This window comes from Myxococcus faecalis (assembly GCF_050039385.1).
In the GTDB taxonomy this organism is placed as follows: domain Bacteria; phylum Myxococcota; class Myxococcia; order Myxococcales; family Myxococcaceae; genus Myxococcus; species Myxococcus fulvus.
Map to the genome: position 1 here is coordinate 10,484,539 of NZ_CP144336.1, position 57,671 is coordinate 10,542,209.

At 70.4% G+C, this 57,671-nt stretch carries 35 protein-coding genes (2 of these 35 only partly in view); 19 read left to right on the forward strand and 16 right to left on the reverse strand.

Annotated features, from left to right (window positions below):
• Positions 1–2,548, reverse strand: the 5' portion of a protein-coding gene (gene mutS / locus VZQ01_RS41640) for a DNA mismatch repair protein MutS (protein WP_426746427.1). It extends 218 nt beyond the left edge of the window; only the first 2,548 of its 2,766 coding nucleotides appear in the window; it begins with the start codon at positions 2,546–2,548; the stop codon falls past the left edge of the window.
• A gap of 151 nt (positions 2,549–2,699) precedes the next feature.
• Between mutS and nhaA the strand changes: the two genes are divergently transcribed.
• Together nhaA and VZQ01_RS41650 are read left to right on the forward strand one after the other, a co-directional pair.
• The gene (nhaA, locus tag VZQ01_RS41645; protein ID WP_223748780.1) at positions 2,700–4,055 is read left to right on the forward strand and encodes a Na+/H+ antiporter NhaA; all 1,356 of its coding nucleotides are present in this window, start codon (positions 2,700–2,702) and stop codon (positions 4,053–4,055) included.
• Between the two features lie 26 nt (positions 4,056–4,081).
• Positions 4,082–5,773 carry an ABC1 kinase family protein gene (locus tag VZQ01_RS41650; RefSeq protein WP_141324077.1) on the forward strand — a complete coding sequence of 564 codons (1,692 nt, stop codon included), beginning with the start codon at positions 4,082–4,084 and terminating at the stop codon, positions 5,771–5,773.
• Here the strand turns inward: VZQ01_RS41650 and VZQ01_RS41655 are convergent.
• From VZQ01_RS41655 to VZQ01_RS41670, 4 genes are all read right to left on the reverse strand, one after another.
• Positions 5,654–10,846: a PDDEXK-like endonuclease domain-containing protein gene (locus VZQ01_RS41655; RefSeq protein ID WP_426746428.1), complete on the reverse strand. Its 5,193-nt coding sequence runs from the start codon at positions 10,844–10,846 to the stop codon at positions 5,654–5,656. The two genes, VZQ01_RS41650 and VZQ01_RS41655, sit on opposite strands and share 120 nt — an antisense overlap.
• Before the next feature lie 415 nt (positions 10,847–11,261).
• Positions 11,262–11,804 carry a GNAT family N-acetyltransferase gene (locus tag VZQ01_RS41660; RefSeq protein ID WP_408890445.1) on the reverse strand — a complete coding sequence of 181 codons (543 nt, stop codon included), beginning with the start codon at positions 11,802–11,804 and terminating at the stop codon, positions 11,262–11,264.
• Between the two features lie 18 nt (positions 11,805–11,822).
• A complete protein-coding gene (locus tag VZQ01_RS41665) occupies positions 11,823–13,202 on the reverse strand; it encodes a metal-dependent hydrolase family protein (protein WP_267701051.1) in 1,380 nt (459 codons plus the stop codon).
• Between the two features lie 351 nt (positions 13,203–13,553).
• The gene (locus VZQ01_RS41670; protein WP_426746430.1) at positions 13,554–14,918 is read right to left on the reverse strand and encodes a PQQ-dependent sugar dehydrogenase; all 1,365 of its coding nucleotides are present in this window, start codon (positions 14,916–14,918) and stop codon (positions 13,554–13,556) included.
• A 337-nt stretch (positions 14,919–15,255) separates the two neighbouring features.
• Here VZQ01_RS41670 and VZQ01_RS41675 point away from each other — a divergent pair, with 337 nt between their 5' ends.
• From VZQ01_RS41675 to VZQ01_RS41690, 4 genes are all read left to right on the forward strand, one after another.
• Entirely contained in the window at positions 15,256–15,804 is a 549-nt protein-coding gene (locus tag VZQ01_RS41675; protein WP_426746431.1) for a glutathione peroxidase, read from the forward strand.
• A 165-nt stretch (positions 15,805–15,969) separates the two neighbouring features.
• Positions 15,970–17,622, forward strand: a complete 1,653-nt coding sequence (locus VZQ01_RS41680) for an LVIVD repeat-containing protein (RefSeq protein ID WP_426746432.1) — start codon at positions 15,970–15,972, stop codon at positions 17,620–17,622.
• Positions 17,623–17,774: 152 nt separating this feature from the next.
• Entirely contained in the window at positions 17,775–19,523 is a 1,749-nt protein-coding gene (locus VZQ01_RS41685; RefSeq protein ID WP_426746433.1) for an LVIVD repeat-containing protein, read from the forward strand.
• Positions 19,524–19,711: 188 nt separating this feature from the next.
• Positions 19,712–21,451, forward strand: a complete 1,740-nt coding sequence (locus VZQ01_RS41690) for an LVIVD repeat-containing protein (protein ID WP_426746434.1) — start codon at positions 19,712–19,714, stop codon at positions 21,449–21,451.
• A 59-nt stretch (positions 21,452–21,510) separates the two neighbouring features.
• Here VZQ01_RS41690 and VZQ01_RS41695 read toward each other — a convergent pair whose 3' ends face one another.
• From VZQ01_RS41695 to VZQ01_RS41710, 4 genes are all read right to left on the reverse strand, one after another.
• A complete protein-coding gene (locus VZQ01_RS41695) occupies positions 21,511–22,035 on the reverse strand; it encodes a DUF2267 domain-containing protein (RefSeq protein WP_223783251.1) in 525 nt (174 codons plus the stop codon).
• A 600-nt stretch (positions 22,036–22,635) separates the two neighbouring features.
• Positions 22,636–25,764, reverse strand: a complete 3,129-nt coding sequence (locus tag VZQ01_RS41700; RefSeq protein ID WP_426746435.1) for an efflux RND transporter permease subunit — start codon at positions 25,762–25,764, stop codon at positions 22,636–22,638.
• On the reverse strand, positions 25,761–26,960 hold the full coding sequence (locus tag VZQ01_RS41705) for an efflux RND transporter periplasmic adaptor subunit (protein ID WP_223748674.1): 1,200 nt from the start codon (positions 26,958–26,960) through the stop codon (positions 25,761–25,763). Before VZQ01_RS41705 ends, VZQ01_RS41700 begins: the two co-directional genes overlap by 4 nt.
• Before the next feature lie 5 nt (positions 26,961–26,965).
• Positions 26,966–28,399 carry a TolC family protein gene (locus tag VZQ01_RS41710; RefSeq protein ID WP_223748675.1) on the reverse strand — a complete coding sequence of 478 codons (1,434 nt, stop codon included), beginning with the start codon at positions 28,397–28,399 and terminating at the stop codon, positions 26,966–26,968.
• A 125-nt stretch (positions 28,400–28,524) separates the two neighbouring features.
• On the opposite strand from VZQ01_RS41710, the gene VZQ01_RS41715 reads away from it, so the two are divergent.
• From VZQ01_RS41715 to VZQ01_RS41760, 10 genes are all read left to right on the forward strand, one after another.
• Complete coding sequence (locus VZQ01_RS41715; RefSeq protein ID WP_426746436.1) at positions 28,525–30,495, forward strand: MopE-related protein; 1,971 nt, start codon at positions 28,525–28,527, stop codon at positions 30,493–30,495.
• A 22-nt stretch (positions 30,496–30,517) separates the two neighbouring features.
• The gene (locus VZQ01_RS41720) at positions 30,518–31,216 is read left to right on the forward strand and encodes an ABC transporter ATP-binding protein (protein WP_223748677.1); all 699 of its coding nucleotides are present in this window, start codon (positions 30,518–30,520) and stop codon (positions 31,214–31,216) included.
• Positions 31,213–32,019, forward strand: coding sequence for an MlaE family ABC transporter permease (locus VZQ01_RS41725; protein WP_426746437.1), 807 nt, complete (start codon positions 31,213–31,215; stop codon positions 32,017–32,019). The genes VZQ01_RS41720 and VZQ01_RS41725 overlap by 4 nt, the downstream gene beginning before the upstream one ends.
• Positions 32,016–32,762 carry an MlaE family ABC transporter permease gene (locus VZQ01_RS41730; protein WP_426746438.1) on the forward strand — a complete coding sequence of 249 codons (747 nt, stop codon included), beginning with the start codon at positions 32,016–32,018 and terminating at the stop codon, positions 32,760–32,762. Before VZQ01_RS41725 ends, VZQ01_RS41730 begins: the two co-directional genes overlap by 4 nt.
• Entirely contained in the window at positions 32,762–33,508 is a 747-nt protein-coding gene (locus VZQ01_RS41735) for an ABC transporter ATP-binding protein (RefSeq protein WP_426749034.1), read from the forward strand. Before VZQ01_RS41730 ends, VZQ01_RS41735 begins: the two co-directional genes overlap by 1 nt.
• Positions 33,501–34,511 carry an MlaD family protein gene (locus VZQ01_RS41740; protein ID WP_046713709.1) on the forward strand — a complete coding sequence of 337 codons (1,011 nt, stop codon included), beginning with the start codon at positions 33,501–33,503 and terminating at the stop codon, positions 34,509–34,511. Before VZQ01_RS41735 ends, VZQ01_RS41740 begins: the two co-directional genes overlap by 8 nt.
• A gap of 51 nt (positions 34,512–34,562) precedes the next feature.
• Positions 34,563–35,324, forward strand: a complete 762-nt coding sequence (locus tag VZQ01_RS41745; RefSeq protein ID WP_223748682.1) for a class I SAM-dependent methyltransferase — start codon at positions 34,563–34,565, stop codon at positions 35,322–35,324.
• A gap of 436 nt (positions 35,325–35,760) precedes the next feature.
• Entirely contained in the window at positions 35,761–38,517 is a 2,757-nt protein-coding gene (locus VZQ01_RS41750; RefSeq protein WP_426746439.1) for a phospholipase D-like domain-containing protein, read from the forward strand.
• Positions 38,518–38,600: 83 nt separating this feature from the next.
• Positions 38,601–39,449, forward strand: a complete 849-nt coding sequence (locus tag VZQ01_RS41755; protein ID WP_223783243.1) for a metallophosphoesterase — start codon at positions 38,601–38,603, stop codon at positions 39,447–39,449.
• Between the two features lie 88 nt (positions 39,450–39,537).
• Positions 39,538–41,259, forward strand: coding sequence for a DEAD/DEAH box helicase (locus VZQ01_RS41760; RefSeq protein ID WP_223748685.1), 1,722 nt, complete (start codon positions 39,538–39,540; stop codon positions 41,257–41,259).
• Positions 41,260–41,268: 9 nt separating this feature from the next.
• Here the strand turns inward: VZQ01_RS41760 and VZQ01_RS41765 are convergent, their stop codons facing one another.
• From VZQ01_RS41765 to VZQ01_RS41785, 5 genes are all read right to left on the reverse strand, one after another.
• Positions 41,269–41,949, reverse strand: a complete 681-nt coding sequence (locus VZQ01_RS41765) for a Fe2+-dependent dioxygenase (RefSeq protein WP_223783242.1) — start codon at positions 41,947–41,949, stop codon at positions 41,269–41,271.
• Positions 41,950–41,967: 18 nt separating this feature from the next.
• Complete coding sequence (locus VZQ01_RS41770; RefSeq protein WP_426746440.1) at positions 41,968–44,268, reverse strand: TonB-dependent receptor; 2,301 nt, start codon at positions 44,266–44,268, stop codon at positions 41,968–41,970.
• 129 nt (positions 44,269–44,397) lie between these two features.
• The gene (locus tag VZQ01_RS41775) at positions 44,398–45,720 is read right to left on the reverse strand and encodes a PepSY-associated TM helix domain-containing protein (protein ID WP_426746441.1); all 1,323 of its coding nucleotides are present in this window, start codon (positions 45,718–45,720) and stop codon (positions 44,398–44,400) included.
• A gap of 8 nt (positions 45,721–45,728) precedes the next feature.
• The gene (locus VZQ01_RS41780) at positions 45,729–46,598 is read right to left on the reverse strand and encodes an energy transducer TonB (protein WP_426746442.1); all 870 of its coding nucleotides are present in this window, start codon (positions 46,596–46,598) and stop codon (positions 45,729–45,731) included.
• A 133-nt stretch (positions 46,599–46,731) separates the two neighbouring features.
• On the reverse strand, positions 46,732–47,220 hold the full coding sequence (locus VZQ01_RS41785; RefSeq protein ID WP_223748690.1) for an NUDIX hydrolase: 489 nt from the start codon (positions 47,218–47,220) through the stop codon (positions 46,732–46,734).
• A gap of 238 nt (positions 47,221–47,458) precedes the next feature.
• On the opposite strand from VZQ01_RS41785, the gene gltB reads away from it, so the two are divergent.
• Both gltB and VZQ01_RS41795 read left to right on the forward strand, forming a co-directional pair.
• Entirely contained in the window at positions 47,459–52,015 is a 4,557-nt protein-coding gene (gene gltB / locus VZQ01_RS41790) for a glutamate synthase large subunit (RefSeq protein ID WP_426746443.1), read from the forward strand.
• 3 nt (positions 52,016–52,018) lie between these two features.
• A complete protein-coding gene (locus VZQ01_RS41795) occupies positions 52,019–53,476 on the forward strand; it encodes a glutamate synthase subunit beta (RefSeq protein ID WP_426746444.1) in 1,458 nt (485 codons plus the stop codon).
• Between the two features lie 30 nt (positions 53,477–53,506).
• On the opposite strand, the gene VZQ01_RS41800 is transcribed toward VZQ01_RS41795, so the two are convergent.
• Positions 53,507–54,118: a hypothetical protein gene (locus tag VZQ01_RS41800; protein WP_426746445.1), complete on the reverse strand. Its 612-nt coding sequence runs from the start codon at positions 54,116–54,118 to the stop codon at positions 53,507–53,509.
• 36 nt (positions 54,119–54,154) lie between these two features.
• Positions 54,155–55,258, reverse strand: coding sequence for a carboxypeptidase-like regulatory domain-containing protein (locus VZQ01_RS41805; protein WP_426746446.1), 1,104 nt, complete (start codon positions 55,256–55,258; stop codon positions 54,155–54,157).
• Between the two features lie 208 nt (positions 55,259–55,466).
• Here VZQ01_RS41805 and VZQ01_RS41810 point away from each other — a divergent pair, with 208 nt between their 5' ends.
• Positions 55,467–57,671, forward strand: partial view of an ELWxxDGT repeat protein gene (locus VZQ01_RS41810; protein ID WP_426746447.1) — the 5' portion only. It continues 609 nt past the right edge of the window; only the first 2,205 of its 2,814 coding nucleotides appear in the window; the start codon lies at positions 55,467–55,469; its stop codon lies beyond the right edge, outside the window.

The window sequence follows — 57,671 nt, forward strand, 5'->3', positions numbered from 1 at the left end:
CGTCCAGCTCCCCGGACTCCAGGTTCTGGAGCAGCTCGCGCGCCCGACCCACCACCTCCGTCGGCAGGCCCGCCAGCTTCGCCACCTCGATGCCGTAGGAGCGACTCGCCCCTCCCGGAATCAGCTTCCGCAGGAAGATGACCTTGCCGCCCTGCTCCTTCACGGCGATGCACAGGTTCTTCACCTTGGACCGCTCACGGGCCAGGTCCACCAGCTCGTGGTAGTGCGTGGCGAACAGCGTGCGCGCGCTCACGTGGTCATGCAGGTGCTCCGCCACCGCCCACGCGATGGACAGACCGTCGAACGTCGACGTCCCACGGCCAATCTCATCCAGGATGATGAGGCTCTTGTTCGTCGCGTGGTGGAGGATGTGACTGGTCTCCGTCATCTCCACCATGAACGTGGACTGACCGCGCGCCAGGTTGTCCGCCGCGCCCACGCGCGTGAAGATCCGATCACACAGGCCGATGCGCGCCGCCTTCGCCGGAACGAACGAGCCCGCCTGCGCCATCAGCGCCGTCAGCGCCACCTGCCGCATCACCGTGCTCTTGCCCGCCATGTTCGGGCCGGTGATGACCAACAGCTGCGCGTCCTCCGGGTCCATCCGAACGTCGTTGGGAACGAAGGACTCCCCCGCCCCCAGCATCCGCTCCACCACCGGGTGCCGTCCCGCCGTGATGCTCAGCACCTCCGACGCGTCCACCTCCGGCCGCGTGTAGCCGTACTCCGACGCGCACCGCGCGAAGGACAGCAGCGCGTCCGCCGTGGCCACTGCCTCCGCCGCGGAGCGGATGCGCGGCGCCGCCTGCGCCACCTTCGCCCGCAGCTCCTCGAAGAGCTGCAGCTCCAGCGCGCACCGGCGCTCCTCCGCCGTCAGCACCTGCTCCTCGTGCTCCTTCAGCTCCGGCGTGACGAACCGCTCCGCCCCCACCGTGGTCTGCTTGCGGATGTAGTCCGCCGGCACCAGGTGCAGGTTCGACTTCGTCACCTCCAGGTAGTACCCGAAGACCTTGTTGTAGCGGATCTTCAGCGAGCCGATGCCGGTGCGCTCCCTCTCCCGCGCCTCGATCTTCAGCAGCACGTCCTTGCCGGACGTCGACAGCTCCACCAGCCGGTCCAGCTCCGCGTGGTACCCCTGCCGGATGAAGCCGCCTTCCTTCAGCGCCACGGGAGGCTCGTCCACCACCGAGCGCGCCAACAGATTCGCCAGCTCCGGCAACGCCGTCAGCGGCCCCGCGAGCGACTGGAGCAACGGCGCCTGACACCGCGCCAGCGCCGCGCCCAACCGCGGCAGCTGCGCCAACGAAACCCCGAGCGCCCGCAGGTCCCGCGCGTTGCCCGCGCCCAGCGACAGCCGGCCCGTCAGCCGCTCCAGGTCCGCCACCTCCTTGAGGATGCCCGTCAGCTCCTCACGCCACACGCTCTTCGCGGACAGCTCCTCCACCGCGTCCAGCCGCGCGTGGATCTCCGGGAGCGACCCCAGCGGAGAGGCCAGCCAGCGCGCCAGCTTCCGCGCCCCCAGGCTCGTCACCGTCCGGTCCAGCACCCCCAACAGCGAACCCTTGCGCCCACCGTCCCGCTGCGAGCGCAGCACCTCCAGGTTCGCGCGAGAGGACTCGTCCATCAGCAGGCTGCCCGAGCGCTCCTGCCGGCTCAGCCGGTCCACGTGCGCCGCGGGCGTCTTCTGCGTGTCCTTCAGATACCGCAGCGCCGCGCCCGCAGCCCCCGTGGCCAGCGGCGCGTCATCCAACCCGAACGCCGACAGCGACTGCACCGCGAAGTGCGAGCGCAGATAGCCCGCCGCCCGGGCCGGCTCGAAGGCCGCGACCTCCCCCTCCGCCACCGCCGGCACGCGAGGCAGCCGCGAGCACAGCTGCCCCACCTCCGCCGAGTTGCGCTGCCCCGCGGGCACCAGCAGCTCCCGAGGCTCCACGCGAGACAGCGACTCCGCCAGCTCCGCCGCCGAGCCCGCCTCCATCGCGAGGAACTCGCCGGTGGACGCCTCCAGCAGCGCCCCACCAAAGCCCTTCTCGTTCCAGTACACGGCGGCCAGGAAGTTGCTGTCGCGAGGCTCGAGCACCTCCTCGTCCAGCACCATGCCGGGGGTGATGACCCGCGTCACCTCGCGCCGGACGATGCCCGGCCCGCTGCCGGCCTCCTCCACCTGCTCGCAGATGGCGACCTTCAGGCCCTCGCCGATGAGGCGCGCGATGTACCGGCGCGACGAGTGGTACGGGATGCCGCACATGGGCACCTTGTCGGCGCCCTTGGCCCTGGCGGTGAGCGTGATCTGGAGGATCTCCGAGGCCTTCACCGCGTCCTCGAAGAACATCTCGTAGAAGTCCCCGAGCCGGAAGAAGAGCACCGTGTCCGGGTGCAGCGCCTTCACCTCGAGGTACTGGCGCATCATCGGCGTCAGGGACGCGATCTCCCTCGCGCCCGAGCCTTCGCTCGCCTTGTCCCCGTCCGGCGCGACGTCCTGCGTCGGGTCCACGGGAAGCTCCACCGCTGCTGCCTTGGCTGCCTTCATCTGCTGCGTCACGGCCATCCCCGCCCTTCTCTCATGCCCCCACCCCTGGATCAACGAACCGCTGACCCTACCCGCCCGGTTTCCCTATCATCCACCACCGACATTTCCGCTCGCGCCGTCGCGAAAACGGATGCAGCCGTCCATGGGCGAGTGCATCTTCCGCGCCGCCATGGAGTCGCCTCCCCCCTCGACCGCCCCCAGGACACGCAGCCCGACGCCCGTACCCGCGCTCTTCCGGGTGGCGATTGCTCCGCTCCGGGCCTTCTTCCAGCTCCAGACCAGCAGCGGCATCCTGCTGGCCGTGTGCGCCGTGCTCGCCATGGCCTGGGCCAACTCGCCGTGGGCCGCGTCCTATGAGGGCCTCTTCGACGCCCGGCTGTCCTTCGGGGTGGCGAGCACCCACGCGACCTTCACCGTCCGCCAGCTCATCAACGACGGGCTGATGACGCTGTTCTTCTTCCTCGTCGGCATGGAGGTCAAGCGCGAGCTGAGCGCCGGGGAGCTGCGCACGCCGGCCCGCGCCGTGCTCCCGCTCATCGCGGCCCTGGGCGGCATGGTGGTGCCGGGCCTGCTCTACGCCGTCATCAACGCGGGCTCTGCCGCGCAGGCGGGCTGGGCCATTCCCATGGCCACCGACATCGCGTTCTCCATCGGCTGTCTGTCGCTCGTCGGCTCACGCGTGAGCCACGGGCTGGTGGTGTTCCTCACGGCGCTCGCCATCTTCGATGACATCGGCGGCATCCTGGTCATCGCGCTGTTCTACGGCACCGGCGTGCACGGGGGCTGGCTCCTGGCCGCGGGCGCGGTGGTGGCGGTGCTGGTCGCGCTCAACCGCTTCTATGTCCGCAATGGCATCCCCTGGCTGCTGGCCGGCGCGGCGCTCTGGTTCACGATGCACCACGGCGGCATCCACGCGACGCTGGCGGGCGTGGTGATAGGGCTGTGCATCCCCTCGCGGCCCACGAGGCCCGGGCGCGAGGTGCTCGACGACCTGTCCGTCTACATCCGGGACTGCACCGGGCGCGCCGAGGACGAGTCCATGCGGGGCGCTCAGCTGCTCTACATCGAGGAGCGCCTGGAGGAGCTCGAGCCGCCGCTCAACCGCTTCGAGCACCTGTGGAAGGGCTGGGTGGCGTACGGAATCGTCCCCCTGTTCGCGCTGGCGAACTCGGGCATCCCGCTGGCGGGCATGGGCTGGGGAGACCTGCTGTCGCCCGTGCCGCTGGGCATCATCGTCGGCCTCTTCGTGGGCAAGCAGGTGGGCATCCTCGCCTTCACGTGGGGGGCGGTGCGGCTGGGCGTGTCGTCGATGCCGGGCGGCGGGAGCCTCGCGCAGCTGCACGGGGTGGCGGTGGTGGCGGGCATCGGCTTCACGGTGGCGCTGTTCGTGGCGGGGCTGGCCTTCGGGGACCAGCCCGCGGTGCTGAACGAAGCGAAGCTGGGCATCGTGGTGGGCTCGCTGCTGTCGGCGCTGGTGGGGTATGTCCTCCTGCGCTTCGTGGCGAAGCCGGCGGTCGCGGTCTAACGTCGTCGCGAGGAGAAAGCGTTTCCGTGAACCTCCAGGACCTGAACCGTGTGCGGCAGATTACGGTCATCGCGGCCCGGCATGGCTTCGGCGAGGTGCTGGAGCGCGCGGGGCTGTGGCGCATCCTCGGGCGGCAGGAGAAGGTCGAGGTCTCGCCGGAGGCCCAGCGAGCCTCCACGGCCCGGCGCTTCCGGATGCTGCTCAACGACCTGGGCCCCACCTTCGTGAAGCTGGGCCAGGTGCTCTCCACGCGGGCGGACCTGCTGCCCGCGGAGTTCGTGGACGAGCTGGCGCTGCTGCAGGACAACGTGGAGCCGATTCCACTCGAGCAGGTGCACGCGCAGATTCGCGAGTCGCTGGGCAAGGATGCGCGCGAGCTGTTCAAGCACATCGACGAGGCGCCGCTGGCGGCGGCGTCGATCGCCCAGGTGCACCGGGCGGTGACGCTGGAGGGCGACGAGGTGGTGGTGAAGGTGCAGCGGCCGGGCATCGCCGCGAGCATCGACTCGGACCTGGTGGTGCTGCGCAACCTGGCGCGCCTCTTGGAGGCCGTGGTGGAGGAGACGGGCATCTACACGCCCACGGGCATCGTCGACGAGTTCGACCGGGCCATCCACGAGGAGCTCGACTTCATCAACGAGGCCGCCAACGTCCGCGCGTTCCTGGAGAACCACCGGGAGCGCGCGTACATGAAGATTCCGCGCGTCTACGCGGCGCTGTCGAGCCGGACGGTGCTGACGCTGGAGTTCATCCGGGGGGTGAAGATCAGCCAGGCGGAGCTGTCGGACGAGGACCGGAAGACCATCGCCAACCACATCCTGGAGGCGAGCTTCCGGCAGCTCTTCGACGACGGGCTCTTCCACGGCGACCCGCATCCGGGGAACGTGTTGCTGCTGGAGGGCAACAGGCTGGCGCTGCTGGACTTCGGCGTGGTGGGACGGCTGACGCGGCCGATGCAGGAGACGCTGGTGATGCTGTGCCTGGCGGTGGCGCTGAAGGACAGCGACTCGGTGGCGCGCATCCTCTACCGGGTGGGCGTGCCGGACGCGCGGGCGAACCTGGTGGGCTTCCGCAACGACATCGAGAGCATCCTGGGGCAGCACCTGCCCACGACGCTGGGTCAGGTGGACACGCGCTCGCTGCTGAGGGACTTGCTGGATCTGGCGGTGAAGTACCGCATCCGGATCCCGAAGGAGTACGCGCTGCTCAGCCGCGCGTCGGTGTCCACGGAGGGCATGCTGCGCAGCCTGTACCCGGAGATGAACATCGTGGAGGTGGTGCTGCCGTACGCGAAGGAGCTGCTCGCGGGGCGGTATGACCCGATGCAGCTGCAGGGCGGGCTGATGCGCACGCTGCTGCGCATCCAGTCGATGGCGGCGGACCTGCCCACGCAGCTGTCGCAGATCTTGTTGGACATGGAGTCGGGCAAGTTCACGGTGACGGTGCGGGCGGACCAGTTCGAGAAGCTGAACGAGAACCTGCGCAGCGCGTCGGTCATCATGTTCATGGGGTTGTGCGCCTGCGGCCTCATCGTCGGGGCGTTCATCTCCTTCGCGCCCAAGCCGTGGATGTACGGGAACATCCCGGTGCTCGGGGCCCTAGGCATCGCCTTGGCCGCGGCGCTCTTTGGCGCGGCCATCACCTGGTATCTGTTCGGTGGTCGTGGGCTCGGCAAGGTCCGGCTGAGCAAGTACTTGAAGGGGCCGAAGCGGAAGTAGCACTGGCGCGGGCTCATCCATCTTGCGGCCCCGAAGTTGATCGCGGAACTGCCGCCATGGCCAGCGCTTGGAGCACCCCGCCCCGGTGCATTCCAGTCGTGGTTCGCCTCCCACTCCTCGGGCGACGTGGAGGAACGCACCACACGAGCATCGCGCCCGCAGCTCGAGCGCGAGCACCAGGACTTCGAACCTCACGCTCTCCGTCTTCAAGCACTTCTGGGCCGCGCACTTGAGGAAGGGCCCCCGCTCTCCGATCCAGAGCCGTCGCTCTCCCCGACACGACTGGCACAGGAAGTCTTGAGGCGTCAGCAGGCGCCGTAAAGCGGCGGGGAGCGGATCCTTCTCGGCGAGGGGCTTGTCCTGTTCTCGCGGCACCGCCCTCAAGCTCCCCACCCTGGGCCGCCGGGGAGTGACGACTTGCGCCGCGGGGAGTGGTACCTCGAGCGGCAGGAGCGTCGGAATCTGGTCGGGCACCTCTTCTTCTGGAGTGGCCTCGCTCCTCTTCTTGCTCGGCGCACCACCGCGAGGCGGGCGTCCGACACGGGAGGCGCGCGCCTCTTTCGGAGCCCGGAAGCGCTCGGGTGAGGCCTCCCACTCCCGTGCAATGGCCTCGGCGCGGCGCACGAGCTCCGCGCGCAGGGCGTCCTCGACCGGAGCGGCCTCCTCCGGTGGAGCTCCCTCTGGAGGAATCTCCAGTTCCTTCAGCCTCGCGAAGACCGGTCGCATCGCGGCCTCGGGGTCCCGGAAGAACGCGCTGCCTCGAATCCTCACGAACCGCCACCCGAGCCGCTCGAGCAGCGCCTGACGTGCCATGTCATCCGGGAGCTTCTCGAGGGGATGGTAGCGATCTCCATCACACTCCACCGCCAGCCGGCGCCCTCCCCCCTCGACCACCAGGTCGATGCGGTAGTGTCCCACGCGCCACTGCGGCGTCACCCGATAGCCCGCGCGGACCAGGAGCGCGAGCACCTCCTTCTCGAAGGGAGACTCCGTCTTGGGCTCGGCACGCAGGAGCGCCCGCTCGACGCCCTGCGGCTGCGCGCAATGCTCCAACAGCCTGCGCCTCAAATCCCCGGGCTGCAGGTCGATGGAGGGATTGAGCGAGTGCACGACCCAGAGCTGGTCCCCGGCCCGGCTCACCGCGACGTTGAAGCGCTGCTTGAAGTCCTGCGTCTCCCGTCGACTCAGGGGGCCGTCCCCATCGGGGCTGTCCACCATGGACAGGAACATCACGTCCCGCTCGTCCCCCTGGAACTGGGCGGCGCTCCCGCACAATACGCGCCGTCGTTCGTACTCGGCCGGAGACAGGTGCGCCTGAAGCAACGAATCCACCTTCAACGCCTGTTCCTCTCCGACGAGCGAGATGACGCCGAAGGTGCGCCCCGCATAGGCGGGGTGCTCCACGGCGGCGGCGATGAGGGAGGCCACCGCGATGGCCTCCCGCTCGTTGACCTTCGCCTGGGCATGCCCCTCGACCCGATGGATGTTCAGGGGAGCAAGTCCCTTGGCGCTCGCCGCCTCCCGAAGCGGCTTGATGCGCCCCTCGTAGGACAGCTGATTGCTGAACTCGATGATGTCCGGGACGCAGCGGAAGTGCTCCAGCAGGCACACCATGCCGCTGAAGGATTGCCGGGCGAGGTCGTAGACCGACATCTTTCCGTCATAGAGCACGGCGTTGGGGATTCCGGCGAGGTGCTCGGCGATGAGCTGCTCGACCATGCCCACGTTCTGCCCCACCGCAGAGGGGCTCACCTGCTCGTGGTCTCCCACGACCACCGCGCGGTCCGCCAGGTACAGGGAGATGAGCCCCATCGCATCGCACTGGCTCGCCTCGTCGATGATGACGACATCGAACCGGGTCGCCGCCGTGAAGTTCTCCACCACCTGCGTGAGCGGCATGATCCACACCGGCACGGCTCGCTGACACTCGCTCATCAACTGCGCCGCCTGCGCACGCAAGCGAGGCGCCCGGACTCCCGTCCCCTTCCCGATGCGCCGCTGGATGTCCAACCAGCCCACCAGCGCCTGCTGTTGCCCCAACGTCGTCCGATGGGCCTGGGAGGCCCAGGCACGACGCTCGATGAGCTTCGCGGTGCACTTGCGCAGCTCCTCCGACAGCACCTCGATGCGCGACTGGAGGCTGGCCAGTTGCACGCCGCCGCGGCGCTCGAGCTCGTCGTGAAGCTGCCGCCAGCACCACGCGGCCTGGGGGGCTCCCGGGGGCCGCTCCCGCGCGTGGACGCCCCGACGCTCGCGAATGGCGGAGGCCCAACCCGGGGCGGCCGCCTTCAGCCTCGTGAGCAGCTCCTGTCGTCGCGTGAGTGCCCGCCGCTTCTCCAGGATCTCCGTGAGCCCCACGAACGCGCGGGCGTAGAGTTCGCCATCCCGCGCTTCCAGCGCCTTCGCGAGGCTCCGGACGATGACGGAGCCCGCGGAGATTCCACCCCACGCCTCGAGCCGGGCCCGAGCCTGTCGCAGCTTCTCGCGGACCCGTTCCAGTTCGATTTCACGTGCCCGCGCACGCAGGGCAGGCGCGATGCCTCGTACCAATGCGTCGCGCCGCCGCTGGAACATCCCATGGGGCGCTGGATTGATGGGCTCCGCGTCCAACCGCTCCTTCCAGCGCATCCCGCTCGTGCTCAGCGCCTTGTCCAACGGACGCCAGACGGACTCCGCCCAGTCCAGGCACCGGCCGAGTTCATCGCGAAACTCGAGCAGCCGCTCCTCCAGCGCTTCTCCCAGCTCGGACGAAAGCGGAGCGCCCAACGCGGCCATCTGAGCATCCCAGCGCCGCGCCAGCACCTGCCGCTGCTTGCGGAGCGAGAGGCACGCGGAGAGCGCCGCGAAGTGGGCCAGCTCCCGAGGCGCTCCCGCCTCGACCCGGCAGCCCCGAATCACTCGCTTCCACGAGGAGCGCGTGAGCAGCGTGAACGCCCCCAGCGTCCCTCCCGCCTCGAGGTGCCGCTGGAGCTCCGCGAGCACGGAGAGCTGCTCGTCCATGGACAGATCCTGTGCTGGAACAGGGGCATGCTGGAACAAGGACTCCCGGGTCGCCAGTTCCATGGCACGCACGTCGGAGATGGCGTCGATGAGGGACCGCCAGGGAGCCGCCTCCCGGTCCCCCGCCAGACCCGCTGACACCGCCGCGAGCTTCCAGGGCAGACCGTCCTCGAATGGGTCGAAGGCGCGAAGGCAGCGTCTGGCCAGCTCCGTCAGGTCCACGGTGTCCTCCGCCCGGGCAGGCCCCTGCCAGAGATTGGGAAGAGCGCCCTCCGCCTCCACCCGGAGCGACTTCCGCTTCTCCAGCAATCCCCCAAGCTCCCCAGGGGACATGACCTCGTCGAGCCTCGGGAGTGGACATGCCAGCTCTGTCTCGTGTTGAGGCGTCAGAACGGCGTTGCCGCGATACAGCTCCCGGACCTCGTCCTCCGATAGGGGAAGCGCGGCACCGAGCATCACCGGCCCCGGCAGCCAGAGGTGCTGCGTCGGCTCGGCCGCGACCCGTCGGGCCGCCTCCGAGGGAGACCAGCTCTGCCCCGCCACCACCACGTCTCGATACTCGTCGGAGAGTGCCTGGAGCAGCTCCTGTCGGGCCTGCTGAAGCTCATCCTTCAGCCGCTCGCGATGCTCCGCGATGGAGGACGCCTCCCTGTCCAGCCGCGTGCCATTGCTCACGGACAATCGCTCCGCCATCGCGGAGACAGCGCCTTCGAGCTGGGCTCGGCTGTCGAGGTCGTTGTCGAGGACGCTCACACACAGCGGCTGGAGCTCCGGCACCACCTGGCCTCGAAGCACCCGCAGCGCCTTGGTGGTATGGCTGGTCACCAGGACGCTCTTGCCCTCGGCGAGCAGATGACCAATCAGGTTCGCGATGGTGTGGGTCTTCCCTGTCCCCGGAGGCCCCTGGACGAGGACACAGCCGTTCCGAGCAAGCCGGCTGGCAATCTCCTCCTGCTCCGCGTTGGCTTGTTTGCTCAGCAGGACATCCACGACCTCGCCAGCGTGGCCTCGGGTTCCCTTGGAGCCCGCCTCCTCGCGCGGGCTCGGCACGTCACAGCCCACCACCCGGGCCAGCGCGGACGGCAGGTCCGGGCGCTTCTCGAGGGATTCCAGGATGCCCTCGAGGGCTCTGGCGAAACCGAGGCTGCGGCTGCGGAGCAACAGCACGGGCTCTCGCCCCATGCGCGGCGGGTCGGCGTCTTCGCTCGGCCGGCCATGCTCGAGTAGCTCCCCGCGCGCGGACAGTTGGATGAGCAGACGTCGCAAGAAGCTCGAGGTCTGCTCACCGCCCAGGGGCTTCACCCCGCCGGCCTGGAGCTCCTCGCGACACCTCGCCAGAATCCTCCCGTCGAGTTCCTCCAGGTGGCTGAACAGCTCCGAGTAGAGGTCGACGCCACGCCCGCTGTCGGAGACCGTGAACTCGGGGACCCGGGAGTTGAACCGCAACTGGACGCGCTGGAGCAGCACGGGATGGAACAATCCACCCGTCGTCTGGCGCCAGCTCAGGATGCCATCGGCGACCAGCAACTCGAGCCGCTCTCCCTCTCGTTCGAGTCGGCCATGAAGCTCATAGAGCTGCTCGAAGATCCTCAGCGCCGCGCGCGCCTGCCGCTCCTCACTCGCCCAGGCCGCGTGACGGGGCATCCAGCTCGCAAGGGCCTCGACGCGCTCGGGACGCTCGTCGAACGACACCCTGCGTGTGGCGCCCTGGTCATCCACCTCGTCGCGAGACGCCGCCGTCCCGGGCTCCACGAGTGGGTCATCCCAGGGCGTGGTCAGCCACTCGGCGAGAGGAGGAGGCGGAGCTGGGGGAGGCACCAGCCGCGGGCGGCGCACCCGGAGGATGAGGTCCGCGTCGGAGCCCTCCGTCCCTTCAGCCCCCTCACTCGCGGCGCTCGCATCGCGCACGAACAGGATGGAGGGATGCGCGGGCAGCGTCGCGAGGCTCAGGCTCCACGGTTGATCCCGAAGCTGGCGCGGAGCGGGGTTTCGATGACGGTTCAGCGCCTGGAGATACCGAAAGACTCTCGTGGTCCGCTCATGCGCGACACGAAGAGATTCTGGATCCAGCATGTGCCCCCCTCGGTGAACCCATGGCCAACGCCGCATGGGCAGGCATGGACACCTCATTCATCCTGTCCCGCCGCGACCGACATGACAACGCCGGGCCCCCCGCGACACGATACCGAGTCTCTCGCGCCACCATGGGTGGACATCGACTGCCATTCACGGTCAGGCGCCAATACACAGGCGCCAGTCGGAGCGCTTCCCGCGCTTCCTTGATTTGCTGAAAGTAGTCGGTGGCGGGAGGGGCCGGAATACCACTCCAGAGGTATGGATGACCCGCGGCCGTTCGGCAGGGACCGGCAGCAAACGCCGTCGTCGGCCCCTCGCTTGACGCGCCGCGAGATCCTCAGCCACCTGCACGAGGGCGACCGCCTGCATCGCTCGCTGAGGCGAGTCGTGCGAGAGGTCCTGCGGACGCGGCTCAAAGCGCGAGGGCGAGCACCAGGTCGCGCTGCGGGTCTGTCCCGAGCACGAAGCGCATCTCCCCCACTTCGATGAAACCCCAGCGCGCGTAGAAGGCCCGCGCGCGCGTATTGCGTTCCCACACACCGAGCCACAACACGTCGTGCCCCCGCCTCCTCGCATCATCCAGGCAGCGGCGCATGAGCGCGGCGCCCACCTTCGCACCGAGGAAGGCGCGGTCGACATAGAGGCGCGACAGGTTCACCGGGCGCTCGGCCCGCACACTCGGCTCACGGGCGCCGTCGCAAAGGAGCGCGAAGCCCGCGGGGACTCCGTCGACCTCCGCGAGCAGGTACAGGTTGCGAGGCTCCCGCAGCTCCTCCTCCTGGAGCGCACGGCTGTAGTGCGAGGCCAGGAACGCCTCCACGTTCTCCGGCGTGTTCTCGGCGGCGAAGGTGTCCCTGAAGGTCCTCTCCCCGAGCTCCGTCAGCGTCGCGGCATCCGCCAGCGTCGCGGGACGGATGCTCACTCGCGGCGAGCGTGGTGCATCGGACGTCGTCATGGTCGCCCTCTATACAGCTCACGGGCCGAGCAGGTCCTTGTAGATCTTCCCGTCCTTCATGATGACCAGGAAGTTCTTCTCGGGGTTGGCGATCAACTCGAAGTTGGCCACCGGGTCGCCGTCCACCAGCAACAGGTCCGCGAGCGCCCCCTCCTCGACGACGCCGAGTCGACCCTTGTAGGGGCTGCGCTTGCCCGACAGCGCCAGCAGCTCCGCGTTGGTGCCCGTGGCCATCCGCAGGGCCTCCGCCGGCGTGTACCACCGCGTCATCTTCACCAGCTGCGCGCCCTGCCTCGCCGCCACCTTCGGGTCGAACAACGAGTCCGTCCCCCACGCCGTCTTCAGCTTGTACTTCTTCGCCAACGCATAGGCCTTGTCCGTGCCTTGCGTCATCTCCAGCTGCTTCTCCCGATTGTCCGAGCCCTCCGGAAAGGGCGTCGCGTCCTCGTCGTCGAGGAACGGCTGCAGGCTCAGCCAGACCCCCTTCTCCGCCATGAGCTTCGCGGTGGCGTCATCCATCAACTGCCCGTGGTCGATGACCTTCACCCCCGCCCGGATGGCCGTCTGGATGGCGCGCGGCGTGTACGCATGCACGGCCACGTACGTCCCCCAGTTCTCCGCGGCCTCCACGGCGGACCGGAGCTCGGCTTCCGTGTATTGCGACACATCCAGCGGATCGTGGTCCGAGGACACACCGCCTCCCGCCGCCAGCTTGATCTGCGAGGCCCCCAGCATCAGCTGCTCACGGACCCGGAGCAGGACCTCGTCCTGCCCGTCCGCGATGGCCGCCCCACCCACGCGCTCCGCGAACGTCAGCGAGGACATCGCCGTCCGCGGGAGCGCCTCCGCCCGGCGGTAGTCCCCATGGCCGCTGGTCTGCGAGATCATCGCGCCCGAGGGCCAGATGCGCGGGCCCTCGATGAGCCCGTCATCGATGCCCCTCTTGATGCTGAAGACCGGCCCGGCCATGTCGCGCACGCTGGTGAAGCCTCGCAGCAGCGTCGCCTTCGCCTCACGCGCGGCCACCAACGTGAGGTACCCCTCCGGCCCCGCCAGCGCCACGGTCAGCGGCACCGAGGCCATCATCATGTGGTAGTGCGCGTCGATGAGTCCCGGCATGAGCGTGCGCCCCTTGCCCTCGATGACTCGCACCTCGCCCGTGCGCGCGATGGGGCTGCTCGAAATGCGCGCGATCTTGTTGCCCTGAACCAGGACGTTGACGGGCCCGGACAGCCCCTTCGACTTGCCGTCGAACACGCGCACGCCCTGGAAGAGGACCGCGCGGGGAGGAGGCTCGCTCACGGGAGGCTGCGCCGACGCGAGGCTGGACAGGAGCAACAGCACCGCGCTCGACCCGGCGCGGATGCAGCGGACGACATGACCCAACCTCGAACGCATGGCGAGTCCTCGATGTGACGGGTGGAGGTGCACCGTGGAACGCCGAGCACGCGGAGGACTTCTCCTCGCCCGTCGACGCCTCACGGGAATCGCGCGGCACACTGACTTCGGGGGCCACCCCCGACAAGCGAGTGCTCCGCGCGGCGACGCCTCCTGAACGCACTCCTGTGCGCCGATGAACGGCTCGGCGCGCCTCTGCGGGCTCGTGAGCATCGAGGGCGCCACCTGCGTCACGTCCGTGACGCACGGCCCCGCGAGACGCTCGACACGTCCACTCGCCATCAAAACGACCGCGCTCCCCGAGGCTTGCTTCGCCTGGGGAGCGCGGGGACTGCCGTGGATGATGAAGACTCAGCGCGGCGTGAGCTTGAGCACCTTGCCGTTGGTCGCATCGGTGAGCAGGTAGAGCGCGCCCTCGGGGCCCTGCACCACCTCGCGGATGCGCTCGTTGCGGTTCTTGAGCAGGTGCTCCTCGCCGATGACGCGGTCATTGCGAACCATCAGCCGCACCAGCGCCTGGGCCGCCAGCCCGCCCACGAAGATGTTGTCGCGCCACTCCGGGAACAGCGTCCCCGAGTAGATGGTCATCCCCGAGGGGGCAATCACCGGGTCCCAGTAGTACACCGGCTGCTCCATGCCCTCACCCACGGGGCTGTCGTGGATGGGCGCGCCCGAGTACTCCTCGCCGTACCCGATGGTGGGCCAGCCGTAGTCCTTGCCCGCCTCGGGCCGGTTCAGCTCGTCGCCCCCCTGCGGTCCCATCTCCACGATCCACAGGCGGTTCTGCCCATCGAGCGCCGCCGACAGGATGTTGCGGTGACCCACCGACCAGATCTCCGGCTTCGCCTCCGGCGTGTTCACGTAGGGGTTGTCCTGCGGCACGGAGCCATCCGGGTTGATGCGGACCACCTTGCCGAAGTGGCTCTTCACGTCCCGCGCCTGCTTGCGGCCGTCGAGGATGGAGCGCTCGCCGAGCGTGACGAACAGCTTTCCGTCGGGCGTGAACACCAGCCGTCCGCCCGAGTGCAGCGTCGACTCGAGCGTGGGCATCATGCGGAAGATGACCTGGACGTTCTCCACCGCCGGCTGCGCGCCGTCCACCAGCTTCGCGCGCGCCACCGCCAGCCCGTTGCCGCCCTGCCGCGGCTCGGAATAGGTCCAGTAGATGAGCCGGCTCTCCGCGTAGTCGGGACCGACCTCCACGTCGAGCAGGCCTCCCTGGTTCCGGCCATCCACCGCGGGCAGGCCCGTGACGGCGGCCGACTTCTCGCCCTGCTGGGTGACGATGAAGAGCCGCCCCGTGGGCTTCTCCGTCACCAGCATGCGCTGGTCGGGCAGGAAGGCGAGGCCCCAGGGATTCCGGATGCCGGAGGCCACCTCGGTGACCTGGAACTGCGTCTGCGACTGGACCGCCGGAGCGCGCGTCTGGCCGGGGAAGGCCGGAGGGAACTCGGGCACGTTGGGCGGCCCCTGCGGAACGGGAGGACCGCTGGGCAGGGGCCCCGCGTCCGGCTCCTGCGTGCCCCCGTCTTCCGGCGGATTGCCCGCGTCAGGCTCCTGCGTGCCCGCGTCTTCCGGCGGATTCCCCGCGTCCGGCTGTGGGGTGCCCGAGTCCTGCTGTGGCGTGCCCGAGTCAGGTGTCGGCGTGGGATCTGGATCGTCACTGCAACCAACGAGGAGGGCGGCGACGATGAGGGGCATCGACAGGAAACGCATGCGTCTCTCTCCTGAGGGGGGATGGTGCGGAGGGGGAAGTTGCCGCCGTGCGCATGGAGGCGCAACCCTCGTTGCCGCCAGGACGCGATTCAATTCGCGGCCCATGCCCGCCCGGTCATCCCACGGTGGAAAGTCACCGTGTCACGGCTCCACTTCGACGGCACGAGCCTCGCCAGGGGTGAGCAGGAAGGCCGCGTCCACTGGTGGACCGGGCGTCCGAAACCCACGTCCGACTCCCGGGATGTTGCTTGCCGAGACCGGCGATTTCGTCCTGTATACCTCGCGGGTCGACCCACCCGGGAACCCCTCCCCACTTTCCTCCGGAAGCGAGCCGAACATGAGCAACCTCTTCGACATCCCCTTGAAGTCCATCGATGGCGCTCCCATCACGCTGGGCCAGTTCAAGGGCAAGGTCCTCTTGGTGGTGAACGTGGCCTCCAAGTGCGGCCTGACGCCGCAGTACGCGGGCCTGGAGAAGCTGTACGAGGAGAAGCGCGCGAAGGGGCTCGAGGTGCTGGGCTTCCCCGCGAACAACTTCATGGGCCAGGAGCCGGGCTCCGAGGAGGAGATCAAGCAGTTCTGCGACCTCAACTACGCGGTGAAGTTCCCGCTGTTCTCCAAGATCTCCGTCGTCGGCGAGGACAAGCACCCGCTCTACCAGGAGCTGACCCGCGCGTTCCCGGACGCCACCGGTGAGGGCCCGATGCGCGCGCGTCTCAAGGGCTACGGCATCGAGGCGAACCCCATCCCGGAGGTCCAGTGGAACTTCGAGAAGTTCGTCATCGGCCGTGATGGTCGTGTCGCCGCGCGCTTCGCTCCGGACGTCACAGCGGAGGACCCGCGCCTGGTGCAGGCCATCGACGCGGAGCTGGCCAAGGGCGCCTGACGCGGAGGACCGACGACGGGGAGGTTTGCAAGGGCAAGCCCCCGCGTCCTCGCGTTCTGCATCATCCGGCAAGCATCGGCGGAGCGCCGGGGAACATGGGGCCCCCGTGGCGTATCCAGGATGACCGCTCGCACCTGCGCGGGCGGATTCATCACCGAGGCTCCCATGACGACTCCCTCGCGCGGAGCACGGCGCTCTCTGTGCGCCCTGCTCCCCCTCCTCCTGATCGCCTGCGGTGACTCCCCCGCGGGCACTCCCGATGCGGGGCCGCCATGGGACGGCACCTACACGGAGCTGGAGGACCTGGGGTACTGGGTGGACACCGGCCGATATGACGCGTGCCAGTTCATCGACGCCGACAACCTGGACCCGCAGCTCTGCCAGCGCCCCACGAGCTTCGACCTGTCGAGCTGCTCCTCCGCCCAGCTCTCCACCGTGGAGAACCAGGGCATCTACCAGGTCGTCCTCCGCGCGGAGCGGCGCGTGCGCCCGGACAGACCCACCAGCACGTTCGTCTCCGGTGGGTCGATCAGCTTCCGCCTCAGCGCCGACGGCTCCAAGGATGCGCTGAGCTCCGGGCCCCTGCTCACGCGGGACACCGGGAACGGGTCCTTCTTCTTCTCAGGCCGTCGCACGCTCGCGCTCACCACCGGCAACCTCGTCACCACCGCCGCGTTCGCCGGCTGCCACGTCCCCTCACCCGGCGTCATCACCGGCTGCTACGTGTCCTGCGTCGAAAACCCCGTGACCGGTTACTCGAAGACGCTCGGCACCTTCGAGGCCACCCGGATGACGTGGGCCCCCGGTGAGGGCGAGTCCTCCGGCGGCCTCGCTCGCGTGGGCGAAGCCGCCACCACGATGATCCGCCCCGCGGACCTCTACATCGCCAAGGAGCACGCCTATGTCGTCTCGCTGGACCGCCCGCCCCTCTTGGGCGGCCTCTCCGTCTTCGACGTGAGGGACCGCACGGCGCCCAAGCTCGTCAAGACGCTCAGCTTCCCGGGTGACACCTCTTGGAACGGCGTCTGGGCGAAGGGCGACACGCTCTATGTCGCCAGCAACTCCTCCGGGCTGGTCATCCTCGACATCAGCGACCCGGCCAACCCCACGTTCGTGCGCCGCGCCGAGGGCCCCACCACCGTCCACACCGTGCTCGTCGACGGCGACCGGCTCTACGCCAACGCCCCCGGCACCGGAACCTACGTCTACGACATCACGAACGCCGTGGACCCCACGCTGCTGCAGATCGTCCGGCCGACCGCGGAGGGCGGCTACGGCGATGGTCCCCACGATGTCTTCGTGTACGAGGACCGGCTCTATGTCAGCAACGGAAGCGATGGCTTCCAGATCATGGACGTCGCCGACTTGAACGACGTCCGCCAGTTGGGCAGCTACTTCCTGCCTCGGCTCGCCACCTATGCGCACCACAGCGCGGTGGGCACCTTCGCGGGGAAGACCATCGCCTTCGAGGGCGGAGAGTTCCCGGGCTCCCACGTGCGCGTGCTCGACGTGACGAACCCGGCGGCCCACATCCCACTCATCGGCGCGTTCCGCATGCGCGCCGCCACGTCCATGCACAACCTGCTGCTCCGCGGGAACCTGCTCTACGTCGCCTGGTACCACGAGGGCCTGCGCGTGCTCGACGTCTCCAACCCCACGCAGCCCAGGCAGGTCGCGCACTACAACACCTTCCGGGAGGACGACCCGGGGCGCGAGCACTCCGTCTTCGAGGGCAACTACGGCGTGCGCATCCCCGGGGACGGCTACGTGTACCTGGTCGACGCGTCCCGCGGACTCATCATCCTCAACGAGCTGTAGGCGTCGCGCGCGACAGGTCCTCAAGGACCCGAGTCATGGTTGCCGCTGTCCGCTGTCCGAAAACAGCGGCAACCCACGATGGAACCAGGAGCCCGCACTCGCCTATTCGGGAAGGCCGCCCGCACTGTCGCGGGTGGCTCCCGAGGCGCTCCATGAAGCCATCGCCGCATCCGTTGGGACCCTGGCGCTGCATCCCCCTCCTGCTCCTGCTGCTGTCCGCCTGTGACGACTCCCCTTCGGGAGATGACGCGGGCTCGCTCCCGGACTCGGGCTCCGACGCGGGCACCGCGGACAGCGGCCCGCCTCCCGAGGACGCGGGGACGCCCGACGCGGGGACGCCCGATGCAGGCCGTCCACCCTGGGACGGGACGTACACCGCGCTCGAGGACCGGGGTGATTGGATCGACACCGGTCGCCATGACACGTGCCAGTTCGTCACGCCCGAGGACCTGGACCCGCAGCGGTGTGAGCGCATCGCGGCCTTCGACCTGTCGAGTTGCTCCACCGAGCAGCTCTCCGGCGTGGAGAACCAGGGCATCTTCCAGCTCAACCTCCGCGAGGAAGCGTCCTACTCTTCCACCCGGCCTCCATCGGACTCCGTCTACAACTCCTTCGCCGGCCTGCGGCTCAGCGCGGATGGCACCCAGGACGCGTACGGCCCCGCGCCGCTCATCGCCCGCGTCACGGAAGGCGGCACGTTCTTCCTCGCGGCGAGGAGGACCGCCCGAAGCCCCTGGGGAGACAGCGTCACCACCACCGCGTTCGCCGGCTGCCACGTCCTCTCTCCTGGCGTCATCACCGGCTGCTACGTGTCCTGCAACAGCCATCCGATGTACGGCTTCAACAAGTCGGTCGGCACCTTCAGGACCGAGCGGATGGCCTGGGCTCCCGGCGAGAACGAGGCCTCCGGCGGGCTGGCGCTCGTGGCAGAGGCCTCCACGACCGTCGGCATGCCCGTGGACGTCTACGTCGCCAAGGAGCACGCCTACGTCGTGTCGGTGAGCAAGGGGCCCCTGCTCGGTGGCCTCTCCGTGTTCGACGTGAAGGACCGGACGAGCCCCACGCTCGTCAAGACCGTCAACATCCCCGGAGATGGCGCGTGGAACGGCGTCTGGGCGAAGGGTGACGCGCTCTACGTCGCCAGCGACAGCTCGGGGCTCATCGTCTTCGACATCACGGACCCGGCCAATCCCGTCTTCGTGCGCCGCGCCGAGGGCCCCACCACCGTCCACACCGTGCTCGTCGAGAGGGAGCGGCTCTTCGCCAACTCACCCGGCACGGGCACCTTCGTCTACGACATCACCTCTCCCCTCGCTCCGACGCTGCTCCAGCTCATCACGTGGGCACCCGAGGGCTACACCAACGGTCCGCATGACGTCTTCGTGCACGGCGACCGGCTCTACATCAGCAACGACACGACCGGCTTCCACCTCATGGACATCTCCGACCTGGACGACGTCCGGCACCTCGGTGACTACCTGCAGCCGGGATTCTTCGGCATCTTCTCCCACCACAACGCGGTGGGCACCTTCGCGGGGCGCACCCTCGCCTTCGTGGGCGGCGAGTTCTCGGCCAGCCACGTGCGCGTGCTCGACGTGACGGACCCGACGAACATCCCGCTCATCGGCACGTTCCGCATGCGCCCCCTCACGTCCATGCACAACCTGCTGCTCCGCGGGAACCTGCTCTATGTCGCGTGGTACCAGGAGGGCCTGCGCGTGCTGGACGTCTCCCATCCCACGCAGCCCCGGCAGATCGCCCACTTCAACACCTACCGGGAGACCGACCCGCAGCGAGGCAACGGCATCTTCGAGGGCGCCTTCGGTGTGCGCATCCCTGGGGATGGTTTCGTGTACCTCGTCGACTCGTCACGTGGCCTCATCATCGTCAACGAGCTGTAGCGCTGGCCCCGGGCCGTGTCGTTGCAAGGACACGGCCCGGCGGGTCCCGCGGGCAGCGTTCACGGCACGTGGCCGCGATTCCGTCGTCATCCGGCAAGCATCGGGAGCGCGCATTGGCGCAAGGAGCGCGCCTCGCCATTCCTGGAGGCACCATTCGCTCCTTCCGGGTGGTCTTCCCGAGGCCTTTCATGACGACATCCCCGTGGCGCTTCCTCTGTGTCCTCCTCCCACTCCTCATCGCCTGCGGAGACTCTGACTCCGGCAAGGACGCGGGCACGCTTCCAGACTCGGGGTCACAGGACAGCGGCCCACCTCCCGAGGACGCGGGCACACCTGATGCCGGTCCTCCTCCCGAGGACGCGGGCACGCCCGACAGCGGACCGCCGCCGTGGGACGGCACGTACACCGTGCTGCAGGACCGGGGCGATTGGATCGACAAGGGCCGCTATGACACGTGCCAGTTCCTCGACGCCGAGAACCTGGACCCGCAGCTCTGCCAGAGCCTGTCGACCTTCGACGTGTCGAGCTGCTCCACCGAACAGCTCTCCGGAATCGAAGGCAAGGGCATCTATCAGCTCACCACCCGCTCGGAGCTGCGCGTCCGCCCGGGCCGCCCCAACTCCACCGCCGTCGGCAACGGGAGCAGCGCCTTCCAGCTCAGCCTGGATGGTTCCGCGGACTCGATGAGCAACGCGCCCCTGCTGGCCCGCGTGACGGAGGGCGGCACGTTCTTCGTCGCGGGCCGCCGCACCCTCCGGACCCCGTCGGGCGACAATGTCACCACCACGGCGTTCGCCGGCTGCCATGTCCCCGCGCCGGGCATCATCACCGGCTGCTACGTGTCGTGCTCCGACAGCCCCATCTCCGGCTACACCAAGACGCTCGGCACCTTCGAGGCCCACCGGATGACCTGGGCCCCCGGCGAGGGCGAGTCCTCCGGCGGGCTCGCGCGCGTGGGTGAGGCCTCCACGCCCCTCGGGCTGCCCGTGGACGTCTACGTCACCAAGGAGCACGCCTACGTCGTCTCGCTGGAGCGGGCCCCTCGGCTGGGTGGGCTCTCCGTGTTCGACGTGAGGGACCGGACGAACCCCACGCTCGTCAAGACCGTCAACATCCCCGGGGATGGCGCGTGGAACGGCGTCTGGGCGAAGGGCGACGCGCTCTACATCGCCAGCGATTCGTCGGGGCTCGTCGTCTTCGACATCACGGACCCGGCCAATCCCGTCTTCGTCCGCCGCGCCGAGGGCCCGGCCCACGTCCACACCGTGCTCGTCGACGGCGACCGCCTCTACGCCAACAGCGCGGGTGTGGCCACCTACGTCTACGACGTCACCACGCCGCTCGCGCCCACCCTGCTCCAACTCGTCACGCCGACACCGGGAGGCTTCAGCGGCGGCCCGCATGATGTCTTCGTGTACGAGAACCGGCTCTACGTGAGCAACGCGGACTCGGGCTACTCCATCATGGACATCACGGACCTGGACAACGTCCAGCACCTCGGCAACTACACGCCGCCCGGGGGCTTCGTGTATGCGCACCACAGCGCGGTGGGCACGTTCGCGGGCAGGACCCTCGCCTTCGAGGGCGGCGAGGGCCCCGGCACCCACGTGCGCGTGCTCGACGTGACGGACCCGACGGACATCCCGCTCATCGGCACGTTCCGGATGCGGCCGCCCACGTCCATCCACAACATGCTCCTGCGTGGCAACCGGCTCTATGTCGCCTGGTACCAGGAGGGCCTGCGCGTGCTGGATGTCTCCCACCCCACCCAACCCCGACAGGTCGCCCACTTCAATACGTTCCGCGAGGACGACCCGGGTCGAAGGGCCGGCAGCCTCGAGGGCGCCTTCGGCGTGCGCATCCCCGGCGACGGCTACGTGTACGTCGTGGACGGGACGCGCGGGCTCATCATCGTCAACGAGCTGTAGCACCGGCTGGAGGGCGCCCGGCCCCGGGGAGGCTCTCCGGGGCCGGGCCCACGGCGGGGCTACACCGGCCGGCGGAAGCTGTCGGCCAGGTCCGCGGGGAGCTGCGAGGCCACCGCGGCCACCTCGTCCTCGGGGATGCGGTCCCTCACGGCGGTGAACACCACCGTCATCACGCGGAACGCCTGGTCCACCTTGATGCCCAGGTGGTCCGCCACGTCGGAGATGAACTCCTCGCGCTTCATGCGCTTCGCGTGCGAGGGGCCGCGCAGGATGGTGCACTCGCCGATGAGCTCGCCGATGTCGTCGCCGAGCGCGCGCATCAACTTCACGTCCTCACCGTCCGACAGCCTGCGCGCCAGCGTGCACAGCACGGCGTGAGCGGCGGTCCGGCCGTCCAGCTTGTTGACGCGGACCTCCTGGCTGTTGCCGATTTCGTCCAGGAACGCCTGGAGGTCCAGCGACTCGTCGCGCTCCTTCACCGGGATGATGTTGGGAGGAAGCTCCGTCTCCTGCGCCATGGGGTCGTCTCCTTGCTCGCCGTGGACACACGCGCGCTTCACGGGCGTGCCAGTCACGGTGTCCACGGCGCCGGCGGCCTTCAGCGAGGGGCCACGGGCATCCTCCTCGACCCGCCGGGCATCGCGACGGCGCGACGTCCGGCCTCTCGTCTGCCCGGGAAGGCTCAGTGTGCCGACGGCGACTCGGGCCGAAGGGGCATGCCCCCACAACTGGGGGAACCCTGGAGCCGTTCGCACACACAGAAGCTGTCGTACGACCACTCATGGCAGCAGGGCGTGATCCCAGGCTCGGGGCAGCCCATCTGTCGGACGTCCTCACAGCTGGGCAGCCCGGGGCTGCACTCCAGGACATTGGCCATCGCTCGCTCGTCGGCCACGTCGGTGGCTCCGCCTCCACAACCCAGGCTCAGACTGGCAGCGAGCGCCATCAACCACGGCATCAAGCACTTCATGGTGGATCTCCATTCGTGTGGGTGTCCGAGCAAAGGATGACCGGGCTCCACACATCCTCCAGGAGTCGATGACCCAGCACAAATCAGACACCCTGGGTCAGGTGCACCCCTTGCGTCTTCGACGGAGGAGATGCTCGCGACCCCTCCGCCTGAAAAGCGGAGGGCCGGCACCGGTGAGCTCCGGAGCCGGCCCGCGTCGTCATCTCAGCCGAGCTCAGCCGTGCGTCGCGGGGCGAGGCTCATCGCCGCTCGGACGACCGTGGGCGGCGGGGCTGCCCTCCTCGTCGTCCGGACGCTTGCCGCGCCAGTGGGCCAGCCGCGTCTTCATTCGGTCGGCGACCACGTAGAAGGCGGGCACCACCACCAGGCTCAGCACCGTGGAGACCGACAGCCCCCCCAGCACCGCGATGGACATGGGCGCGCGCGTCTCGCTGCCCGCGCCCAACGCCAGCGCCGCCGGCACCGCCGCCATCATCGTCGCCGTGGACGTCATCAGGATGGGACGCAGGCGCACCGGCCCCGCGCGCTGCATCGCCTCCACCGCGCCCAGCCCCAGCTCCCGCTGCTGGAGCGCGTAGTCCACCAGGATGATGGAGTTCTTCTTCACGATGCCCATCAACAGCAACAGCCCAATCATGCTGAAGATGTTCAGCGTGCTGCCCGTGCCGAGCAACGCGAAGGCCGCGCCCGCCACCGACAGCGGGAGGATGGTCAGCACGGTGACCGGATGCAGGAACGAGTTGAACTGCGCCCCCAGCACCATGTACGCGACGCCAATCCCCAGGAAGAGCGCGAAGAACAGGCTGCCCATCGAGTCGCGGAACGCCACGCTCGCGCCGCCCGGCACCACGCGCACGCCGCCCGGCAGGTCCTTCGCCAGCTTCTCCACCGTGGCCAGCGCCTCCTCCTGATTGGAGCCCGGCGCCACGTTGGCGAAGATGCTGATGGCGCGCTCGCGGTCCCGGCGGGTGATGGCCTGCAGCGCCGGGCGCTCCTCCTGCGTCACCAGCGCCGACAGCGGCACCAGCGCGCCGCTGGCCGTGCGCACCTTGAGCAGCGCCAGGTCCTCCGGACGCGAGCGCTGCCCCGCGAGCAGGCGCAGGCGCACGTCGATGCGGCGCCCGCCCGTGCTGTACTTGCCCACGCGCACGCCGCCCACCAGCGCGTTGATGGTCGTCGCCACCGTCTGCATCGGCACGCCCAGGTCCGCCGCGCGCGCCCGGTCCGGGGTGATGCGCAGCTCCGGCATGCCGAGCTGGTAGTCGGTGTCCACGTCCACCACCTTGCCGCTGGCCTGGATCTTCTCGCGCATCTCCTGGCTGGCCTTGACCAGCTCGTCCCAGTCCGAGCCGCGCACGCTGAACTCCACCGGGAAGCCACGCTGCGCGGAGAAGCCCTGCTGCGACAGGTCCTGCACCACCGCGCGCAGGCCCGGGTAGCCGTTGAGCTCCTTGCGCAGCACCTGCTGGAACTCCGACTGCGTCATGCGCTGGTCGGGCGGCTTGAGCGTGAGCATCATGAAGCCCGAGTTCACCCCGCCACCACCACCGCCCACCAACGCGAAGACGCTCGTCACCTCCGGGCGCGAGGCGGCGAACGCCTCCGCCTTCTCGAAGAGCTGGTTGGTCTCCTCGATGCTGCTGCCCACCGCCGTCTGCATGCGGACCATCAGCCGGCTCTGGTCCTGCGACGGCACGAACTCACCGGGCAGCGCGCGGAAGGCGAACACGCTCGCCGCCAGGATGACCAGCGCCCCGGCCAGCACCCGCCACGGCCGCACCAGCGCCCACCCGAGCGCCCGGCCATAGGCGTGCTCCAGCTTCGTGAAGGCCTTGTCCACCCACACGCCGACCTTGCTGCGCCCCTCACGGGAGGTCTTCAGGAGCTGCGCGCAGCGGGCCGGCGCCAGCGTGATGGCCTCCACGTACGACAGCATCACCGCCACGCACAGCGTGACGCCGAACTGGAGGAAGAACTTGCCGATGACGCCCTTCATGAAGACGACGGGCAGGAAGATGGCGATGACGGCCGCGGTGGCCGCGAGCGCCGCGAAGGTGATCTCCGCGGTGCCCTCGCGCGCCGCGCTCACCCGGTCCTTCCCCTCCTCCGAGTGCCGGAAGATGTTCTCCAGCACCATGATGGCGTCGTCCACCACGATGCCCACCGCCAGCGCCAGGCCCAAGAGCGTGAAGGTGTTGAGCGTGAAGCCCAGGAAGTAGATGACCGCCACCGTCCCCAACAGCGACATGGGGATGGCCAGCACCACGTTCATCGTGCTCGACAGCGAGCCCAGGAAGAGCCAGCAGACGAAGGCCGTGAGGATGCAGGCCAGCATCAGCTCGAACTCGATCTCGTGGACGCTCTCCTCGATGTACTGCGTGGTGTCGAAGCGGATGGCCACGTCCATCCCCTCCGGGGCGTCCTTCTGGATGCGCGCCAGCTCCTCGCGCACGCCCTGCGCCACGGACACCGCGTTGGCGCCGCGCTGCTTGCGGATGCCCAGGCCCTGGGCGGGCGTGCCGTTGACGCGCGCCATGCGCCGCACGTCCTCGAAGCCGTCCTCCACCAGCGCCACGTCGCGCAGGTACACCGGCTGGCCGCCCTGCTCGCGCACGACGATGTCGCGCAGCGTCTCCAGGTCCAGCGCCTCGCCGAGTACGCGCACGTTGACCTCGCGCCCCTCGGCCTCGATGCGCCCCGCGGGCAGCTCCACGTGCTCACGCTGGAGCGCGGAGGTGAGGTCCGTCACCGTCAGCCCGAGCGCGTCCAGCTTCGCGGAGTCCACCCAGATGCGGACGTTGCGGTCCAGCGAGCCACCGACGGAGACCTCGCCCACGCCCGGCACCGTCTGCAGCTTCTCCTTCACGCGGTAGCGGGCGAAGTCGCTCACCACCTGCTGGGAGAAGGGCCCGGACACACCCACCTGGATGATGGGCTGGTCCTCCGGGTTCGTCTTGGTGACGATGGGCGGGTCGATGTCCTCGGGCAGCTGGCGCTGCGCCTGGCTGATCTTCGTCTGGACCTCCTGCAGCGCCATGTCCACGTTGCGCGACAGGTCCAGCTCCACCGTGATGTTGGCGCCGCCCTGGCGCGCGCTGGAGGTGATGCTGGTGACGCCCTCCACCTGCGTCACCGCCTCCTCGATGGGCTCGATGACGTCCGTCTCGACGGCCTCGGGGTTGGCGCCCTCCCACGTGACGCTGATGTTGATGGTGGGGAAGTCGACGTCCGGGAACTGGCTGATGCCGATGCGCTGCGCCGCCACCAGTCCGAAGACGATGGTGGCCGCCATGATCATCCACGCCAGGACGGGCTTCTTGATGCACGCTTCCGTCAGGTTCATCGCCGCGCTCCCTGGCCGCCGTCCTCCGCGCGCGGCTCCGCCGTGAGGGTGGGCTTCTTCTGCTGCACCACCCTCACCGTCACGCCGTCACGCAGGGCCTCGCCGCCGCGGATGACCAGCGTCTCGCCCGCCTTGAGCCCCTCGCGGACCTCCACCCGTCCGTCCGCCGTGCGCATGCCCAGCTCCAGCACCCGCTCGCGCGCCTTCTCGCCGTCCACCACGAAGGCCAGGAAGCCCCGCTCGCTGGCGCGCACCGCCGTCTGCGGCACCACCGGGCTGCCGCCGCGCGTCTCCACCGGCACCGCCACCGACGCGAACGCACCGGGCCTGAGCTTCGCCGCGTCCTCGGCGGACACCTCGGCCGTCACCGGCACCAGGCGGTTGGCCTCGTCCGCGGCCTGCGCCACGTGGGTGATCTTCGCGGTGAACGAGCCGCTCTCCGAGCGCACCGTGAAGCGCGCCGGGAGCCCCGGCTTGATGCGCGCCACGTCCGCCTCCGGAACCGTGAAGCGCAACAGCAGCGGGTCCCGGCGCAGGAGCGTCGCCAGCACCAGGCCGGGCTGGACGTACTGCCCCGTCTGCACCGTGCGCGTCTGGAGCACGCCGTCCATGGGCGCTCGGACATAGGCATCGCGCTGGTTGAGCTGCGCCTGGTCCAGCAGGGCCCGCGCGGAGGCCACGTCCGCCTCCGCGGTGCGCGCGCGCGCCGTGAAGGTCTCCAGCTGCTCGGCGGGCAACAGGCCGGGGCTGGCCTCGTTGACGGCGGTGCGACGCTCGGCGCCGGCCTGGGCCTCCACCAACGAGGCGCGGGCCTTGGCGAGCGAGGCCTCGGCCGCGCGCACGGCGATGGCGTAGCGGGCGGGCTCGATCTCCGCGAGCACATCCCCCTTCTTCACCGCCTGCCCCTCCATGAAGAGCACGCGCTCCACGGCGCCCGCCACGCGGGCGGTGATCTGCACCCGCTCGAAGGCCTCCACGGAGCCCACCGCGTTCACCACGTACTCGACGTCGCGGGCCTCCACGGGGGCGACCTCGACGGGGAACTGGATGGGGCCCCGGCCGCCACCAGCGCCGGGGCGACCGCCCGCCTTTCCGCCCGCCGCGGGGGCCTCGCCCTTCGACGCCTCCGCGTCCTTCTTGCATGCCCCCATGGCGAGCATCGCCACGGCCAAGGTCAGCGTTCCTGCGCGTCGCATCACCTTCACGGTTCCTTCCCCAAAGGATCGAGTCCGACTGCCGCCCTCAAGCCCAGCAGGGCGACGCCCAGCGAGTACCGGCTCCGGGCCAGGGCCACCTCCGCCTCGAACAGCCGCAGCGAGGCGTCCGCCAGCGTCAACGCCGTGGACAACCCCTGGCGGTAGAGGATGCCCTGCTCCTCCGCGTTCTGCTTCGCCGCGCGCGTCGCCAGCTCGCTCTGCGTGAGCGCCGCCCGCGCGTTCTCCAGCGCCACCCGCGCCCGCTGGATGTCCACGTCCACGCGGCGCGTGCCCTGCTCCAGCTCCAGCCTGGCGGCGCGCGCCAGGGCCACCCGCTCGTGGCGCTCCGCGTACCGCTCGCCGCCGTCGAACAGGTTCCACGTGAGGTCCGCGGCCAGGAAGCCATCTCCCGTGCGGCCCGCGAGGCCCTGCTCGTTGGTGAGCCGGTACGTCGCGGACACGCCGAGCGCGGGCAACAGCCGCGCGAGCGGCTCCCACGCGTTGGCCTCCAGCGACTCCACGCGCAGCTGGCCGGCGAGGATGTCCGGGCGCCGCTCCACCGCGCCGGGGATGATGCCGTCGTGCGTGTCCAGCGGGCGGGCCGCGTCGTCGAGCAGCTGCTGGGGCGCCGCGAGCGCGCCCTCCACCGGGTCCACCAGCAGGAAGCCCAGCTCCAGGCGGCTCGTCTGCGCCAGGTTCCGGGCGCTGATGAGCTCCACCTCCGCGGTGGCCACCTCCACCTCGGCGCGGGTGACGTCGTTGGTGCTGGCGAGCCCTCCCTTGGCGCGGGCCTGCGCGTCCGCGAGCGACTGGCGGGCGAAGGCGATGCGCTGCTCGGCGGCCTGGAAGACCTGCTGCTCCTGCAGCGTGATGAGGAACGCGTTGGCGGCCTCGAACGAGACCTGCCGCCGGGCCTCCACCGACTCCATGCCCGCGGCCTCGCTCTCGCGCTTCGCGGCGCGGTACAGCGGGAAGCCGCGCGCGTCGAAGAGCGTCATCCGCGCGACGATGTTCGCGCCGAAGGCGTTGTAGCGCTGGATGACGACCTGCTGTCCGCCGACCTCGCGCGTCGTCTGGTTGGGGCGGCGCGTGTACGTGCCCGTGGCCGTCAGCTCCGGGAAGAAGAACGCGCGGGCCCGCGACACCCGGGCCTGGGCGGCATTGGCGCGCTGCTGGGCGGCGAGCGCGGACTCGTTGCGCTCGGCCGCCATCGCCACCGCCTGCTCGAACGTCAGCGCCGCGCCCGCGGGGGTGGCGTCCGCGGGTGCGGAATCCGCAGCGGCCGGTGCGGTTTTCGCAGCCCCGGGTGCGGAATCCGCAGCCTCGCGCGAGGGAGTGGGAGCCACGGGAGCGTCGCTCTGGAGCGCCTGGGACTGGGAGGGGGCGAGCACCATCCAGGCACACAGGGGCGCGACGAGGGCGGTTCGGACAGTGGACATGAGCGGGAAGTCGAGGGCGGCTGGACGATGCCAGCACGGCGGTCTAAGGGGGAGTTCCGGATGTCCTGGGGTTTACGACGGGGCGTCACGACAGTGGGCGCCTCGGCGCGCCGGAGAATGCATTGATGATGCGTTTATTCCTGGTGGGTGTAGGGCTGCTGACACTTTCGATGACGGGTTGCAAGAGCAAGACCTCGACCAACGAAGGGGGGCTCCGGGTCTTCATCACGTATGCGACCTTCCGGCCACAGTGCCTGACGCTCGCCGTGGAAGATCGCCGGGAGCCGACGCGCCGGGAGTCGGGCGTGGTGACGGTGAACGCGGAGGCCCGGAGCGACACGCGCGTCGGCGTCATCCTGAAGCAGGCGGGCTGGAGTCCGGACCTCCGGGTGATCGCCGAGGCACACGAGGGCTCGTGCGAGGGTCCCGTCATCGCCCGGCAGTCCGCGGAGGTGCAGTTTCCCGAGGAGAACCTGACGGACCTGAAGCTGGATCTGCGCGCCGAGGACCTGGACGACGACGGCTTCTTCGCCATGAAGGGCGACTACCCGGGCACCGACTGCGACGACGCGCGCCCGGACGTGCACCCCGGCGCCACCGAGGTGTGCGACGGCGTGGACAACAACTGTGTCGCGGGCGAGAGCGATGCGCCCGGAAGTGTCCAGTACTGGGTGGACGTGGATGGGGATGGCTACGGGGATGCGAGCGCCGCGCCCCAGACCGGCTGCGCGGCGCCGGTGGGCTTCGCGACGCGCGCGGGCGACTGCGACGACGAGGACATCCTCGTGCATCCGGGCCAGTCGGAGTTCCGCTGCGACGGCAAGGACGACAACTGCGATGGCACCCCGGACAACGACGCGTTCAACGTGGGCGCGAGCTGCGTCACGGCCCAGCGCTGCGCGGGAACACGGCAGTGTCAGTCCGCGGAGGTGGCGGACTGCGTCAGCGCGCTGGTGCCCGAGGAGTACTTCGCGGATGACGACGGTGACGGCCAGGGTGGCCCCACGCTGGGGTTGAGCTGCACTCCACCCGAGCCTGGCGCGGTGACGGAGTCCGGTGACTGCGACGAGGGCTCGGAGCAGGTGTCCGAGAGCGGCACCGAGGTCTGCGACCGCCTGGACAACGACTGCGCCGGTGGGGTGGACAACGGGCTGCCGAGCTGCGGCGCGGTGTCCTGGAACGAGCGGACGGTGCTCAACGACACGAGCGCGCGGTTCGACGCGGTGGCCAACTATCAAGCGGAACGGGGCTGGCTGGCCGGCAGGAGCGGTCGCGTCGTCCATGTGGCCGGCAACACCTTCACGGCCGCGACGAACTGCGCGGGCGACTGGCGGTCCGCATGGGCCGCGCCGAACGGACGCGTGTTCCTGGGCTCGAGCGACGGACGGTTCGCCACGTCGATGCCCGGCGAGCTCAACACCGCCTGCGAGACCCGCCCCAGTGGCCAGCCGGGCTCCATCAACGGGCTGGTGGGCTTCCCGGACCCGGAGAGCAACGTCTTCACCGTCTATGGCGTCTCCAGCGGGGGGCACGTCGTGTCCTGGAGCTACGACCATGGCGCCTCGGGGAACCAGCCGGACCCGACGATCATCACCCGATTCGCGGCGAACCTGCGGGACATCCACGGCCTGAGCGCCGAGGCGTTGGTGGTGGTCGGCGCGGAGACGGTGAACGGCGAACAGCATCCGGTGGCCTGGAGCTCGCCCCAGACGGGGACGACCTGGACCCGCGAGGCGCTGGGCCTCCCCGAGACCACCACGGGCTACCTCAACGCGGTCCAGGTGCTCACCCCCCACATGCTCTACGTGGCGGGTGATCACGGCCTGCTCCTGGAGAAGGCGCGAGGCACGTGGACCCAGAAGCCGGCGCTGACGGTGAACGGGGGCACGGTGCCGAACCTGCGGGACATCCTCGCGTTCGGCCGCACGGGCATCTACGCGGCGTCGTCGGAGGTGAACGACCTCCACTTCTTCGACGGCACCGCGTGGAGCACCGTCGCCACCCCGTCCGCGACGGTGAACGCGCTGGGCGGCTTCGGCCCGGGCGAGGTCTGGGCCGCCGGCCACGACGGCCTGCTCACGCGCTGGAAGCCCTGAGCGGCGGGAGCCGGGTTCCACCATGGACCTGCGTGCGGAAGGCCTGACGGTGAGGCATGGCGCGCGCACCGTGCTCGCGGAGGTGGCGTGCGCGCTGCCTCCGGGCACACAGGCGGTGGTGCTGGGCCGCTCGGGCGCGGGCAAGACGACGCTGCTGAAGGCCTTCGCGGGGCTGTCGCCCGCGTTCAGCGGAAGCGTCCTGTGGGATGGCCAGGACGTGGCGGGCCTGTCCGCCGCCGAGCGCCGCGCGCGGCAGGCCTCGTTCGGCATGGTGTTCCAGACGGACGCGCTGTTCGACTCGCTGACGGTGCGCCAGAACGTCCTCTTCCCGCTCACGCGTCGGCGCGTGCCCCACGACGAGGCGCAGGCGCGCGCGGACGAGGTGCTCCGCGCCGTGGGCCTGACGGACGCGGCGGACACGCTGCCGGAGCGGCTGTCCGGAGGCATGAAGAAGCGCGCGGGGCTGGCGCGGGCCTTGGCGGCGCGCCCGTCGGTGCTGCTGGCGGATGACCCCTTCGCGGGCCTGGACCCGGGCACGGCGCGGCAGGTGGCGCGGGTGCTGCTGGAGGTCTCGCGCGGAGGCACGCTGCTGGTCGCCGCGCCCGAGGCCCCAGTGGACCTTCCCCTGCCCCGCTGGCTCTACCTGCGAGGCGGGCGGTTGATATACGACGGGGCACCCGCGCCGGAGCTGGAGCGCGAACAGGACGAGGTGCTCCCGTGAGCCCATCGCCGCGCGTCGAGAGCCCCGGGCTGAGGACCGTGCGTGGCGCGGGCGCGGTGGGGCTGGAGGCGGTGCGCGGCGCGGGCGCGCTGGCCCTCGTCGCGGCGCGCACGGTGCTGGGACTGCCGCGGCTGGAGCGACGCGAGCTGGCGCGGGCGCTGGTGCAGTTCGGCTACGACTCGCTGCCCCTGGCCCTGGCCACCGCGGCGCTGGCGGGCGTCATCGTCGTGCTGCAGTCGGGGCTATACATCCAGCGCTTCGGGGCGCGGGCGTTCCTCGGGTGGGCCGCGGGCTACGGGGTGCTGTGGGAGTTCGGTCCGCTGCTCTTGGGGCTCATCATGTCCGCGCGCATCGGCGCGAGGAACGCGGCGGAGCTGGCCACCATGCAGGTGGGCGGGCAGATCGAGGGCCTGCGAGGCATCGGGCTGGACCCGTTCGCCATCCTCGTGGCGCCGCGCGTGGTGGCGATGGAGCTGAGCATGCTCGCGATGAGCACCTTCACGTTCCTGGTGGCCATCCTGTTCGAGGCCCTGGCCGCGCTGCTCACCCTGGACCTGCCGCTGCGGACGTTCTTCGGGACCTTCGCGCACATGCTGAGCCCGCTGGACATCCTGGGCGGCGTGCTGAAGACGGGGGCCTTCGGCCTGGCCATCTCGCTGGTGTCCACGGCGGTGGGGCTGTCCGCGCGGGGAGGCGCCCAGGCGGTGGGACGCGCGGCGGCGGGCGCGGTGGTGCGCGGGTGCGCGGCCATCTTCCTGCTCGACTTCGTGCTCACGCTCGTGCTCGCCGGGTGGATGACATGAACCGGGTGCTGCGCTTCTTCGGCGCGCCGGTGGTGCTGTTCGCGCGCACGACGCGGGCGGGGCTGCGCGAGGGCGTGTCCTGGCGCGAGTCGCTGGTGCAGCTCCACGAGCTGGGAGGGCGCAGCGTGTGGTTGGTGATGACCGGCATGGCGTTCTTCGGGGCGGTGCTGGTGACCATCGCCAACAGCCAGGCCCGGCGCTTCGTGGGGAACGTGGCGGTGCTGGGCCCCGCGTACTTCGAGCTGCTGATTCGCGAGCTGGGGCCGGTGGTGTCCGCGCTCTTGACGGCGTCCCGCGCCGGGGCGAGCCACGCGGCGGAGCTGTCCACCATGAGCGTCAACGAGCAGGTGGAGGCGCTGGAGATGTCCGCGGGAGACCCCTACTCCGACCTGGTGGCGCCGCGCGTGGTGGCGGGCGTGCTGGGCGTGCCGCTGCTCAGCCTGTTGGGGACGGTGGCCGCGACCCTGTCCGCCGCGGCGGTGGCGGGGCTCGTGTTCGGCGTGGATGGCCGGGCCTTCATGGACCCGCGCTACGTGGATGGCTGGGACCTGATCGCCGCGGGGCTCAAGGCCGTGGCGTGCGGGCTGTACATCCCGCTGGCGGCGGCCGTCGCGGGCCTGGGCGCGCGAGGAGGCGCGGAGGCCGTGGGCGAGGCGACCACCGACGGCGTCGTCGCCGCGAGCCTGGGGTGTCTGTTGATCGACCTGGCCGTCTCCCTCGCCTTCCACCTCGTGCGCCTGTGATCGCGGACGACGCCCCTCCGGACACGCTGCGCTTCACGGACGTGCGCGTCGCGTTCGAGGGTGGGCGGCGCGTGCTGGACGGCGTGACGGCGGAGGTGTCCACGCGGGAGCTGACCTTCATCGCGGGCGCGAGCGGCTCGGGCAAGAGCGTGCTGTGTCGGATGGCGGTGGGCCTGCTGCGGCCGGACTCGGGCAGCGTGGAGCTGTGGGGCGAGCGCGTGGACACGCGGCCGGAGCGGGAGCTGGTGAAGCTGCGGCGCCGGGCGCCGTACCTGGTCCAGGGCCCCGCCCTGCTCGACTGGCGCACGCTCCGGGAGAACGTGTGGCTGGCGGACCCGACGGCCCCGGTCGAGGCCGTGGAGTCCGCGCTGGAGCAGGTGGGCCTGCTCGAGTGGGCGGACCGGCTGCCGCCCGAGCTGGGGCCCGGGGCGAAGAAGCGGACCGCCATCGCGCGGGCGCTGGTGCTCTCACCGCGCTACCTGCTGCTCGACGAGCCCACCACGGGGCTGGACCGGCGCGCGGCAACGCAGGTGGAAGAGGTCATGGCCTCGCTGAAGGCGCGAGGGCTGGGAGGTCTGGTGGTGACGCATGACTATCGCCAGCTGCGGGGGCTGGCGGACCGGGTGTTGGTGGTGGCCCAGGGGAAGTGCGCGTACCTGGGGCCGCCCGAGGGTTTCCTGGAGTCCTCCGCGCCGGAGCTTCGCGTGCTGACGGCGCCGTTCATGGAGGGTGCGACGGATGGATGAGCGACGGTTGGAATTGAAGGTGGGCGCCCTGGTGCTGGCGGCGGTGATGGGCGTGCTGGTGTTGCTGTGGTTGATGGGCGAGCTGTCGCTCGGCTCCAGCACGGTGCTGCCGGTGGACTTCGGCCACACGGGCAACGTGGTGGAGGGGGCGCCGGTGAAGCTGGGCGGCGTGCAGGTGGGGCGCGTGCAGGCCATCCGGCTGATGCCGGAGCGTCGGGATGCCCAGGGCCGTCCCCTGCCCGTCCGGATGGAGCTGGCGGTGTCGCCGGAGTCGCTCGGCGCGCTGCGCTCGGATGCGCGGGTGACGGTGGCGACGGTGGGCCTGCTGGGCGAGCCCTACCTGGAGCTGAACCCGGGCACGCAGTCGAGCGCGCTGCCCGCGGGCCAGGCCGTGCGCGGCACGGATGCGCCCCGGCTGGACCTGCTGGCGGAGAAGCTCTCGCGCTTCATCGAGATGTTCTCCGAGATGCTGGAGAAGGACCCGGAGGCGGTGACGGGGCTGGTGGCGAACATCTCGCGGCTGACGCGGACGCTGGACGAGGTGCTGACGGAGAACCGGGGTGACGTGAAGGTGCTGGCCTCCGAGCTGGCGGCGGCGTCGAAGGACCTGCGCCAGCTCTCACAGCTCGCGCGCGAGGCGCTCCAGCCGGGAGGCAAGGCGGCGCGACTGCTCGACGATGCGGCGGCGACGGCGGCGGTGCTGAGGGGCGAGCTGCCCGGGCTGACGAAGTCCGCGGGCACGACGCTGGATGGGCTCGCGGCCCTCACCGGCTCCCTGGGGCCCGAGGACGGGCAGCGCGTGAAGCTGGCGCTGGAGAAGCTCACGGCCGCGGCGGGACAGCTCGACAGCATCGCGGCCCGCGCGGACCGGGTGCTGGCCCGGATCGAGGCCGGAGAAGGCACGGCGGGCGCGGTCCTGCAGGATCCCACGCTGTATGACGAGCTCAGAACGCTCGTCACGGATCTGCGCAAGCACCCGTGGAAGATCCTCTGGAAGGACTGACGTGACGCCTTGCCGTGACACGGCGAGAGGGCCCCGGTAGGAACCCAGACCATGTCTCGAAGCTATGAGGACCTGGAGGCGGAAGCCGCGAGCGTTTCGGTGGAGGGCTGGGACTTCTCCTGGCTCGACGGACGCGCGACCGAGCAGCGGCCCTCCTGGGGCTACCAGAAGCAGCTGGGCGCGAGGATGGCCCGAGCCTCGGCGGCGCTCGACATCCAGACCGGCGGCGGTGAGGTGCTCGCGGGCGTGGCGCCCCTGCCCCGCCTCATCGTGGCCACCGAGTCCTGGCCTCCCAATGTCGCCAAGGCCACCCGACTGCTCCATCCCCGGGGTGTCGTGGTGGTGGCGGACCCGGACGAGCCTCCCCTGCCCTTCGCGGATGAGGCCTTCGACCTGGTCGTCAGCCGCCATCCCGTGACGACGTGGTGGCGGGAGATCTCCCGTGTCCTGCAACCGGGCGGGACCTACTTCTCGCAGCAGGTCGGCCCCGCGAGTGTCTTCGAGCTGGTGGAGTACTTCCTCGGTCCGCTCCCGGCGGAGGTCCACCGCAAGCGGCACCCCGACGATGCTCGCGCGGAGGCCGAGGCCGCGGGGCTCGAGGTCATCGACCTGCGCCTGGAGCACCTTCGCACCGAGTTCTTCGACATCGGCGCGGTCATCTACTTCCTGCGCAAGGTCATCTGGATGGTCCCGGGCTTCACCGTGGACCAGTACCGCCCCCAACTGCGAGCCCTGCACGAGCGCCTCCAACGAGGTGGCCCCTTCGTCGCGACCACGACGCGCTTCCTCGTCGAGGCGAGGAAGCCGTCATAGCCTTCGATGTCACGAGGCCAGCGCGCCTCGGCGTCAGGGCGAGTAGGTCGACATCCACGCATCGATGTCGTGCCCCGCCGTAGCACGTCCCAGCTCGAATCCCCTCCCGGTGCTCCGACACGTCACGCCCACAGCCCAGGATGATGCTCGCGACGACGAGCGCCACCCACTGCCTCCCGCAACGCATTGAATGGGCCATGCCCTGAGTCTTGGCACGCGACAAACCAGACTCCTTGACCGAGGCAATCACTTTCGTCCGGCGCACGACTTCGCGAGGTGGCAGTCTTCCCCTGTCCGACGTGGCCTCCGGAGTTCCTGCTCCCTCGTTCCAGTGACGCCAACCGGGCCGGTTCCCGGCATGATGGCTCCAGGGTCGTCCCGGAGCCGAGCGTCGGTGAAGGCGCGGCCCAGGTCCGTCCCGGGAATCGCGCACCCCATGTTCCGACGTCTGGTGGTCGTCTTCGATGCAGGCTCCGAGTCCGAGCACGTCCTTCACGCGGTGCGGCGACTGACGTCCGAGCCCGAGGCCGTCTATCTGTACGGACTGGTCCCCGAGCGCAGCGAGCTGGAGGCACCTCCGCCCACCAGCCTCACCGTGCTGGACCGGCTCCGGCACACGCTCCAGGACTGGAGCCCCGCCATCCAGGTCACCGGCGCACTGGAGACCCATCTCGACATCAGCGACCTGGTCCAGGTCTCGCGCCGACACGGCGCCGGGCTCGTCGTGCTCGGCCCCCTGCTGGACACGTCTCCCAGGGCCCGGGTGGGCGCGATGCTGCGGCTCGTCCTCCGGGAGCACCTGCCCGTGCTCTCCCTGGGGCGCGCGCCGGACACGGCCAGCACCGAGCCCTCACGCATGGCCCTGGCCATCGCGCCCGATGGCCGGGGACTCGGAGCCGTGGCCAGCTTCCTGTCCCACTGCGCCCAGCCCTCGGAGCTCATCGCGCTCACCACGGGCCTGGCGCCGGAGCAGACCGGAGAGCTCCAGGCGCTCTCGAAGGCGCTGGGCATCACCCAGACGCTGCTCGTCGAGTCCCTCACCGCGAACGCCGCCAGCAGCCGTGCGGAGGCCTTCGACGACGTCGCCCTGCGCTCGGGCGCGGGACTGCTCGTCGTCCCCACCGACTCCCTCGCGGACCTGGAGGCCCTGTACGTCGGGATGACGGGCGCCCGCGCGCTCCAGGAGGCCCGCGTCCCCACCCTCCTCCTGCCGCGAACCCAGACGGGGCTGACGCTCTTCGAGGACCACCCCGCCGTCTCCGATGCGCTGGTGGCTCCCGGCCTGGCCCCGCGCTTCGCCGTCGAGCGCGTCGGCCTCCTGTCGAGCGTCAGCCTCCTGGAGCCGGGCCTCGTGACGGTGTTCGCGAATGGCGCCGCGCTCGGCGAGGTCCGTCACCAGGGAGGCACCGCCATCCTCGACGCCACGTGGCTCGGGCACCTGCGCGGGCTGCATCCCCTGGCGTTCTCCTTCTCGGACACCGCCGCCTCGCGGGAGCTGGTGCCCGGCTACGTGCTCGCCCCGGACAAGCCGCTGCTGCTGGTCGACAGCCTCGTCGAGGAGGACACGCTGCTCGCCGTCCGCGAGCTCGCCGAGGACCGGTGCCACCTGGTCTTCGTGCGGATGCGGGACAGCGACTCGCTCGACGAACAGCGCGCGCGGCTGCGTGAGCACCTGCCCGACCTGGCGTGGCCCCTGCTGCTCGACGCCAGCGCGTGGCTCGACGATGCGCGGGCGGACGACGTGCCCCGACAGGTCGATGGACAGCGACTCCTGCGCGTCGCCACCCGACTCGCCGCCGCGCACGTCCCCATCGCCGCGGTCATCACCCGCGACACCTACAAGCCCGTCCACCCCGCCATCCGCACGCTCAGCCCCGAGGAGTGCGAGGCCCTGCCCCGGAACACGCCCCTGGAGCCGCTCCCCCTCCCGTCCGAGCAGGATGCCTGGGCCCGGGACCTGACGCTCGCCGGATGCAGCCCGCGCATGGCAGGCCATCACATCGACTTCGAGCTCGACAACGCCCAGGCCCGCGAATCGGTCCTGGCCGCCATCGACGGGGCGCGGACCACCGTCCATTGGCAGTGCTACATCGTCGAGGACGACCCCATCACCGCCCGCATCACCGAGGCGCTGAAGCGGGCCGCCACCCGAGGTGTCCGCGTGCGCTTCCTCGCCGACGCGCTCTACAGCGGGCACGACTCCTTCGGCGCGCTCAACCCCGCCCTCGTCGGTCTCTCCGGGACACCCAACGTCGAGGTGCGCGCGATTGCTCCGCTCGTCGGAGGCCCCAACCTCTACGAGCTCAAGCAGCGCAACCATCGCAAGCTCACGCTCGTCGACTCCACGCATGCGTTCGTCTCGGGTCGGAACCTCGGCGCGCCGTACTACACGGGCTTCGACGAGGTGCCGCTGCGCCGGGATACACACTACCGCGACATCCCCTGGCTCGACTGCGGCGCGAGACTGGAAGGCCCGCTGGTCACCGACCTGGAGCGCGCGTTCCTCGCGGAGTGGACCCGCGCGGGCGGCGAGCCGTTTCCCCTGACGCCCTGCGCGCCGGCGGGGACGATGGCGGCCCGAATCGCCCTGCACGAGGGACTCAAGGACACGCACACCCTGGACACGCAGCTCGCGCTCATCCGCCACGCGCGCTCACGGCTGGTCCTGGTGAACACCTTCCCGCTGCTGCTCGAAATCCAGAACGCGCTCATCGCCGCCCTGAAGCGCGGTGTCCGCGTGGAGGTCCTCTTCGGCAGCGTGCGGCCCCATCACGGCGACGCGCGGACCTACTTCCCCGGGGGCGCGATTCGAGAGGTGGCGGACCGCTACGTCCGCAGCCGCCTGGACGCGGTCATCGCCGAGGGCGGCATCGCCCACGAGCTGGCGCTGCGCTCGCGCCCCGGTTGGGAGCCGGAGCTGGAGCGCCTCTTCCCCCACGTCCACGCCAAGCTCCTCGTGTGCGACACCCGGGCCGTCGCGGTGGGCAGCGCCAACCTGGACGTCACCGCCGCCTACTGGGAGAGCGAGGCCCTGCTCGTCGTCGAGGACACCCCCTTCACCGAGCGGATGCTGGCGGCGCTCGAGGCCCTCTTCGCCACCTCGCGCCGCATCGACCGGGAAGACCCGCGGTGGCGCGAAGAGGTCGAACAACGCGCCTGGGTCGGCCGCAACTGGCCCTCGCTCGTCGGCTGAAGGCTCAACACCCGGTCAGCCGCCGCGAGCCCACCGCGTCGCTGCGCCGTCCGGCGCGCGGATGCGCCATGCTGGAGTCCCCCATGGCCCCGCCTCCCGACACCTTCTGCTTCGCCGCCGTGGGCGACGTGCACGGCCGGATGGACCGGATGGTGTCCACCCTCCAGTCCTGGGCGAAGAGCGCGAACCGGGAGCTGGCCTTCGTCCTCCAGGTCGGCGACTTCGAGCCGCACCGCGACGAGGCGGACCTGGCGACGATGGCCGCCCCCGCCCGCTACAAGCACCTGGGCGACTTCGCGCACTACCACCAGAAGCGTCGGCGCTTCCCCTGGCCCGTGTACTTCATCGGCGGCAACCACGAGCCCCACGGCTACCTGGACACAGCCCCCGAGGGCTTCCTGCTCACCTCCAACTGCCGCTACCTGGGCCGCGTCGGCGTCGTGGAGACCCGCGGCCTGCGCATCGCCGGCCTCTCCGGCATCCACGACGCCCCCGGCTTCCAGAAGCCCCACCCCGCCCTGTCCCTGCTCGGCACCGTCTCCAACAAGGACTATGCGTGTTTCAACGAGCAGGACATCGAGCAGGCCCTGGGGCTGGAGCGGGCGGACATCCTGCTCGTCCACGACTGGCCCTCCGGCCTCGTCGCCGCCGAGGACCGCCAGGACTTCGAGCACCAGCGCCGCAGCCCCCATGCGGACGCGGTGGGCAATGAGTACGCCCGACTGGTGGCCGAGGCGCTCCAGCCCCGGCTCGTCCTCTGCGGCCACCTGCACAAACGCTATCGGGCCACCTTGAAGTGGGCCTCCGGCGCGGAGTCCCCGGTCTGCTGTCTGGCGAGCGTGGAGCAGGGCGCGGAGGCCTTCGCCCTCTTCCAGGTCTCCCGGGGCGCCATCCAGGAGGTCACCCACCTGGGCACACTGCCTGTCCGCTGAGGCCGACACGCACGCCTGGGCGATAGATGTGGGACAGAACGGCGATTCTTCGAGGCACGAGGGCGGAGGCCGGTGGTACAAGCCCCGCGTGACTTCCGCACCGCCGTCCTCGCCCCCCGACGCCACCTTCGAATCCCTGGGCCTCAAGCCCCAGCTCGTGGAGGCGCTCACCGCCCTCGGATACGAGGAGCCCACGCCCATCCAGAACGCCTCCCTGCCGCCGCTGCTCGCCGGCAAGGACCTGCTGGGCATCGCCGCCACCGGCACCGGCAAGACGGCGGCCTTCGCCCTCCCGCTGCTGCACCACCTGGTTCCAGGAGAGGCCGGCCCCCACGCCACCTCCGCGCTGGTGCTCGTGCCCACGCGCGAATTGGCCATGCAGGTCTCCGAGGCCATCCACCGCTACGGCCAGAAGCTCGGCGCCACCGTGCTGCCCCTCTATGGTGGACAGGTCATCGGCCAGCAGCTGCGCGTGCTCAAGCGGGGCGTGGACGTCGTCGTCGCCACCCCGGGCCGCGCACTGGACCACCTGCGCCGGGGCACGCTGCAGCTCGACAACGTGCGCACCGTGGTGCTCGACGAGGCCGACGAGATGCTCGACATGGGCTTCGCCGATGACCTCGAGGCCATCCTGTCCGGCACGCCCGAGGACCGCCAGACGGCCCTCTTCTCCGCCACCCTGCCGCCGCGCATCGCCAGCATCGCCGAGCGCCACCTGCGCCAGCCGGTGCGCGTGCGCATCGCCAAGGAGAAGGTGGAGCCGGGCGAGCTGCCGCGCATCCGCCAGACGGCGTACATCGTCCCGCGCGCGTTCAAGATCGCCGCGCTCGGGCGCCTGCTCGACGTGGAGTCCCCCACCGCCGCCATCATCTTCTGCCGCACGCGCACGGAGGTGGATGACCTCACCGTGTCGCTCAACGGCCGGGGCTGGCGCGCGCACGCGCTCCACGGCGGCATGACGCAGGAGCAGCGGGACAGGGTCATCAAGCAGCTCAAGTCCCACGGCACGGACCTGCTCGTGGCCACGGACGTGGCGGCGCGCGGCCTGGACATCCCGCGCCTGTCCCACGTGGTGAACTTCGACGTGCCCAACGCCCCGGAGGCGTACGTGCACCGCATCGGCCGCACGGGCCGCGCCGGCCGCGAGGGCGTGGCCATCACCCTGGTGGAGCCGCGCGAGGCCCGGCTCGTGCGCAACATCGAGAAGGTCACCGGCCAGCGCATCCAGGTGTCCACCGTCCCCACCGTGGCGGACCTGCGCGCCAAGCGGCAGGAGCTCCTGCGCGCCACCCTGCGCGAGACGCTGGTGGCAGGCGGACAGGACTCGTTCCGGGGGCTGGTGGAGGACCTGGCCAGCGAGTACGAGCCGCTCGACATCGCCGCCGCCGCGGTGAAGCTGCTCCAGGACGCCCAGGACGAGGGCCGCGCGAAGGAGGAGGAGGACATCCCCGCCGTCGCGCCGAAGGAGGACCGCAAGGAGCGCCCCGGCCGTCCCGGTGCTCCCGCGGGCCGCTCCGGTCCTGGCCGTCCCGAGCGCGGGGGACCGCGCCGTGGAGGCCCGGCCCCGACGTGGGACGTCACCCGCCTGTGGATCGGCGCGGGTCGTCAGGCCGGCATGCGCCCCGCGGACCTGGTGGGCGCCATCGCGGGTGAGGCGGGCCTGGACTCGTCGCAGATCGGCGCCATCCAGATTGGCGACGGCTTCTCGCTGGTGGAGGTGCCGGAGCCGGACGCCAACCGCGTCATCGCCGCGCTGAAGGCGGCGACGATTCGCGGCCGCAAGGTCATCGTCCGCAAGGACCGGGGCTGAGCGGACGACTCAGGGCTCCGCCCATTGGCGGAGCAGGTTGTGGTACACGCCCGTCAGCATGACCAGCGAGGGGCTTGAGGGCACCTCCTGGTGGAGCTGGGTGATGGACGCATCCAGGTCGAACAGCAGCGCGCGCTGGGACACGTCGCGCACCATCGACTGAATCCAGAAGAACGACGCCAGCCGCGCGCCCCGCGTCACGGGTGTGACGTGGTGCAGGCTGGTCGCCGGGTAGAGGATGAGGTCCCCCGCCGGCAGCTTCACGGCGTGGTGGCCGTAGGTGTCCTCCACCACCAGCTCGCCCCCGTCATAGCTGTCCGGCTCCGACAGGAAGAGCGTGGCGGACACATCCGTGCGCACGCGCTGACCGGTGCCCGGGATGCGCCGGATGGCGTTGTCCACGTGCGAGCCGAAAGACATGCTCGCGTCATAGCGGTTGAACAGCGGCGGGAAGATGCGCTGGGGCAGCGCGGCGGAGAGGAACAGCGCGCTCTTCTCCAGCCCCGCCAGCACCAGCTCCCCCAGCTCGCGCGCGGCGGCGCCGCCCTCGGGGAGCTGGAGGTTCTTCTTCACCTGGCCGGACTGGTGGCCGGCCGTGATCCGGCCGTCCGCCCAGTCCGCCTGCTCCATCACCTGACGGCAATGGGCCACCTCGGAGGCGGTCAGGACCTTCGGGATGTGCAACATCATGACCGCGCTCCTGGGAGACTAGAACCGGTACCGCGCCGTCAGCAGGGCCGACATGCCGTCCGCGGGCACGGCGTGACCGCCGTAGTACTGGTCGTAGTACAGCACGTTGGTGAGGTTGTAGACGTTGAGCTGGAGCTGCGCCTTGCCCAGGGCGTAGCTCGCGAACGCGTCGAAGCGCCAGAAGTTCGGCACGAAGCTGGTGGCCGTGTTGGCGTTCGCCGGGTTGTTGACGCTCGTCACGTCCTGGAAGACGGCGCCGCCGCCGAGCGTGAAGTCCTTGAGCGGCGAGTACGTGGTCCACAGCGAGATGCTGTGGCGCGGCGTGTTCGGGAGCCGCTGACCGATGAGGTACTCGTTGGTGTGCTCCAGGATGGCGGAGTCCATCAGGGTGTAGTTGGCGAGCACCTTCCAGCGCTCGACGATGGTGCCGGCGATGCCGACGTTGAAGCCCTGCACGCGCTGCTCCCCCTGGAGCACCTGCGGCGGTCCCTCCGGGTCCGTGTTGGGCACGCGCGCGTCCGTCTTGCGCACGCGGAACACGGCGGCCGTCAGGCCCAGGCGGTCCTCGAACAGCTCCGCCTTGGCGCCCGCCTCCAGGATGGCGTTCTTCTCCGGGTCCAGGCTCATCGTGTCGGCGGACACCGAGCCCAGCTCCGCGGACGGGCTGGAGGACGTGCCGTACATGCCGTACACGCTGACCTTGTCCACCGGGTGCAGCACCACGCCCGCGCGCCAGTTGAGCGTGTGGTCGCTGTCGCGCAGGCGCGTCTTCGCGCCCGAGGCGGCCACCTGCGAGTAGTCCGTGTTGAACACGTCCCAGCGCAGCGAGCCCAGCACCTCCACGTACTCGCCCAACTGGAGCTGGTCCGCGGCGTACAGGCCGAGGGTGCGCTGGATGCTCACGCTGGAGCTGGCGAACACCGGGGACACGGCGGACAGGTCCGGCTCCGCGTCGGGGTTGAACAGGTCCGCCGGGAGGTTGGGGCCGGTGGGCAGGCCGGTGGCGTTGAGGTTGTCACGCGCCTGGCCGCGCTTCTCCCAGGACAGGTCGAGCCCCACGTTGGCGGTGTGCGTGATGAACCCCGTCTGGAGTTCACCGCCCACGGTGGCCTGGTTGGAGAGGTAGGAGTTGTCCGTCTCCGTCTGGAAGCGCTGACGGCCGATGGTCGTCGGGTCCGCGGCGGGCGTGAGGCCGCGCGGCGCGGTGGGGCTGGCGAAGCGGTCCACGCGGCCGAAGCGCAGCGTGTTGGTGAACTGGAGCGAGTCCCCCAGGCCCTGGATGACGCGGGCCGTGGCGACGTGCGCGTCCACGCGCTCCTTGTCGGCCTTCACGCCGTAGAAGTTCTCGCGCGGCACGTCCAGCGTCTCGGGCACGGGGCGGCCGTTGAAGTACGGCACGCCGTAGTCAGGGATGCCGTCCTCGCGCTGGAAGAGGTAGTCGAGCTCCAGCGTGGTGGACTCCGCCATCTTCAGGCGCAGCGACGGGGCGAGGCCCAGGCGGTTGTCGCGCACGACGTCGCGGCCCGCGGTGGAGGCGAGCTGGCCCATGGCGTTGACTCGGACCTGGAGGTCGTCGGACAGCACCTGGTTGACGTCCGCCTCCAGGCGGCCCGAGGGCGCGGTGCCGCCGCTGAGGGCGACCTCCTGGAAGTTGGTGCGCTGGGGCTTCTTCGTCGCCAGGTTGATGGCGCCGCCCGCGGAGCCCCGGCCGAAGAGGACGGCGGACGGGCCGAAGTAGGCCTCCACGCCCTCCAGGTTGAACGTGTCGCGCGTGAACCAGCCCAGGTCGCGCGCGCCGTCGCGGGAGATGTCGTTCTGCGCGGAGAAGCCCCGCAGGATGAACGCGTCACCCTGACGGCCCCCCTCTCCGGCGCTCATGGTGATGCCGGAGACGTTGCGCAGCGCGTCCCGCACGGACGTGGCCTGCTGCTCCTCGAGCACGGCCTCCGAGACCACCGTCACCGACTGCGGCGTGTTGACCAGCGCGCGCTGGGCGCGGGGCAGCGAGCTCTCGCGGACCTGGTAGCCCTCCGCCTCGGCCTGCACCTCGACGGTGGGCAGCGTGAAGTGGCCCTCGGTGCCCTGCGTCCCGGGCGCCTCGCCCTGCGCGGGCTGCGCGTCCTGGGGCTGCGCGACGACGGACTCCTCCGCGGCCACCGGCTCCGGAGCGACGGCCGGCTCCTGGGCCACCGCGCCACCCGCGGCCAGCGCGGAGGCGAGCCCCACCGCCGGCCCCCACGGCTTCAGCGCCGCGCGGACGCCTCCGACATGACCGACGCTCGTTCGAATCCCCGGGCTGCGTGACTTGCTGAAAGACATGGCGCTCCCCACTCCCCGACCCTCACGGGTCGTCTCGGATGTATCTTGAGAATGACTGCGATTTTCAAAGTCGGAATTGATGACGCCCGAGGGCATCGCGGGAACCTCGCCCGCCCGGTGCGATGGAACCTAGACGGGGGTCTCCGACGCGCCCGTGGCCACGGGCTCGGTGTGGCGCGGCTGGCGCTTCGGGAAGAAGCGACGCCACGACAGGGCGAAGCCGGTCCACACGAGGAAGACGCCACCGAGCGAGGCGATGGCGGCGATGAGCTGGCCGGGCCAGCCGAGCGCCTCGCCGGTGTGGAGGAAGCGCAGCCAGGTGCGGACCTTGCGGCCGCTGTTGAAGTCGGCGTAGCCCTCGCGCTTGGCGACCTCGCCCGAGAAGGGATTCAGCGCGTACTGCGTGGCGGCGAAGTACGGCCAGCCGTCCTCCACCTTCACGTTGAAGTTGACGGTGTCCACCTTGCCGTCGGACTTGCCTTCACCGTCAGGACCGCGACGCTGGGACTCCGCCCCCTCGCGCGACGCCCCCTCGGCGCCCTTGCCGCCGCGTCGGCCCCCCTCACCTCTCGGTGCCCCCGGCGCATTGCCACCCGCCCCGCGCGGATGCGACGGCAGCCGGTACGTGATGCTCTCCCACGTCGGGGCCTGCCCCTGCACCACGGCCAGCAGCGAACCAAGGTCCTTGCGCACGGCGTCCTCGGACGGAGGCGCCACCTTCACGCCCGCCGAGCCCGGTCCCTGCTGCGCCGGAGGGGCGTTGCCCGTCAGCGTGTACACGAAGTCGGACGCCCACTTGTACGAGATGACCATGCCCGACGCCGTGAGGACGATGAGCACGGGCAGCGTCCAGAAGCCGATGACGTTGTGCCAGTTGAAGTCGCGCGGCTTGCCCTTCAGCCCCCGCCGGAACCACAGCACCGGACGCACCGTCTTCAGCGTCCACTTGCGAGGCCACCACAGGTACAGGCCGGAGATCGCCAGGAACAGGAAGCCCGCGTTGCACGCGCCGGTGATGGCCTTGCCCACCGCGCGGTTGTCGCCGCCCAGCGCGATCCACCGGTGCCACTCCACCATCACCTGGAAGAACGAGCGCCAGCCCTTCGCCGAGCTCTCGCGCACCTCGCCCGTGTACGGGTTCACGAACACCACGCCCGCGCGTCCCAGCGCCACCTGCGTCGCCGAGGTCTCCGACGGGAACACCGTCACACCCGACACCTGCGCGTCCGGCTTCGCGTCGCGAACCTTGGCGATCATCTCCTCGAGCGACAGCCGCGTCGTCCCCGGCCCGGGAGCGGACACGGTGCGCGCCTCGGAGTCCGCCCAGTCGAGCACCTGGTTCTCGAAGGCGATGGCCACCCCCGTCACCGACATGATGGCGACGACGATGCCCACCACGACTCCAACGACGAGATGAATCCAGAACAGCGTCTTGCGAAACGGGAGGGCCATGGGCTGCTTCACTTCAACGAGAACTGCACGGGGAGCTCGAGGATGACACGCACGGGACGCCCCAGTCGGCCGATGGCCGGCGTGAAGCGCCACCGGTTGACGGCGGAGATGGCCGCCGCGTCGAGCGACGGAATCGAGCGGATGACGCGCGTGTGCTCCGTCTCCACCTCGCCATCCGTGCCGACGATGATTCGCACCAGCACCAGCCCCTGGATGCCGTCGCTCCGCGCACGTCGCGGATATTCGGGACGGGGCTGCTTCAACACCGCCGGAGCCCGCAGGACCTGCCCAAGCCCCACCGCGTCCCCCGCGCCGCCGGACGCGCCGACGATGCCGCCCTGCACGCCACCCTCCACCCCACCCGCGACACCGCCCGCCACCACCGGCCCGGGCCCCGACTCCGTCCGGGCGCCCGAGTCCGACTCCGGCAACGACTCATCCTGGGCGACGGCCGGCGACTCCTCGGGCTTGGGCGGCTCGACGACCTCCGGCTTCGGCTCCGGCAGGGGCTGGGGCACCACCGCCCGAGGCTCCACCACCGGGCGCGCCACCCGGGCTCGCGCGGGCCGCGAGGCGCGCTCCTTCGCCGCCTGCCGCGGCTGTCCACCCGAGGCCGGCGGCGGCGGCCTGAAGGTCAGCAGCACCAGCTCCGGCTCGGGCTCCACCACCCGCTCCACCGGGTGCGCCGCGAACGCCAGCCCGGCGGCCAGCCCACCCGCGTGGACCGCCACCGCCACCGCCAGCGCACGTCCCCACCGGGACCCGACGCCCACGCCCTCCGACGACTCGCCCATCCGGAAGAGGGTTCCGGACGGAGTCGCGACACCCGAGGTGGGGGCCTCGGCGGAGACTGCGTGGGCGCCGATATTGAGAATCATTCTCATTATCTGAAGTTCCCCAGAAGTACGCCTCTCGGGGAGCGTCGTCAACGCACCGCGCGCGAAGTCGGGAAATTTTCCACACAGGCTGATAGCGCCCGTACCCCGAGCGGAAAGAGCACCCGGACACCCCTCAAAGGCGCGTGTAGCTCCAGCTCACCGCGCGGCCGCCGGAGTACGGCATCACGCCATGAAACACGCGGGGGTCCTCGTCGAAGACGAGCGGCAGGAAGTGCCTGTCACCGTCCCACATGGGCAGCCGAGGCAGCTCGGTGAGGGGAACCCAGGACAGCGTGCCCTCGGCGTTGCGCTCCAGCGGGGTGCCCTCGAAGGCGTCGATGCGGAAGACGAAGCCGAGCCAGTCCTCGCCCTGCTTGCCGAAGCCGGGCCAGGAGAGCGTGCCGCGCAGGACCATGCGGGTGCACTCGATGCCGGCCTCCTCGCGAATCTCGCGGCGCATGCAGGCGGCCACGTCCTCGTCGCGCTCCATCTTCCCACCCAGGCCGTTGTACTTGCCCAGGTGCGCGTCCTCCGGCCTCGCGTTGCGGTGGATGAGCAGCACGCGGCGCTGATCCGGCGACATCACGTAGCCCAGGGTGCCGATGATGGGTGAATAGGGCATGGCGCGCTCCTCATGACGCCGCGCGAGGAGAGCTCGCCCGGGCGGAGCGCTTCATAGCGGATCCGCCGACGGGCCACGGCCCGAGCCTGCGTCCGAGAGGGGCCCCCTGTTGGCACCCTGCCCCACCGCCCCTCTGACGGCCCCCTGCTCCTGCCCGTCTTTACGAGAGTCGACGCGACGCGTTAGCGTAGAGCCACACAGCGATGACCTCCCGCGTCAGGCGGGAAAGGGGAAGTTGATGACCGCGATCCTCCCCGGCCGGTACGGCCTCTATGAGCCCGAGACCGAACACGACGCCTGCGGGGTGGGCTTCGTGGCCCACCTGCGAGGTGAGCGCTCTCGAGGAATCGTCGAGGACGCGCTGGAGCTGCTCAACCGGCTGAGTCACCGGGCGGCGGCGGGGAAGGATCCACGGACGGGCGACGGCGCCGGCATCCTGGTGCAGTTGCCGCACCGCTTCTTCGAGCACGAGGCGCCGGACCTGGGCTTCGAGCTGCCCCCGCGTCGGCAGTACGGCGTGGCGCAGGTGTTCCTGCCCAAGGAGGTGGACGCGAGGGCCGCGTGTGAGGCGGCGCTCGAGGAGGTGGTGGCCGAGGAGGGCCAGCGCGTGCTGGGCTGGCGCGACGTGCCGGTGGCGCCCGAGCACCTGGGGCCGGTGGCGCTGGAGGCCGCGCCGGTCATCCGGCAGCTCTTCATCGCGCGGCGGCGCGTGGTGCCCAGCGCCTTCGAGCGCAAGCTCTACCGCATCCGCAAGCTGACGGAGAACCGCGTGCAGGCGCGCGGCGTGGACCCCAAGGGCCGCTTCCACATCGCCAGCCTCTCGTCGGAGACGCTCATCTACAAGGGCCTGCTCCTGCCCGCGGACCTGCCGCGCTTCTACCTGGACCTGCAGCACACGGAGTTCGTCAGCGCGCTGGGGCTGGTGCACTCGCGCTTCTCCACGAACACGTTCCCCACGTGGGAGCTGGCGCAGCCGTTCCGCTTCATCGCGCACAACGGCGAAATCAATACGCTGCGTGGCAACCGCAACTGGATGACGGCGCGGCGCGGGCTGCTCCAGACGGCGCGGCTGGGCGGGAGCCTGGAGCCGCTGTGGCCCATCATCGTCCCGGGCAAGAGCGACTCGGCGCAGTTCGACAACATGGTGGAGCTGCTCTACCTGGGCGGGCGCACCCTGCCCCACGCGATGATGATGATGATTCCGGAGGCGTGGGAGGGCGACGCGCTGATGTCGGACGAGAAGCGCGCGTTCTACGAGTACTCATCCGCGCTGCTGGAGCCGTGGGACGGGCCCGCGGCCATCGCCTTCACGGACGGGCAGCTCATCGGCGCGACGTTGGACCGCAATGGCCTGCGGCCGGCGCGCTACCTCGTCACCGAGGATGACCGCATCATCCTGGCCTCGGAGACGGGGGTCATCGACGTGCCGCCCGCGCAGGTGCGCCGCAAGGGGCGCCTGACGCCGGGCCGCATGCTGCTGGTGGACACCACCGAGGGACGCATCCTCGAGGACGAGGAGGTGAAGCGGGACATCAGCACACGCTGGCCGTACCGCAAGTGGCTGGAGCGCAACGTCTTCACCTTCGACGACCTGCCCACCGTGGCCGCGCCGGAGCGGCTGCGCGGCGACGAGCTGACGCGGCTGCAGGGGGCGTTCGGCTACACGGTGGAGGACATCCGCACGGTGCTGACGCCCATGGCGGAGACGGGCAAGGAGCCCGTGGGCTCCATGGGCACGGACACGCCGCTCGCGGTGCTCAGCGACCAGGCCCCGAGCCTCTTCTCGTACTTCCACCAGCTCTTCGCGCAGGTGACCAACCCGCCCATCGATCCGCTGCGCGAGAAGCTGGTGATGACGCTGGCCACGGCGCTGGGCCCGGAGAGCAACACCTTCGAGGAGACGCCGGAGCAGTGCCACCGGCTGTCGCTGCCCGGCCCCATCCTCACCAACGGGCAGCTCGCGAGGCTCGCGAGCATCCGGGGCGAGGGCCTGTTCGAGACGCGGCGCCTGTCGCTGCTCTACCCGCTGGAGGGTGGCGAGGGCGCGCTGGAGGACGCGGTGGAGAAGCTGTGCGCCGCGGCGGTGGACGCCGTGGACGCGGGCGCGAGCATCCTGCTCTTGAGCGACCGGGGCGTGGACGTCACGCACGCGGCGATTCCCGCGCTCTTGGCCATGTCGGCGGTGCACCAGCGCCTGGTGCGCGACGGCATCCGCATGTACACGGGCCTGTTGCTGGAGACGGCGGAGGCGCGTGAGGTGCATCACTTCGCCTGCCTCTTCAGCTACGGCGCGGCGGCGGTGAATCCGTACCTCGCGCTGGACACGGTGCGAGCGCTGGCGGACGCGGGCGAGCTGGGCGTGGACGCGGAGAAGGCGCAGGACCTCTACGTCCACGCGGTGGAGGAAGGGCTGATGAAGGTGATGTCCAAGATGGGCATCTCCACGCTCCAGTCCTACCGGGGCTCGCAGCTCTTCGAGGCGGTGGGGCTCGAGCGCGGGCTCATCGAGCGGCACTTCACCGGCACGTCCTCGCGCGTGGAGGGCGTGGGCCTGCCAGAGCTGGGGCGCGAGGTGGCGGAGCGGCATGCCCGGGGCTTCGAGCAGCCCGAGGGCGAGCTGCCCCTGGGAGGCCAGTACCGGTGGCGACGCCAGGGCGAGCGGCACAAGTGGAACCCGGCCACCATCGCGAAGCTCCAGGCGGCGGTGCGCGGCAACGACGCGACGCTGTTCGCCGAGTACTCGCGACTGGCGGACGACGAGACGCGCGAGCACTGCAACCTGCGCGGGCTGTTGGAGATCTCGACGGAGCGCTGTCAACCGGTGGCCCTCGATGAGGTCGAGTCGGCGCTGTCGCTCGCGCGTCGGTTCGTCACGGGCGCCATGTCGTTCGGCTCCATCAGCGCGGAGGCCCACGAGACCTTGGCCATCGCGATGAACCGGCTGGGTGGGCGCTCGAACAGCGGCGAGGGTGGCGAGGAGTCGCGTCGCTACTCGCCGGACGACGACGGCAACCTGCGCCGCAGCGCCATCAAGCAGGTGGCGAGCGCGCGCTTCGGCGTCACCACCGAGTACCTGGTGAACGCGGACGAGCTGCAGATCAAGGTCGCCCAGGGCGCGAAGCCCGGTGAGGGCGGCCAGCTCCCGGGACACAAGGTGGACGAGCGCATCGCGCGGGTGCGTTGGTCCACGCCGGGCGTGACGCTCATCTCCCCTCCCCCGCACCACGACATCTACTCCATCGAGGACCTGGCGCAGCTCATCTACGACCTCCAGTCCACGAACCCGTCGGCGCGGGTGAGCGTGAAGCTGGTGAGCGAGGTGGGCGTGGGCACCATCGCCGCGGGCGTGGCCAAGGCGGGCGCGGGCTGCGTCGTCGTCTCGGGCTACGAGGGCGGCACGGGCGCGTCCCCCATCTCGAGCATCCACCACGCGGGGCTGCCGTGGGAGCTGGGGCTGGCGGAGACGCAGCAGGTGCTGGTGCACAACGGCCTGCGCTCGCGCATTCGGGTGCAGGTGGATGGAGGCCTGCGCACCGCGCGCGACGTGCTGGTGGCCGCGCTCCTGGGAGCCGAGGAGTTCGGCATGGCCACCGCGAGCCTCGTGGCCGTGGGCTGCGTGATGCTGCGCAAGTGCCATCTCAATACGTGCTCGGCGGGCATCGCCACGCAGGATGGCGCGCTGCGCGAGCGCTTCCAGGGCAAGCCCGAGGACGTGGTGAACTTCTTCCTGCTCATCGCGGAGGACCTGCGCCGGAAGATGGCGGAGCTCGGGGCGCGGAGCCTGGAGGAGCTGGTGGGCCGGGTGGACCTCTTGCGCCAGCGCGCGTCGGTGGACCACTGGAAGGCGCGGCGGATGGACCTGTCCGCGCTGCTGGCGGCTCCGGCCGCTCCGGAGAGCGAGCCGCGGCACTGCGTCGAGGCTCGGTCCAAGGACGTGTCGGACCACCTGGACCACGAGCTGCTGCGGGACGCGAAGGCCGTGCTGGAGGGCGGCCCGGCGATGCTGCTGACGCGGCCGGTGAGCAACACGCACCGCGCGGTGGGGACGATGCTCTCCGGCGAGATTGCGCGGAGACATGGCGCGCGAGGGCTGCCGGATGGGCGGCTGCACGTGCGGCTGAAGGGCTCGGCGGGACAGAGCTTCGGTGCGTTCCTGGTGTCCGGCGTCACGTTGGAGCTGGAGGGCGACGCGAACGACTACGTGGGCAAGGGGCTGTCGGGTGGGCGCATCATCGTCTACCCGCACGCGTCGAGCCGGTTCGTGGCCGAGGAGAACGTGCTGGTGGGCAACACGGCGCTCTACGGCGCGACGGCGGGCGAGGTGTACCTGCGCGGGCTCGCGGGTGAGCGCTTCGCGGTGCGCAACAGCGGCGCGCAGGCGGTGGTGGAGGGCGTGGGGGACCACGGCTGCGAGTACATGACGGGCGGCGTGGTGGTGGTGCTAGGGCCCACGGGCCGCAACTTCGCGGCGGGCATGAGCGGCGGCACGGCGTACGTGTTGGACCGGGAGATGGCCTTCCGGCAGCGGTGCAATCTGGAGATGGTGGAGCTGGAGTCGTTGGTGGACGAGTCGGAGATCTGGCTCGTGCACGGGATGATCGAGCGGCACCTGCGGCATACACACAGCTCGCTGGCGCGGCGGGTGCTCGACAACTGGGAGCTGATGGTGCCCCGGTTCGTGAAGGTGATGCCGACGGACTACAAGCGCGTGCTGCAGGCGCGGCGCGCGGCGAAGAAGCCCCCGGAGACCTCGGTGGGTGCGCAGCTCCAACACGTCGTGGGCGGGAGGGGCTGAGCGATGGGCAAGCCGACCGGATTCACTGAGTGGGGCCGCGTCCACGCGCCGAAGCGGGACAAGCAGGAGCGGCTCGGGGACTACCGCGAGTTCACGCTGCCGCTCGCGGCCGAGGAGGCGAAGCGACAGGCCGGACGCTGCATGGACTGTGGTGTCCCCTTCTGTCACCAGGGTTGTCCCCTGGGGAACCTCATCCCGGACTTCAACGAGGCCGTGTACCGGGGCCGCTGGCGCGAGGCGTATGAGCTGCTGAGCCGCACCAACGGGTTCCCGGAGATGACGGGGCGGCTGTGCCCCGCGCCGTGCGAGGCGGCGTGCGTGCTCGCCATCGACCGGGACGCGGTGACGATCGAGCAGATGGAGAAGGAGATCTCCGAGCGGGCGTTCGCGGAGGGCTGGGTGAAGCCTCGGCCGCCGGCTCGGAGGACGGGGCGCACGGTGGGCGTGGTGGGCTCGGGGCCCGCAGGCCTGGCGGCGGCGGCGCAGCTCAACGCGGCAGGGCACACCGTCACGGTGTACGAGCGGGATGCGCACGTCGGCGGCTTGCTGCGCTACGGCATCCCGGACTTCAAGCTGGAGAAGTCCGTGGTGGACCGGCGGATTGCATTGATGGAGGCGGAGGGCGTGGTGTTCCGCACGGGCGTGGACGTGGGGGGCTCGGTGAGCTTCCGCGAGCTGCGCGGGCGGCATGACGCGCTGCTGCTGGCGATGGGGGCGCGAAGGGCGCGAGAGCTGGAGGTGGAGGGGCGCGAGCTGTCCGGGGTGGTGCAGGCGATGGAGTACCTGGAGCACCAGAACCGGCTCGTGGGTGGGCACGGCGAGGCGCAGGCGCGGCTGGATGCGTCGGGGAGGAACGTGGTGATCCTGGGCGGTGGTGACACGGGCTCGGATTGTCTGGGCACGGCGCTGCGCCAGGGCGCGAAGAGCGTGCGGCAGGTGGAGCTGTTCCCGGCGCCACCTGTGATTCGCTCGGCGGAGAACCCGTGGCCCCGGTGGCCGGTGGTGTTCCGGACGTCGTCGAGTCAGGAGGAAGGCGGCGAGCGCGCGTTCGCGATGATGACGAAGCGGCTGGAGGGGACGGAGGGGAAGCTGGAGAGACTGCACGCGGTGAAGGTGGAGGTGCAGCGCTCCGTGGGTGGAGGGACGAGGCTCGTGGAGGTGCCGGGCTCGGAGACGACGCTCGAGGTGGATCTGTTGATCCTCGCGATGGGGTTCACGGGGCCGGAGACCACGGGGCTCGAGGAGCTGGGCGTGGCGATTTCGCCGAGAGGCACGGTGCAGGTGGACTCACGCTTCGCCACGTCGGCGGAGGGTGTCTACGGCGCGGGTGACGCGAGCCGAGGAGCCAGCCTCATCGTCTGGGCGTTGTCAGACGGACGGGAGGCCGCGAAGTCCATCGACGCGTACCTGTCCGGCGGCGTCTCCGTGTTGCCGACGCGCGGCGCGGACAGTCCGTTCTGAGCAGGTTGGGCACATAGATAACCGAGGTCGTCACGGCTCGAAGGTCTGCAGGTCCAGCCCACCTGCGACGAGCTCGGCCACAGTGACGCGCTGGTCCAGCCTTTCGACCGGACAGCCCCACAGCGCGACGATGGCGCGGTCCAGCTTGCGAGCCAGTGCGTTCGCGGACCGCGCATGGGCGGCCAGTTCCTCGGCCACTCCTGCGGCCAGGGGCTGAAGCTCCTCTGGCATCCGCGAGCGGTCGAAGGTCAACTGATACGGGTCCCCGGCAATCGCTCCCGAGCCGACCTCAGGCAAACCCAACACCCGACTGCGCATCCACCAAGATCGGCCCAAGGCATCATCCCACTCAGGCTCGCCGACGACGCCGAGCGCCCGAAGCAGTTCGGGCCCCGAGGTCAGTTCCTGAATCGCTCGCCGCTGCGGCAGCGCCTCGAGGCCAAACCGCTCGAACAACACGTCTCCCAGCGAGCGATACCACCCCGCGAGCTCCTCGTGCTGGCCCGCATGCATCCAGGCCAGCGCCGAGCCGATTGTGACGAGGTCCGCGGGCTCCAGTACCTCCGACTCGAAGAGGTACCGGTAGTCCCGGGGAACGAAGGGCGTCAGCGAGGCCGTGAGCGAATCAGGGATGAGAGACATATCCGGCCCCGCCCTGCGAAGGGCAACAGGTGTCTGCTACTCCAGCACCCGCTCCAACCTCATGTCGTCGACCCACAAGACCCAGTCGGGTCCCGGGCCGCTGCGTGAACGCTCGATACACACCATCGCCGTGGCGTCACCACTCTTCTCCACGACGAAGGTCCGGGTCATGACCTGCCAGGAGGTATCGACGCCCTCACCCACTGAGGAGAAGTACAGATCAGCCCAGCCCAAATCTGGCATCTTCGACTCCAACCGAATGAAGTTGCCGTTCGAATAATCCTCTGGGAGCGAGGGGTCCGGCCGGCCGAACGCCTCTCGCATATAGCGGAACGAGAGGCGGTAGCGAGCTCCCTGCACGAGGAGCTTCCCCGGGATGCGCTGCTTGATCCCATCGAAAATGTTCGAGAAGTTGCCCGTGCCGCGCACGGATCGTGTTCCCGAATAGGCCCGCTCATCACTCACGACCCATTGCTGGTCCGGGCCCAGCGTGAACCCCGTGGGCGTCGAGCCGACAGCGAACTCCTCGAAGTCGCCACCCTGCACCAGGTTCACATTGGGCATCGGCAGACGCTTGATGTTGCTGCCCGCCAGTCGCCCGAAGTCATTCATCACGAAGAGCCGGTAGAAGAAGACGTCACCGGGACGTACGTCCTCGTCCACGAACTCCGTCTCTCCCGGCACCATGCCCACGTACACCAGCGTTCCCGTGGACTCATCGAGCGCGGCGCTCTTCGCCCGGTACAACTTGTACTCACGGAAGTCCGCGCCCGAGTACGGGTTCCACGACAGCCGGACGGTGCCGGCATCGACGACCACGGGCTCCTGGAGGCGCGTGGGCCGCGGCAACCGCAGCTCCGCCGTGACGTCCACCTCCGCCATGAAGCGCTGCTCGTTGAGCGCCCCATCCTCCGCCTGATAACGCGCGGTGACCTCGTGTCGCCCCGACGGAGCGCTCAGCTTGAAGCGCCCATCCGCGTCCGTCTCCGTGCTCGCGCTCGGCGATTCGGTCAGGTACACGAGCGCGCCCTGCACGGGCTGCCCTTCCTGCGTCACCCGGCCCACGAGCCCATCACTCGCCCCACCGCAGGCCAGTACCACCACGGCACACGCCACCATCCCGACTAGCTTCAATCGCATTGTGTCCTCGACTCCGGCCCTGGCTGGATTGTCTAGCACCAGTCCCCGCACCAAGACCACTGGACGCGAATGGGACTGGCAGTCTTTGCGCGCCAACACTCCCCACCCCTGCTCTCTCGTCAAACAGACACTTCCCCTCCCCAGGGGGTGGCTTCACGCGCGCCTGGAACAAGCCACCTTTGTGCGCCCCATCGCATCGGTGCCCACCATGGACCCGCGGCTCCTCCGCTCCTCGCTGTACTTGCTGCTGCTGCTCACGGGCCTGTGCTGCGGGGACCAGGATGCACAATCCCAGTCGACCAGCAGCCTCGGTGGGGCACCTGACGTCCAGGACGCCCCCTACCCCGTGGATGACCTCGCCGGAGGTCGCCTCAGCTCCAACCCCCACGCGCTGACCGACGTCGACGGCCTGCTCTTCTTCGTCGCCACGGACCGCTCCCGTGGCACCGAGCTCTACAAGAGCGACGGCACCGACCAGGGCACCCTCCTCGTCAAGGACCTCCGCCCCGGCCGCCTCGGCTCCCATCCTCGCGAACTCACCGCCCTGGGCAACACCCTCTTCTTCGTCGCCGATGACGGCACCCACGGCGAGGAGCTGTGGCGCAGCGACGGCAAGGCCTCCACCACGCGCCTCGTCACGGACCTCATGCCCGGCCCCGAGGGCTCCAGCCCCCAGGCGCTCACAGTGCTCGAGGACTCGCTCTACTTTCTCGCCACGCAGACCCCGTCCCGCACCGAGCTCTGGCGAACCGATGGCACCCTCTCCGGCTCGCAGCTCATCAAGGCCCTCGACAAGCACGCCGAGGACGCCATCCCCACGCACCTCACCCCGTCGAACGGCCACCTCTTCTTCTTCATGGGCAACACCCTGTGGCGCAGCGATGGCTCGCCCCGAGGCACCCACGCCGTCCGAAGCCTCGAAGCCCCGCCCGGCATCATCCTCCACCCCAGCGCGCTCACCGACGTGGCCGGACAGCTCTTCTTCTTCGTGCGCCACGAACGCGAGGACGACCTCCCTTCGCAGCCTCCGCGCCTCTCGCTCTGGACCAGCGACGGCACCACGAACGGTACGAAGCACGTCGCGGATCTCTCACTCCCCATCGTCAATGCCTCACCACGAGCCATCGCCGCGGGCACCCTCTTCTACTTCGTCGCCCATACGCCCACGCACGGCGACGAGCTGTGGCGCAGCGACGGCACACCCCAGGGCACGCTCCTCGTGCGCGACATCGCCCCAGGTCCCGGCAGCGCCAACCCTCGCGAGCTCACCGCCCTGGAGGGACGTCTCTACTTCTCCGCGTGGTCCCCCGAGCACGGCGACGAGCTGTGGCGCAGCGACGGCACACCGCAGGGCACCGTCCTCATCAAGGACATCACCCCAGGCCCCGAGGGCTCGGCGCTCGCGTTCCTCCGCGCGACCCACGGCCGGCTGTACTTCTCCGCCCGTGAGCCAGGGAAGGGACACGAGCCGTGGACCAGCAACGGCTCCGGACGCGGCACCTCGCGCCTGGAGGACCTCGCCCCCGGCGCGTACTCCTCCTCCGCCCGCGACTTCACCGTCAGCGGCCGACGCGTCTTCTTCACCGCCAACACCCGGGCCACCGGCGCGGAGCTGTGGGCAAGAGACCTCGGCTACGACTTCCGCGTCCTCTCCCGACGCCTCTCCCGCGCCAGCGACGACGAGGACTCGCGCCTGAGCACCTCCGCGCCCGCGCGCCTCATCCAGGACATCCACCCCGGCGCGGGCGGCCCGGAACCCCACGCCTGGGTGACCCGCGCGGGCAACCTCTACTTCGACGCCAACGACGGCAGCGTGGGCCAGGAACCCTGGCGCACCGACGGCACCGCCGAGGGCACCACGCTCATCAAGGACCTCCGCCCCGGCCCGCTCTCCTCCGAGCCCTCCGGCTTCGTCGTCCTCGGCCCCTGGGTCCTCTTCTTCGCCGATGACGGCGTGCACGGCCGCGAGCTGTGGCGCACCGACGGCACCGCCGAGGGCACCACGCTCATCAAGGACATCCGCCCCGGCCTCGGAAGCAGTCAGGGCGCGGGCACTCCCGTGGTGATGAACGGCGTCGCGTACTTCAACGCCCGCGACGCGCTCCATGGCGAGGAGCTCTGGCGCACCGATGGAACCCCGCAGGGCACCGTGCTCGTGAGGGACCTCGCCCCGGGTGTCGACAACAGCTCCCCGCGTCACCTCACGCCGTTGGGCTCGCGCCTCTTCTTCACCGCCGACATCCCCGACCTGGGCTGGGAGCTGTGCGTCAGCGATGGCACCGAGACAGGCACCCGGCTCGTCAAGGACATCCGCCCCGGGCCCGCGGGCTCGTTCCCCTCATCGCTCACCGTGCGCGGCCAGCGCATCGTCTTCGCCGCGAACGACGGACGCCAGGGAGAGGAGCCCTGGGTC

Bases quoted from the DNA above. Each gene is read 5' to 3' on its own strand.
- VZQ01_RS41730 (WP_426746438.1), top strand. From the start codon at position 32,016: ATGAACCGGGTGCTGCGCTTCTTCGGCGCGCCGGTGGTGCTGTTCGCG.
- VZQ01_RS41785 (WP_223748690.1), bottom strand. From the start codon at position 47,220: ATGCCCTATTCACCCATCATCGGCACCCTGGGCTACGTGATGTCGCCG.
- VZQ01_RS41660 (WP_408890445.1), bottom strand. From the start codon at position 11,804: ATGACGACGTCCGATGCACCACGCTCGCCGCGAGTGAGCATCCGTCCC.
- nhaA (WP_223748780.1), top strand. From the start codon at position 2,700: ATGGAGTCGCCTCCCCCCTCGACCGCCCCCAGGACACGCAGCCCGACG.
- VZQ01_RS41800 (WP_426746445.1), bottom strand. From the start codon at position 54,118: ATGTCTCTCATCCCTGATTCGCTCACGGCCTCGCTGACGCCCTTCGTT.
- VZQ01_RS41705 (WP_223748674.1), bottom strand. From the start codon at position 26,960: ATGCGACGCGCAGGAACGCTGACCTTGGCCGTGGCGATGCTCGCCATG.
- VZQ01_RS41700 (WP_426746435.1), bottom strand. From the start codon at position 25,764: ATGAACCTGACGGAAGCGTGCATCAAGAAGCCCGTCCTGGCGTGGATG.
- VZQ01_RS41755 (WP_223783243.1), top strand. From the start codon at position 38,601: ATGGCCCCGCCTCCCGACACCTTCTGCTTCGCCGCCGTGGGCGACGTG.
- VZQ01_RS41805 (WP_426746446.1), bottom strand. From the start codon at position 55,258: ATGCGATTGAAGCTAGTCGGGATGGTGGCGTGTGCCGTGGTGGTACTG.
- VZQ01_RS41710 (WP_223748675.1), bottom strand. From the start codon at position 28,399: ATGTCCACTGTCCGAACCGCCCTCGTCGCGCCCCTGTGTGCCTGGATG.
- VZQ01_RS41675 (WP_426746431.1), top strand. From the start codon at position 15,256: ATGAGCAACCTCTTCGACATCCCCTTGAAGTCCATCGATGGCGCTCCC.
- VZQ01_RS41780 (WP_426746442.1), bottom strand. From the start codon at position 46,598: ATGATTCTCAATATCGGCGCCCACGCAGTCTCCGCCGAGGCCCCCACC.
- VZQ01_RS41720 (WP_223748677.1), top strand. From the start codon at position 30,518: ATGGACCTGCGTGCGGAAGGCCTGACGGTGAGGCATGGCGCGCGCACC.
- gltB (WP_426746443.1), top strand. From the start codon at position 47,459: ATGACCGCGATCCTCCCCGGCCGGTACGGCCTCTATGAGCCCGAGACC.
- VZQ01_RS41680 (WP_426746432.1), top strand. From the start codon at position 15,970: ATGACGACTCCCTCGCGCGGAGCACGGCGCTCTCTGTGCGCCCTGCTC.
- VZQ01_RS41655 (WP_426746428.1), bottom strand. From the start codon at position 10,846: ATGCTGGATCCAGAATCTCTTCGTGTCGCGCATGAGCGGACCACGAGA.
- VZQ01_RS41770 (WP_426746440.1), bottom strand. From the start codon at position 44,268: ATGTCTTTCAGCAAGTCACGCAGCCCGGGGATTCGAACGAGCGTCGGT.
- VZQ01_RS41740 (WP_046713709.1), top strand. From the start codon at position 33,501: ATGGATGAGCGACGGTTGGAATTGAAGGTGGGCGCCCTGGTGCTGGCG.
- VZQ01_RS41775 (WP_426746441.1), bottom strand. From the start codon at position 45,720: ATGGCCCTCCCGTTTCGCAAGACGCTGTTCTGGATTCATCTCGTCGTT.
- VZQ01_RS41715 (WP_426746436.1), top strand. From the start codon at position 28,525: ATGATGCGTTTATTCCTGGTGGGTGTAGGGCTGCTGACACTTTCGATG.
- VZQ01_RS41665 (WP_267701051.1), bottom strand. From the start codon at position 13,202: ATGCGTTCGAGGTTGGGTCATGTCGTCCGCTGCATCCGCGCCGGGTCG.
- VZQ01_RS41670 (WP_426746430.1), bottom strand. From the start codon at position 14,918: ATGCGTTTCCTGTCGATGCCCCTCATCGTCGCCGCCCTCCTCGTTGGT.
- VZQ01_RS41795 (WP_426746444.1), top strand. From the start codon at position 52,019: ATGGGCAAGCCGACCGGATTCACTGAGTGGGGCCGCGTCCACGCGCCG.
- VZQ01_RS41690 (WP_426746434.1), top strand. From the start codon at position 19,712: ATGACGACATCCCCGTGGCGCTTCCTCTGTGTCCTCCTCCCACTCCTC.
- VZQ01_RS41685 (WP_426746433.1), top strand. From the start codon at position 17,775: ATGAAGCCATCGCCGCATCCGTTGGGACCCTGGCGCTGCATCCCCCTC.
- VZQ01_RS41750 (WP_426746439.1), top strand. From the start codon at position 35,761: ATGTTCCGACGTCTGGTGGTCGTCTTCGATGCAGGCTCCGAGTCCGAG.
- VZQ01_RS41745 (WP_223748682.1), top strand. From the start codon at position 34,563: ATGTCTCGAAGCTATGAGGACCTGGAGGCGGAAGCCGCGAGCGTTTCG.
- VZQ01_RS41765 (WP_223783242.1), bottom strand. From the start codon at position 41,949: ATGATGTTGCACATCCCGAAGGTCCTGACCGCCTCCGAGGTGGCCCAT.